This is a genomic window from Mesorhizobium sp. BR1-1-6, from assembly GCF_020165355.1.
GTDB lineage: Bacteria > Pseudomonadota > Alphaproteobacteria > Rhizobiales > Rhizobiaceae > Mesorhizobium.
In genome coordinates this window covers 113,126-169,452 of sequence record NZ_JAIUHZ010000007.1, presented here as the reverse complement: position 1 = coordinate 169,452, position 56,327 = coordinate 113,126, and the positions used below count along the sequence as shown (strand labels likewise).

Sequence of the window (56,327 nt, the reverse complement as noted above, 5' to 3'; positions counted from 1 at the left end):
GTGCGGCGATGCGCTCCTCGCCCTCGATCACCAAAGCCATCAGAACCTCCCGGACGACCAATGTCGGATTGTTGGTAGCGTGCGGCCCGATTGATGTCTATCGCACCAAAGTCCGGATTCAGATCACGCGTGCCCCTTGCCTGCATCCGCGCGTTGTCATATCGATTTGTCATACAAATACGGAGACCATGATGGCTGGCGCCCCCACAGGAAAGAAAAAGTTTCGCTCGCAGGAGTGGTTCGACAACCCCGACAATCCGGGCATGACGGCACTTTATCTGGAGCGCTACCTGAATTACGGGCTGACGCGCGCCGAACTGATGTCGGGCAAGCCGCTGATCGGCATTGCCCAGACCGGTTCCGACCTGTCGCCTTGCAATCGCCACCACATCGAGCTCGCCAAACGCGTGCGCGAAGGCATCGTCTCGATGGGCGGCATTCCTTTCGAATTCCCGTGCCACCCGATCCAGGAGACCGGCAAGCGCCCGACCGCAGCTCTCGACCGCAACCTTGCCTATCTCAGCCTGGTAGAAGTGCTCTATGGCTATCCGCTTGACGGCGTCGTGCTCACCATCGGCTGCGACAAGACGACGCCGGCGCTGTTGATGGCGGCGGCGACCGTCAACATTCCGGCCATAGCGCTGTCGGTCGGTCCGATGCTTAACGGCTGGCACAAGGGCAAGCGCACCGGTTCGGGCACCATCGTCTGGGAATCGCGCCAGCGCCTGTCGGCCGGCGAGATCGGCTACGACGAGTTCATGGACATCGTCGCCTCCTCGGCGCCGTCCACCGGCTACTGCAACACCATGGGCACCGCCACCACCATGAACTCGCTGGCCGAGGCGCTCGGCATGCAGCTGCCGGGTTCGGCCGCGATTCCGGCTCCTTATCGCGAGCGCGGCCAGATCGCCTACGAGACGGGAAAACGCATCGTCGATATGGTGCACGAGGATTTGAAGCCCTCCGACATCATGACGCGCAAGGCGTTCGAGAACGCCATCGTCGTCAATTCGGCGATCGGCGGCTCCACCAACGCGCCGATCCATCTCAACGCCATCGCCCGCCATCTCGGCGTGCCGCTCGACAATGACGACTGGCAGAAGATCGGCCTCGACGTGCCGCTCATCGTCAATCTCCAGCCGACGGGCGAATATCTGGGCGAGGACTACCATCACGCGGGCGGCGTGCCGGCCGTGGTGGCGGAGCTCATGAAAGCCGGGCTGCTGCCGCATCCGGATGCTCTGACCGCCAACGGCAAGACAATGGGCGACAATTGCCGCGATGCCGTCAACGAGAACCGCGAGGTCATCCGCACTGTCGCCGAGCCGCTGAAGGCCAATGCCGGCTTCATCAATCTCAAGGGCAATCTGTTCGATTCGGCAATCATGAAGACCAGCGGCATCTCGCCCGAATTCCGCGAGCGCTATCTCTCCAACCCGAAGGACCCCGAGGCCTTCGAGGGTAATGCCATGGTCTTCGACGGTCCGGAGGATTACCACGCCCGCATCGACGACCCGGCGCAAGGGATCGACGAGCACACCATCCTGTTCATGCGCGGCGCCGGTCCGGTCGGCTATCCCGGCGGCGCCGAGGTCGTCAACATGCAGCCGCCGGCCTATCTCATCAAGAAGGGCATCCACGCGCTGGCCTGCATCGGCGACGGCCGCCAGTCCGGCACGTCAGGCTCGCCCTCCATCCTCAACGCCTCGCCGGAAGCCGCCATCGGCGGGGGGCTTGCGTTGCTCAAGACAGGCGACCGCGTTCGCATCGACCTGAAAAAGGGCACGGCCAACATTCTCGTCACCGATGACGAGATCACCCGCCGCCGCGCCGAGCTGCAGAACAATGGCGGCTACCATTATCCCGAGCACCAGACACCATGGCAGGAAATCCAGCGCGGTATGGTCGACCAGTTCTCGGGCGGCATGGTGCTGAAACCGGCGGTGAAATACCAGGACGTCGCTCATACGAAGGGCGTGCCCCGGGACAATCACTGATTATTCCCCGGACAATCGTCGATCGTTTCAAGCGATAATTGACGGATAGCGATCGCCGATCGGCGGCCTGATCGGCCGCCGGTCGTCTTTCCGTTTCGCGGCCTGCCACAGGCCGGGGACATTGCGTCCTTGACAAGCCTGCCCAACAAATCCACCATCGCTGCAAGGGGTTCATCGCGACGACCCCGTGAGGCGTCAGCCCAACGTTCGCGTCCAGGCTTCTCTTTCAGGAGGTGGACGCCATGCCGTCAACAACCGCTGTCACCGTGCCGCAACTGATCCGTATGGTCGGTTTGCCGGGCGCGCCTGCAATCCTCGATATCCGTACCGAGGACGACTACAACGCCGATCCACGTTTGCTGCCGGCGTCGTACCGGCGCGATTTCAAAACCGTCCAGACTTGGGCAGCCGACTTCGCCGGTGGCCGCGTGGTGGTCGTCTGCCAGCAGGGAAAAAAGCTCTCGCAAGGCGTCGCCGCATGGTTGCGTCATGAAGGGATTGCCGCCGAATCGCTCGAAGGCGGCTTCGAAGCCTGGCGGGACGCCCACGGCCTTCTGGTCCGTGCCGACAGGATGCCGCCTCGTGACGACAAGGGCCGCACCGTCTGGGTGACGCGGGCCCGGCCCAAAGTCGATCGCATCGCCTGCCCCTGGCTGATCCGCCGTTTCGTCGATCCTCAAGCGGTCTTCCTGTTCGTCGACGCCGCGGAAGTGCCCGATGTCGCCGATCGTTTTCAGGCCGTGCCTTTCGACATCGACAATGCGTTCTGGAGCCATCGCGGCGAGCGCTGCACCTTCGACACGATGCTCGAGGAGTTCGGGCTCGAATCCGAAGCGCTCGACCGCCTCGCCGTGATCGTGCGCGCAGCCGACACGGCCAGCCTCGACCTGGTTCCGCAGGCGGCGGGATTTCTCGCCGCCTCGCTTGGCTTGTCGCGCATGTTTCGCGATGACCTGCAACAATTGGATGCCGGCATGCTGCTTTACGACGCGTTCTTCCGCTGGTGCCGCGACGCCACCGACGAGACGCACAATTGGCCGGCCGGGGCGAAGGCGTCATGAGCTCCCTCCTTTCCGAGGAAAGTGCCGACCTCATCGAGGCGCCTGCGGTCCCGAGCTTCCGCGAGGCCACGAAACTCTGGGCGAAGATCGGGTTGCTCAGTTTCGGCGGACCGGCCGGGCAGATCGCGCTCATGCACAGGGAATTGGTCGAGGAAAAGCGCTGGATCGGCGAGCAGCGTTTCCTGCATGCGCTGAACTACTGCATGCTGCTGCCTGGCCCCGAGGCCCAGCAACTCGCTATCTACATCGGCTGGCTGCTGCACAAGACGGTCGGCGGTCTTGTCGCCGGCGTCCTCTTCGTCGTGCCCGGCGCGCTCGTCATGCTGACCTTGAGCATTCTCTATGCGCTCTATGGTGATGCGCCGCTGGTCGACTCGCTGTTTTTCGGGGTGAAGGCGGCAGTGCTGGCGATCGTGGTCGAGGCCGTGATCCGCATTGGCCGGCGGGCCTTGAAGAATCGGGTGATGACGGCGATTGCGCTTTGCGCCTTTGTCGGCATCTACGTGCTCAACGTCCCCTTTCCGCTCCTCGTCCTGTTTGCAGGACTGGTGGGGTGGGTCGGAAACGGCATCGCGCCGGCCCTGTTTTCTGGCGCCGCGCATGGCAAGGACGACGCTCCCGACGCCACGGGCGCGGTCGATCTGATGTTCGAGCGCGGCGAACTGGCCCACACCAGGCCGACGCGATGGCACGCGCCGCGCACCATCGCGATCTGGCTGCCGATCTGGCTTGGACCGGTTGTGCTGATCTGGGCGTTCACATCGGCAAACAGCGTCTGGACGCAGATCGGCGGCTTCTTCAGCCTCATGGCGGTCGTCACCTTCGGCGGCGCCTATGCCGTTCTGGCCTATGTCGCGCAAGCGGCCGTCAGCTCTCTTGGCTGGCTTGCGCCAGGCGAAATGGTCGATGGCCTGGGCCTTGCCGAAACCACGCCTGGACCGCTCATCCTGGTCCTGCAGTTCGTCGGCTTCCTTGCAGGCTTGCGCCATTCCGGATCGCCATATCCGTTGTTTGCCGGATCGCTTGGAGCGTTGCTTACGCTTTGGGTTACCTTCACGCCGTGCTTCTTCTGGATATTCCTCGGCGCGCCCTACATCGAGGCGCTGCGCGGCAACAAGGCATTGTCGGCGGCATTGGGCGCGATCACCGCGGCGGTCGTCGGCGTCATCATGAATCTGGCCCTGTGGTTCGCCTTGCACGTCATCTTCCGCGACGTGCGTGCGACGGGGCTCGGAACGGAGGTGCCGGTGCTGTCCTCGATCGACTGGCGTGCCGCGCTGCTGTCCTGCGCTACCATGATCGCCATCCTCAAGCTGAAAATCGGCATGCTGCCGACGCTTGCCGGATCGGCCCTGGCGGGTGTCTTATTGCTTGCGGCGAGTGGGTAGCTTCGGCACGGAGGAGACCATGGAAACGGTCAACGTTCGCTATATCGTCAATGACGTCGACAGGGCGATCGCCTTCTACCGCGACCATCTCGGCTTCACGGTCGCCATGCACCCGGCGCCGTCCTTCGCCATGCTTTCCAAGGGCAACCTGCGGCTTCTGCTCAATGCCGCTGGCGGCCCTGGTGGGGCGTCGCAGCCGATGCCCGACGGCAGCGTGCCCGAACCCGGTGGCTGGAACCGCATTCAGATCGAGGTCGAGGATCTCGAAGGCGTGGTTCGCAAGCTGAAAACTGCCGGCCAGGCTTTCAGGAACGACGTCGTCAAGGGCATGGGCGGCAGCCAGATATTGCTGCGGGACCCATCCGGCAATCTGGTGGAACTGTTCGAACCGGGGCGCAGATAATGCGTCGCTGTCACGAATAGCCAGCTGACATGGGCAGAAACCACCTGCACGGCATTTTGCATTCCGTTGCCAGGCCACTCAACAGATTGGACCATGATGGCCAAACGACGCTCTTCCCTCGGTTTCCTCGGCATGTTCGGCCGTTCAAGCGATCTCAGGCAGCTCGATGCCGCATTGCGCGGAGCCGACTTGCATCCCGCCCTTGTGCCGGAGGGCGTAAAGCTCACCATCGTCAACCTGATGAAGGATCACTGGCCCGACGAGCCGCCGCCGCAGGCTTATGCGCAAGTGGCGTGTTTGTTCAGCTATTGTATTGCTGGGCCTGAGGCATTCGAGCGCTCTCATGGCGCGCAGCCGCGGCAGGACGTGGAGCGTCGGATAGAGGCCGCGGTCGATGCCGGAGACAGTTTCGACGCCCAGATCGTGCTGATGGCGCTACACGCCAAGCTGGTCAATACCGAGGTCGTCGAACATTACGGGCTGAGCGCGGATTAACCTATTTTCAAAGGGGGGCGTTCTCAGCCGCCCATGCCGTTGCGCGGCAGCTTGATCATGTCGCCGAAGCGGGCGCGCAGCCTGTCGTCGAGCGGCTTCGGCACATGGCGCGGGAAGCGTTCGGCGAGGATGCGCTTCTTCTCGACGATCGCCCGCTGCAATATGTCGGGTCGGCCCTTCTCGTTCCATTCCTTCGGCGAAAACCGGTCGCCGACGGCGGGGTAGAAATATTCGGTCTGCATCAGCTTCAGCGTCTGCTCGTTGCCGAGATAGTGGCCCGGGCCTTTCAGGCAGACATCAGCAATGGTGTCGATCGACAGCGCGTCGTCCGTCACCTCGATGCCGCGCACGCAGCGCAGGCAATGGCCCAGCATGTCGTTGTCGATGATCAGGCTTTCCAGGCAGAAGCCGAGCAGGGACGCATGCATGCCGGCCGATTCGTAGACCAGGTTGAGGCCGGAAAGGCCGGCCATCACATTGGTAATGCCTTTTTCATAGCCGGACTGGATGTCGGGCAGTTTCGAATCCGTCATGCCGGCGGCCGAACCGCCTGGCAGGTCGTAGAACTGCGCCATCTGCGCGCAGGCCGCGGTCAGCACCGCCTGTTCGGCCGAGCCGCCGGACATGGCGCCGGTGCGCAGGTCCGACACGAACGGCCAGGTACCGAAGATCGCCGGATGGCCCGGCTTGATGGTGTTGACATAGACAAGGCCGGCCAGCACTTCGGCCACGGCTTGCACCACCGCACCCGCGATCGCCGCCGGAGCGGTGGCCCCGGCCTGTCCGGCCGAAAGCAGCAGGATCGGGATGCCTCCTTCGACGCAGGCCTCGAGCACGCCGCAGGCGTCCTCGGCGAATTTCATCGGCGGCACGACGAAACAGTTGGAGTTCGACACGAACGGCCGGGCCCGGAAATTCTCCTCGCCACCGGCGATCGCGTAGAGCATTTCGAGCGCCGGTTGCACGTTCTCCCGCACCGTGAAGGACGTGCCGACATGCTTGGACGTGCCCATCACGCAGGCATAGAGCGTGTTGAAGTCCATTTCGAGCGGATCGGGAATGTCGCGCGGCACCATGGGCCGCTGGAAGAAATGGATGTTGTCGAGCCCGTCGACGATGCGCGCGGCATCATAGATGTCCTGCAGCAAGGATTCGCGATACTCGCGCTTCTCGACGTCGACAAGATGCACGGCAGCACCCGCCGTGCCGTAATGCACGCGCTTGCCCTGGATCACCATGTCGTGCTTCGGGTCCTGGCCGTGCAGCGTGAAATGCCGCGCCGCCCGCTTGATCGTGTCGAGCACCAGTGCGCGCGGGAAACGGATACGGCCGTCGTCGCCATGGCTGGCGCCGGCCTTGGTCAGCGCCTCGATGCAGGACGGGATTGCGTTGGCGAAGCCGACCGTCTCCAGCAGGGTCAGCACCGCTTCGTGGATGCGCTCGCAATCAGTGCCGCGCAGGGGGCCATAGCTCCCCCCCTCAAGGCCGGCGCGAACCGGCCTGATGTCGTCGGCGAGCGGCGCCGCCCGAATGGCGCGACGCGCTTCGCGTCCGCCGGAGCGGCGCGAACGCTGGTCGGCCGCTTCCTGCTTTTCGACAGCCACTGACATGGAAGCACTCCACCTTTTCTCGGAAGCAGGGCGGCGGTTGGTCCACCATCGGCTGCTTCGTCCCCTTTAGGCCTCGACTATGCCGCCGGCATTGGCACAGCCTATGAGCCAGCCGGTCCGGTTGCATATGCCAGTGCTAAAGAAGCAGGAGCCGCTGTTGCGCGGCTCCCGGGAGGTGGTCAGGCCCAGGTGATCAGGCGGCGGCCGGCCTGCGGCCCGCGGCGGTTGCAAGTTCGCGGATACCGGGCTCGATATGCTGCAGCGCGATCGAGGAGATGCCCAAGCGCATGAAACGCGAAGGCTTTTCGGTGCGGTCGAAGAAGCGGTCGCCCGGCTCGATGATGACGCTGCGCGAGGCGGCGGCCTCGGCCAGTCCGCGGGAATCGGTGCCGCGCGGTCCCTCCAGCCACAGCGACGTGCCGCCGGCCGAGTCGGTCGAACGCCACTCGGGCAGGAAAGCGGAAATCGCATGGACCAGGCGCTTGCGCCGCTCGTCGAAGGCGCTCGACAGCCGCCGCACCAGCGCTTCGTGGTGGCCGAGCGACAGGAACAGCGCGACCGCGCGCTGGTTGTTGGCCGGCGGATGGCGCAGCATGAAGCGGCGCAGCGCCCTGAGTTCGGCGATTAGTCCAGCCGAGGCCACGATGTAGCCAAGCCGCAGGCCCGGAGCCAGCGTCTTCGACATCGAGCCGACATAGATCACGCGGCCGGAGCGGTCGAGGCTCTTCAAGGCTTGCTGCGGCGCCTCGTCGAGAAGCTGGCTGTCATAGCCGTCCTCGATGATGATCTGGTTGTAGCGGTTGGCGCGCGCCAGAAGGTCCTGCCGGCGTTCCGCCGACAGCGGCACCATGGTCGGGCAATGATGGCTGGGCGTGACGAAGACAAAGCCGGAATCGTTGGGAATCGAAGAGGTTACGATGCCGGACTGGTCGACCGGCACCGGCTGGATGTCGGCGCCGGCGAGCCGGAAGATCGAGCGTGCGTCGGGGTAGCCCGGATCCTCCATCGCCACCTTCGAGCCCTTGGTCATCAAAAGCGTCGCCAGCATGTAGAGCGCGTTCTGGGCGCCCAGCGTGACGATGATCTCGTCGGGGTTGGCGAAGATGCCGCGCCTGGGCAGCAGCCGCGCCTGGATCTGCTCGATCAGCAGCGGATCGTCGCGATCGACCATGTCGGAGGCCCAGTTGCGGATCTCCAGCACGGCAAGCGCCATGCGGTTGCACTCGCGCCACTCGGCGGTCGGGAACAGCGCCGGATCGAACTGGCCATAGACGAAGGGGTAGGACGACTTGATCCAGTTCTCGTGCTTGGCCGGCGGCGGCATGTCGCTGGCCGCGATCTGCCGGCGTGCCTTCCAGTCGATCTCGTTGGCCTGGTCGGGCGCCTTCTGGTGCGGCTTGGCCGGCGTCGCCAAAACGTCGGGATTGACGAAATGGCCGCGCCGCTCGCGCGCCACCAGGAAGCCCTGGTCGACCAGTTGCTGGAAGGCCAGCACCACGGTTCCGCGCGCCACGCCGAGTTTTTCGGCCAATATCCGGCATGACGGAAGCGGCATCGAAGCGGCGATCTGGCGGTCGAGAATAGCGGCCACGATCGCCTGGCGGATCTGTGCCTGCAAAGTCTGGCCGGATTCGGCCGAAATCCGGAACAGGCCGGACCATATGGCCGTGTCGTTGCGCTGTGGCATGGGAAATGTTCCTCGATGGCCAGCTTTTTTCGTTTGGCTGGACCAGTCGAATGTAACGGTGGCACAAGGGGTTGCGCCAATCAATTTTTCTGATCTTTGGGATTTATGCCAGTGATCTTTCGGCCTTCGCATCCCGTGTAACGCAGTGCGTCATCGCCGCGTATTGACCGGACGGAATTCGGCTCAATAGTTTGGCGCGACGACACGCGCCGGAAACATCCGGTCTGCTAAGATAATTTAAAAGTCCCAGGAGCCCGCCGGTGGATCAGTCAGCCTTCCAAAAACAGCTTGCCGCCTTGCGCGACCATCGCGCCGCGGCAGCCGGCGATATGCGCCAGGCCTTCGCCGCCGATCCGCAGCGGTTCAAGACGTTCTCCGCCAGCGACGGCGACCTGTTGCTCGACTGGTCGAAATGCGCCGTCGATGCGCGCACGATGGACCTGCTGGAGAAGCTGGCTGACGCCGCCGATCTCGAAGGCCGCCGCGCCGCCATGTTCGCCGGCAAGAAGATCAACGTTACAGAGGGCCGCGCTGTTTTGCACACCGCCCTGCGCAACCTGACCGGCAAGGGCATCATGCTCGACGGGCAGGATGTGAAGGCGGAGGTCATTGCCGTATTGGACGCGATGGGCGCCTTCGCCGACGCGGTGCGTTCCGGCAAGGCGACGGGCGCCACCGGCAAGAAGATCACCGACATCGTCAATATCGGTATCGGCGGCTCCGATCTCGGCCCGGCCATGGCGACGTTGGCGCTGGCGCCCTATCATGACGGTCCGCGCGCGCACTATGTCTCCAACATCGACGGCGCCCATATCCACGACACGCTGAAGCGCCTTTCCGCCGAGAGCACGCTTTTTATCGTCGCCTCCAAGACCTTCACCACGGTCGAAACGATGACCAATGCGCAGACGGCGCGCGACTGGGTCCAGAAGGCGCTCGGCAAGGAAGCGATCGGCAAGCACTTCGCCGCTGTCTCGACGGCACTCGACCTGGTGGCGAAGTTCGGCATCGAGCCGGACCGCGTCTTCGGCTTCTGGGATTGGGTCGGCGGCCGCTATTCTGTGTGGGGCGCCATCGGCCTTCCCGTGATGATCGCCGTCGGCCCGGGGAATTTCCGCGTCTTCCTCGATGGCGCGCACGAAATGGACGAACACTTCCGCACCGCGCCGCTGGCCAAAAACCTGCCGGTGCTGCTTGGCCTTGTCGGCTGGTGGCATCGCGTCGTTTGCAAATACCCGGCCCGCGCGGTCATCCCCTATGACCAGCGCCTGTCCAGGCTGCCGGCCTATCTCCAGCAGCTCGACATGGAATCGAACGGCAAGAGCGTCACCTTGGACGGCGGCCCCGTGGCGACGCCGACCGGGCCGCTGGTCTGGGGCGAGCCCGGCACCAACGGCCAGCACGCCTTCTTCCAGCTCCTGCACCAGGGAACCGATTTCATTCCGGTCGAATTCCTCGCCGCGGCGAACGGCCACGAGCCGGAGCTGAAGCACCATCACGACCTGCTGCTCGCCAACTGCCTGGCGCAGTCGGAAGCCTTCATGAGGGGCCGCACGTTGGAGGAAGCGCGCGCGCAGATGCTGTCCAAGGGCATGAAGCCAGCCGATGTCGATCGCATTGCCCCGCACCGCGTCTTCTCCGGCAACCGGCCCTCGGTGACCATTCTTTATCGCAAGCTCGACCCGCGCACGCTCGGCCGCCTGATCGCTCTCTACGAACACCGCGTCTTCGTCGAGGGAACGCTGTTCGACATCAACTCCTTCGACCAATGGGGCGTCGAGCTCGGCAAGGAACTGGCCACCGGCCTTCTGCCAGTCGTGGAAGGCAAGGAAAGTGCCGCAAAGCGGGATGCCTCGACCGCCGGCCTGGTGGAACACATCCACCATTTGCGTGGTTCGGAGTGACTGAGTTGGCAGACATCAAGGGAATATTGTTCGACAAGGACGGAACGCTTGTCGACTTCAATGCGACCTGGCTCGGGGTTGCCGACTTCATGGCCATGGACGCCTCCGAAGGCGACCGCTGGAAGGCCGACAGGCTGCTTGCGGCCGCGGGCTTCGATTTCGCCAACAGGCGCTTCAAGCCCGACTCCATCTTTGCCTCCGGCACCAATCTCGACGTCGTCGAATTGTGGTTTCCGCGCCTGTCCGACGAAGACCAGATGCTGGCCGTCGCCCGCTTCAACCAGATCACCTCGGTGCAGGGCTCGGCGATGGCGGTGGCTCTGCCGGGCATCGTCGAAACGCTCGGCACCTTGCACGCAAGGTCCTATCGGCTCGGCGTCGCCACCAACGATTCGACCAGCGGCGCGGAAAAAACGCTGGTGACGCTCGGTGTCGCGCAGCTGTTCGACGCCGCCTACGGCTATGACGCGGTGGCCAATCCCAAGCCGGCGCCGGATACGATCCAGGCCTTCTGCGATCTCACCGGCCTGAAGCCGACGCAGGTCGCCATGATCGGCGATAACCGCCACGATCTCGAAATGGCGCGTGCCGGCGGCTGCGGCCTGGCGGTCGGCGTGCTCTCGGGCACCGGCACGCGTGAATCTCTGGCCGGAATTGCCGACGTGATCCTGGATTCGGTTGTCGACCTGCCGGATTTCCTTTCAGCGCGGGTCAAGGAGACGATCTGATCTCGTCGCTAGCGGCGTCTCGGCTTCGAAGGAAAAGACGCCGCTCGGCCTGCTTGCGGCGCCCTTCGCGTCGCCGAAATCCGGCACCTGATATTCGGCGAGCAGCCTGAGCCGCGACAATGGTAGATCGGCGCGGCGCGGGTCGCCGATCAGGACCTCGACGCCATCGGCAAGGCAGCGGTCGAGGAAGGGGATCATGCGTTCGGCGACATCGGGTCCGTAGAACACGTCGCCGGCCAGCACAAGGTCGACCGCCGGTGGCGGACCGTTGGTAATGTCTTTGCAGATCACCGAGATCGTGACGCCGTTGTCTTTTGCATTGAGACCGAGCGCGGCGACGCCGTTTCGGTCGATCTCGGCGGCGATCACTTCGCGGGCCCCGGCCTTCGCGGCAGCGATGCCGACAATGCCGGAACCGGCACCAAGGTCGAGCACGCGGCGTCCCCCCACGGTCATCGGATGGTCGAGGACATAGCGCGCGAGCACGGTGCCGCCGGCCCATGCGTAGGCCCAGTAGGGCGGTTGTGGCTCCGGTGCATCTTCCGCATCGCCTTCGGGCTCGACGAGCCGTCTCAATCCGCTGCTGGGGTGCGCCGTGTAAAACCGGATTTCTGGAAGCGCAGGCGCAGGGACAAGGCGCATGTTGGCCTTGATGAACTCGGCCGGGTCGAGGCGCTGGCGCCGGTCCGGCGCATCGTCGCCGGCAAGATCGTGGTCCAAGCCGGCTCCTATTCGCGCAATGCGCGCCGCAGGATCTTTCCGACCGGCGTCTTCGGCAGTTCTGTCCTGAATTCGATGTATCTGGGCCGCTTGTAGCCGGTCAGGTTCTCACGGCAATAGGCGGTGATGGCCTCGGCGGTCAGCGCCTGGTCCTTCTTGACGATGAACAGTTTCGGCACTTCGCCCGAATGCTCGTCCGGCACGCCGATTGCCGCCACTTCGAGCACGCCGGGATGCAGCGCCACGACTTCCTCGAGCTCGGTCGGATAGACGTTGAAGCCGGAAACGAGGATCATGTCCTTCTTGCGGTCGACGATCTTGGTGTAGCCGCGCTCGTCCATGAAGCCCATGTCGCCCGACTTGAAGAAGCCGTCCTTGGTCATCACCTTGGCGGTCTCGTCAGGCCGGTTCCAGTAGCCCGCCATCACCTGCGGCCCCTTGATGCAGATTTCGCCGACCTCGCCGAGCGGCAAATTGTTGTCCTCCTCGTCGCGGATGGCGATCTCGGTAGACGGCAGCGGCAGGCCGATCGTGCCGGTGAATTCGCCGGAGCTGAACTTGTTGGCCGTTGCCACGGGCGACGTCTCCGACAGGCCGTAGCCTTCACTGACCGGGCAGCCCGTCAGCGCCTTCCAGCGCTCGGCGACGCCCTTCTGCACCGCCATGCCGCCGCCCAGCGTCAGGAGCAGCGGCTTGAAGTCGAGCTTGCGGAAATCCTCATTGTTGAGCAGCGCGTTGAACAGCGTGTTGAGGCCTGGAAAGATATGGATCGGATACTTGCCCATTTCCTTGACGAAGCCGGGGATGTCGCGCGGGTTGGGGATCAGTATGTTCTGTCCACCCATTTGCATGCCCATCAGCGCATTCACGGTCAGCGCGAAGATATGATAGAGCGGCAGTGCGCAGATGAGGTTGAGATGGGCGGGTTTTGGCTTGACCGTGTAAGCGTCCTGCAGCCACAGCGAATTCTGCGCGACATTGGCCAGCACGTTGCTGTGCAGCAGGATAGCACCCTTCGAGATTCCCGTGGTGCCGCCGGTATATTGCAGGAACGCGATATCGTCGGCCGCCACCTTGGCCGGCTTGAAACCCATGCCGCTGCCCACCTTCAGCGCCGCGTTGAACTTGACATGGCCGGGCAATGACCAGGCCGGCACCATCTTCTTGACGCGGCGCACCACCAGATTGACGATGCTTCCCTTGAGCCCGCCGAGCATGTCGCCCATGGCCGCGACGACGACGTGCTTGACCGACGTCCTGGCGATCACCGCTTGCAAGGTGCTGGCGAAGTTCTCCAGGATGATGATCGCTTGTGCCCCGGAATCCTTGAGCTGGTGTTCCAGCTCGCGCGGCGTGTAGAGAGGGTTGACGTTGACCACCGTGTAGCCGGCGCGCGCCACCGCCATCATCGCCACCGGATATTGCAGCACGTTCGGCATCATCAGGGCGACGCGTGCGCCTTTGGGCAACCCGGTCGATTGCAGGTAGGCGCCGAACGCCGCCGAAAGCCGTTCGAGTTCCGCATAGGTGATCGACTTGCCCATGCAGGTGAAGGCCGGCTGGCCGGCAAATTGCTTGCAGGCGGCAACGAGGAAATCGCCGATGGAGCTGTAGGGCAGGGCGCCGATCTCGGCCGGCATGTTCTTCGGGTAGCTTTCCAGCCAGGGCTTTTCCGGCAAGCCTGCGGCAAGGGCGGTGAGCGCTTTCGGCAATCGCTTGGCGGCCGCCGGTCTCGAGGCCGCCGGTGCCGGCTTGGCCACGGATGCGGCTTGTGCGGCCCCAGTCTTGCTAGTCCGGGTCGCCCCGGTCTTGCTCGCGCCAGTCTTCGTCGTCCCGGCCTTGGTCGAACTGGTCTTTGTCGTCCCGGTTTTAGCAGTTCCGGCCTTCGCCGACGTCTTTGCGGGGACGGCTTTGGCCGCCGGCTTCGCGGCCGGTTTGACAACAGCGTCCGCCTTGCCGGCGGAAGGTTTCCCTGCGACCTTTGCCTTTGTGCTCTTTGCGCCCTTTGCGTTCTTGGCGGAGGGCGTTGGCTGCTTGTCGGCGCCCGCGGCCGGCTTCAGGGTCGCCTTGGCCGTCTTCGGCGGAGCCGTCCTGTTCGATGCTTTTGCCAACCGTCCCTCCCTGTTTTGTTCGCCCCTGCCGCGCTCGCCTCCTGCTAAGAGAGGCGTCCCCCGCTGCCGACGGTGCCTTGTCTATGTATGGCCTCTATCGGCGGGCGTGCAAGCCTTGCCCCAGCGGCAAGCCGTCGAAAGATTTGCCGCCGAAAATCTTTCCCGCCACGGGCGCAGCGGCCCTGCATCGTCCGGCATCCCCGGTCATATGAAAGCGGGCGCGACGTCGATCTCGTAAGATTGGTGATCAATAAAAAAATGCGGTCGTTAATAATGTTGTGAATAGAAAAAAATACTGAATTTTTCCATTTTTTTGCGGAGAGGAGGATTTTTTTCCCGCTTACCATGGGGTAGGCAAACTGGGTGTTCCAAAGCCGGAGAAACGGTGCTTATATGCGCGCTTCGCGAGCCTGATAGAGGGGCTTGGAAAAACATCAGGGAGTGCTCAATGAGGAAGAAACTGACTTTTGCAGCCGCGTTGCTGGCTGCAAGCGTCCTGGGCGGCGTGGCCAACGCAAAAACCTTGGTCTACTGCGCCGAAGCTTCGCCGGAAGGCTTTGACCCGGCGCCCTACACCGCGGGACAGACGTTCGATGCGTCTTCGCGTACGATCTTCAACCGCCTCGTCGAATTCGACCATGGCAAGACAACGGTCTCGCCGGGCCTGGCCGAAAGCTGGTCCATTTCCGACGATGGCAAGGAATACACGTTCAAGCTTCGCAAGGGTGTGAAGTTCGCCGCTACCGACTATTTCACCCCGACGCGCGACTTCAACGCCGACGACGTGGTGTTCTCGTTCCAGCGTCAGGTCGACAAGAACGGCCCCTGGTTCCAGTACATACCGGGCATTGCCTACCAGTATTACAATGACCAGTTCGGCGACAACATCACCAAGGTCGAGAAGGTCGACGACCTGACGGTGAAGTTCACCCTCAAGGAGCCGGCGATCACTTTGATCCCGACGCTGGGCATGGACTTCGCCTCAATCGTTTCCAAGGAATATGCCGACAAGCTGCAGGCGGACAAGACGCCTGAACTGTTCAACCAGAAGCCGATTGGCACCGGCCCGTTCATCTTCGTCGATTACCAGACCGACGCTGCCATCCGCTACAAGGCCAACCCCGACTATTGGGGCGGCAAGCAGAAGATCGACGACCTTGTCTTCGCCATCACCACCGATCCGGCGGTCCGTGCGCAGAAGCTGAAGGCCGGCGAATGCAACATCATGTCCTACCCGGCGCCGGCCGACATCGCCGGCCTGCAGGCCGATCCGAACCTGAAGGTCGACGAGCAGGAAGGCCTCAATGTCGGTGCGCTGATGTACAACACCCAGCAGAAGCCGTTCGACGACGTGCGCGTGCGCAAGGCGCTCAACATGGCCATCAACAAGAAGGCTATCATCGACGCGGTCTTCCAGGGCGCCGGCCAGGTGGCCGTCAACCCGATCCCGCCGACCATGTGGTCCTACAACAAGGACGTGAAGGACGATCCGTACGATCCGGATGCGGCCAAGAAGATGCTCGAAGAGGCCGGCGTCAAGGACCTCAAGATGAATGTCTGGGCCATGCCTGTGTCGCGCCCCTACATGCCGAACGCGCGCCGCACCGCCGAGCTGATCCAGGCCGACTTCGCCAAGGTCGGCGTCACAGTCAACATCGTCAGCTACGATTGGGGTGAATACCTCAAGCGCGCTTCGGCGGTCGATCACGACGGCGCCGTCATCGTCGGCTGGACCGGTGACAATGGCGATCCGGACAACTTCCTCGGTGTACTCTTGAGCTGCGCTTCCGTCGGTTCGAACAACCGCGCGGAATGGTGCAACAAGGACTTCGATGCGCTCATCAACAAGGCCAAGACGGTTTCCGACCAGGCCGAGCGCACCAAGCTCTACGAACAGGCGCAGGTCATCTTCAAGGAACAGGCACCGTGGGCGACGCTCGCACACTCCAAGGTGTTCATGCCGATGCAGAAGACCGTCTCCGGCTTTGCGATGGATCCGCTCGGCATCCATCGCTTCGACGGCGTCGATATCGCCGAATAAGGTTCGCGAAACGGGGCGGCGCCACAGCGCCGTCCCACCTCGCCCGCCATGCTGCGTTATATCCTCGGCAAGCTCGCCCTCATCGTCCCGACCTTCATCGGGATAACCATCCTCGCCTTCGGCTTCGTGCGCATCCTGCCCGGTGATCCGGTGCTGGTGCTCGCGGGCGAACGCGGCCTGTCGCCCGAACGTCACGCTGCGCTGATGCACCAGTTCGGCTTCGACCTGCCGATCTGGCGACAGTACCTGACCTATCTGGCCAATATCCTCAGCGGTGATTTCGGCACCTCGTTTTCCACCAAGACGCCGGTGCTCAAGGATTTCCTGGTGCGGTTCCCGGCAACCGTCGAACTCGCCATCTTCGCCATGATCTTCGCCATCGTCATCGGCGTCGCCTTCGGCATCTTCGCCGCGATCCGCCGCGGCTCCTGGTTCGACCAACTGACCATGGGAACGGCGCTGGCAGGCTATTCCATGCCGATCTTCTGGTGGGGGCTGCTGCTGATCATCGTGTTCTCCGGCATGCTGCACTGGACGCCGGTTTCCGGCCGCATCGACCTTCTCTATTTCTTCAAGCCGGTAACCGGCTTCATGACCATCGATTCCCTGATCTCCGGACAGAAGGGTGCATTCCGCTCGGCCCTGTCGCACCTCGTCCTGCCCACCATCGTGCTCGGCACCATTCCGCTTGCCGTCATCGCCAGGCAGACGCGGTCGGCCATGCTCGAGGTCCTCGGCGAGGACTATGTGCGCACCGCGCGCGCCAAGGGCCTGGCGCCTCGCCGCGTCATCGGGCTGCACGCTTTCCGCAATGCGCTGATCCCGGTCGTCACCACCATTGGCCTGCAGGTCGGCACGCTCCTGACCGGCGCCATCCTGACCGAGAGCATTTTTTCGTGGCCAGGCATCGGCAAATGGATGATCGACGCTATTTCCAAGCGCGACTATTTCACCGTGCAAGGCGGGTTGCTTTTGATCGCGCTCATCGTCATGTCGGTGAACCTCATCGTCGACGTGCTCTATGCCGTCATCAACCCGCGTATCCGGGCGAATTGACATGACCAACGAAGGCCCTGCCACAATCGAAGCCGCGACCGTCGTCAGGCCGCAGGACGCCCGGCTGCAGATGTTCGCCGAGTTCTGGCACTATTTCTCGATCAACAAGGGCGCGGTGATCGGCCTCTTCGTCTTCGCGCTGCTGATCCTGATCGCGGTCTTCGCGCCGCTGCTCGCCCCGCATTCGCCGGACGACCAGTTCCGCGACTTCTTCCTGACGCCGCCGGCCTGGCAGGCGGGCGGCAGCGCCCAGTTCCTGCTCGGTACCGACGCCGTCGGCCGCGACATTCTCTCGCGCCTGATCTACGGCTCGCGCTTCTCGCTCGCCATCGGCTTCGTCGTCGTTACCACGGCGCTGATCTCCGGCGTCATCCTCGGCCTGCTCGCCGGCTACTGCCGCGGCTGGGTGGATACGCTCATCATGCGCATCATGGACATCATCCTGGCCTTCCCGTCGCTGCTGCTGGCGCTGGTGCTGGTCGCCGTTCTCGGACCTGGGCTGGTCAACGCCATGATCGCCATTGCCTTCGTGCTGCAGCCGCACTTCGCCCGGCTCACCCGCGCCGCCGTGATGGCGGAGAAGAACCGCGAATATGTCATCTCGGCCAAGGTCGCGGGCGCAAGCCATCTCAGGCTGATGCTGGTCACCATCCTGCCCAACTGCATCGCGCCGCTGATCGTGCAGGCGACGCTGTCCTTCTCCAACGCCATCCTCGAAGCCGCGGCGCTGGGCTTCCTCGGCATGGGCGCGCAGCCGCCGACCCCGGAATGGGGCACGATGCTGGCCGAAGCACGCGAGTTCATCCTGCGCGCCTGGTGGGTGGTGACCTTCCCGGGCCTTGCCATCCTGATCACCGTCTTTGCCATCAACCTGATCGGCGACGGCCTGCGCGACGCGCTCGACCCCAAGCTGAAGAGGTCGTGAGCATGTCCCTGCTCGAGATCAAGAATCTCACCGTTTCCTTCGACACCGCCGCCGGTCCGTTCATGGCCGTGCAGGGCATCGACCTGTCGATCGAGCCGCGCGAAGTGCTGGCGATCGTCGGCGAATCCGGTTCCGGCAAATCGGTGGCGATGCTGGCGGTGATGGGGCTGCTGCCCAACACCGCGACCGTCAAGGCCGACCGCATGGCCTTCGACGGCGTCGATCTGCTGAAGCTCAGCCCGTCCGAGCGGCGCAAGATCGTCGGCAAGGATATCTCCATGATCTTCCAGGAGCCGATCGCCAGCCTCAACCCGTGCTTCACCGTCGGCTTCCAGATCGAGGAGGTGCTGCGCTTCCATATGGGCATGGACCGCGCCCAGCGCCGCGCGCGCGCCATCGAATTGATGAAGCTCGTCGGCATTGCCGATCCGGAAGAACGGCTGAGCTCGTTTCCGCACCAGATGTCGGGCGGCCAGTGCCAGCGCGTCATGATCGCCATCGCCATCGCCTGCAATCCGAAGCTCTTGATCGCGGACGAGCCGACCACCGCGCTCGATGTCACCATCCAGAAGCAGATCCTTGATCTCCTGGTTTCGCTGCAGGCCAAATACGGCATGGGCCTGATCATGATCACCCACAATATGGGCGTGGTGGCCGAGACAGCCGACCGCGTCATCGTTCAGTACAAGGGCCGCAAGATGGAAGAGGCCGACGTGCTGTCGCTGTTCGAGAGCCCGAAAAGCAACTACACGCGCGCGCTGCTGTCGGCGCTGCCGGAGAACGCGGTCGGCGACCGGCTGCCGACCGTTTCCGACATGCTGTTCGAGCCGGCGCCCTCGGCCGCGGGAGCCTCCGCATGAGCACCACCGTCCTCGAAGGCAAGAACATCGTTCGCGACTACCATATCGGCGGCGGCCTGTTCAGCGGGCCGCGCACGGTTCACGCGGTCAAGGGCGTCTCGTTCACCGTGGATAAGGGCAAGACGCTCGCCATCGTCGGCGAAAGCGGCTGCGGCAAGTCCACGCTCGCCCGCATCATCACGCTCATCGATCCGGCGACATCGGGCGAACTGTTCATCGACGGCAACAAGGTCGACATCGCCAGGGGCGGATTGACCAGGGAGATGCGCCGCAAGGTGCAGATCGTCTTCCAGAACCCCTACGGATCGCTCAACCCGCGCCAGAAGATCGGCGACGTGCTGGGCGAGCCGCTGCTGATCAACACCGACAAGACGGCCGCCGAGCGGCGCGACCTCGCCATGAAGATGCTGAAGAAGGTCGGCCTCGGTCACGAGCACTACAACCGCTATCCGCACATGTTCTCGGGCGGCCAGCGCCAGCGCATCGCCATCGCCCGTGCGCTGATGCTGAACCCGAGCCTTCTGGTGCTGGACGAGCCGGTCTCGGCGCTCGATCTTTCGGTGCAGGCGCAGGTGCTCAACCTGCTCGCCGACCTACAGGACGAGTTCCAGCTGACCTATGTCTTCATCAGCCACGACCTCTCCGTGGTGCGCTACATCGCCGACGACGTGATGGTGATGTATTTCGGCGAGGCGGTCGAATACGGCTCGCGCGACGAGGTCTTTTCAGACCCCAAGCACAGCTACACCAGGACCCTGTTCGCCGCCACGCCGCGCGCCGACGTCGCCAGCATCAAGGCGAGGCTGGCGAAGAAGAAAGCGGCTTAAGCCGCGGTGGTCGTCATCCTCGGGTCTGCGCCGCGTCGCTCCGCTCCTTGCTCCGCCCGTGGATGACGAAACGGAGGCAGTCACGCCTCCGGTTTCTCTCGCGAAAAGGGTCGAGCGCTTACGACAGCTTCGCGATGACAGCCCGCAGCGCTTCACCGAAACGCCTGACCTCGTCTACCGTATTGTAGTGCACCAGCGAGGCGCGGATGGCGCCGCTGTCCATCGACAGGTTAAGGCGCTTCATCAGGCGCGGGGCGTACATGTGGCCGTCGCGGATGCCGATCTGCAATTCGGCCATTTCCTCAACGATCCGCTGCGGCGACAATTTGCCGATGTTGAAACAGAAGGTCGGCACGCGTTCGTTGATCCGGGCCTCCTCGGAAACGCCGTAGATCGTTGCCCCGCAGCTCTTCAGCACAGCCAGCATCTCGCGCGCCAGCACCAGCTCGTAGTCGCGGATGGCGCCCATGCCGGCGACGATGTTTTCGCGCCGCGAGCGGTTGTTGGACGGAGTAAGGTTGCGGCCGATGAGTTCCAGATACTGCACCGCCGCGTCCATGCCCGACACGTTCTCGTAGATGAAGGTGCCGGCCTCGACCTTGTAGGGCGGCTCGTCGGGGATGAAATCCTCGCGGAAGGTCGGCAGCCGCTTCAGCGTTTCGAAGCGGCCCCACAGGAAACCCATATGCGGCGAGAAATTCTTGTAGCCGGAACAAACGAGATAGTCGCAATCCCAGGCCTGGACGTCGATCAGCCCGTGCGGCCCGTAATGTACGCAGTCGAGGAACACTTCGGCACCGGCGGCGTGGGCGATCCCTGCCACCGAAGCGACGTCGACGATCGAGCCGATGGAATGGGCCGTCACCGTGCAGGCGACAAGCCGGGTGCGTTCTGAAACCAGCGGGCGCAGATCGTCGACATGCAGATTGCCGTCCTCGCGCATGCGCCACCACTTGAACTTGGCGCCGGCGGATTCGAGTGCCAGCCATGTCGCGATGTTGGCGTCATGGTCCATGTCGGTGACGACGATCTCGTCGCGCTCTCCAAGCATCTGGCCGATGCCGAGGCTGACTAGGCGGATGAACGAGGTGGCGTTCATGCCGAAGCAGATCTCGGATGGGCTGTAGGCATTGATCAGCAGTGCCACGCTTGTCCGCGCATCGGCGACCGATTGGTCAACGGTGACGCTGCGGCCATAGCGGCCGCCGCGCTGCACATTGTGCGATACCAGATGGTTGGTCACCGCATCGAGCACGCTCTGCGGAATCTGCGCGCCGGCGGCGTTGTCCAGGAAGATGAAGTCGCCTGCCCGCTGCAAGGCCGGAAACATCGCCCGGATTCTTTCAACAGGGAATGCGCCGGAAGTGCCGGTCGCATTGGCGGCTTGATGCTTGTTCATGGTCGTCTCCTGCGAAGTGCTCGGTAGAGGGGAAGTTGAAGGCGCGGTCAGCGCGTCTTCTCGGTTTTGAAACGGCCTTCAAGCAGGCTGACGAGGCGAACCATCGGCCACAGGAAGATGAGATAGACCAGGGCTGCGCCGATCAGCGGCGAGGGATTGGCATAGAGCGACTGTGCATTGGTCGCTTCCTTCAGGAGTTCCGGCAGCGCCACGGTGGAGGCGAGCGAGGTGTCCTTGAACATCGAGACGCAGTTGCTGGTCATCGGCGGGATGACGACGCGCACCGCCTGCGGCAGCACCACCTTGCGCAAGGTCAAAAGGAACGGCAGGCCGAGCGCCTGCGACGCCTCGAACTGGCCGCGCGGAATGCTTTCGATGCCGGAGCGGAACACTTCCGCCGAATAGGCCGACATGATGATGGCGAAGGCCGTTACGGCGGAAGCCCAGGACGATAGGCGGATGCCGAGGAAGGGCAGCGCATAATAGATCAGGATCAGCACGACCAGCACCGGCAGCGCGCGGAAGATATCGGTGTAGCCGACCGCCAGCCACCGGAGCGGCTTCGGCGCATAAAGCCGCAACAGGCTGATCACCAGGCCGATGGGGATGCCGATGCCGATGCTGAGCAGGCCGAGCAGCAGCGTGTTGAGAAAGCCGCGCAGCAGCGCCGGCAGACTGGACGCGATGACGTCGGCGTTGAAGAAGGTATCGAGCAGCGACATGGGAGGCTTTCCCGAACCGTTTGGCGTCCCTTGACGCCGGAGCAGAGGTCCGGAACAGCGAAAGCGGTTTTGCCGCGCCGCGCTGGTTCCGGGAGACTATGTATCAAACGGAACGTGCCGGCCTTTCGAGCCGGCACGTTCTCCTTGGCGGCCGCCGCTCAGGCCTTCGGCACCGGCATTTCCTTGGCGGTCGAGGAATCGGCGGGCGCGTCGCTGCCGAACCACTTCTTGTGGATCGCGGCCAGCGTGCCGTCCTTCTTCATTGCCGTCAGCGCGTCGTTGAGCTTGCCGAGCAGCGGGTGGTCCTTGGTCATCATCAGCCCGTACTGTTCGCCGGTCTTGATGCGTTCCTTGACGGTGAGATCCTTCATCTTGGTGAAGGAGTACTGCATGCCCGGAATGTCGCTGACAGCCGCGTCGATGCGCCCGGCGCTGAGGTCGAGCAAAAGGTTCTGCTGTGTGTCATAGCCCTTTACGTCGCTGAGGCCATCGGCCTCCTGATGCGCCTTGACCCAGGTCTCGCCGGTCGAGCCGGACAGCACGCCGACGATCTTGCCCTTGAGGTCGGCCTCGGCCTTGATCGGGCTGTCGGTCTTGGTGGCGATGCCCATGTCGGAATCATAGTAAGGCTGCGTGAACGACTGCGACTTCAGCCGCTCCGGCGTGATGGTGATCGACGAGATGGCGACATCGATGCGCTTCGAGGTGGTGGCGGCGAACAGCGCCTGGAAGCCGAGATCGGCGATGTCGGTGGTCATGCCGACGCGCTTTGCCGCTTCGTTGACGATGTCGACTTCAAAGCCCTCGAAAGTGCCGCTCTCGTTCTTGTACTCGAACGGAGGGTTGGTCGGGTAGGCGCCGACATTGAGCACATCGGCGGCATAGGCGGTTGCCGGTCCGGCGGCGATGCCGATGGCGGCCGCGAGGAGGATGAGATTGCGACGGGTCAGGCTCATTGTTGGTCCCTCTGGGGTGTTCCCTCTGGTTGTTGATCGGGCGGGCTGATGCCCGCACGGTTTCTTGCCGCCCCACCTCCCAGCGGGGCGTCAATTCATGCTCGCCGCCATACGGTCGGGCGCTGTCCGGTCGCGGCAGACGCACATGGGCGGGAAGGCAAGGTTGGCGATGCTCTCGGTATGCGGATCGCGGATCTGGCGCGCGCACGCCATCGCACGCATGGCGCGTGTCGGAGGATGACTGGGGGCAGCATGAACGACAAGGACTGAAACCCTTTGATCCCACCCGATGCACCACGATGGATGTCCGGCAAGCCCGTCCGGAACGGCAGTCGCCATCGATCGAGGAATGCTTATCCAAACCGCGGCAGTTTTCAAGGCAAAAGTTTTAAGCTTAAAAAGTTGGCGGCGACGGCGCCTGGCAAACCTTTCGATAGCGCTAGCTGCGGCCGCTACCGCCCAGCTCAGCATCCGCGCCGGCTTTGCCGGCGGCAGCGCCAGCCCCCAGAAACATCGTGTCGCTGGCCAGGATAAAGAAACTGGCGCCGAGTGTCGCCCATTGGGCGACATCCTGCGGCCTCGCGCAGAAGATCCCGGATGTCCTGCCATGCGCGATCGTCACATCGATGATCCTGTGTATCGCTTGCGCGAGCTTGTCGGCGCCTTTCGGGCCGATCGCATCGATCGATACGGAGAGATCGCCGGGCCCGACGAAGGTCACGTCGACACCCTCGACGGCGGCGATCGCCTCGATATTGGCCAGCCCTTCCGATGTCTCGACCTGAACCGCCACGACGATGCTGTCATTGGCCTGAGCGAGATATTCGGAGATGCGGTAGCCATAGCCGGCGGCCCGCCCGGGCCCGACGCCGCGCTCGCCGGTCGGCGGATAACGCGAGGCCTTCACCGCCGCCTGCGCCTGGGCAGCGGTCGAGACGCGCGGGACGAGCACGCCTTGCGCGCCGCTGTCCAATGCCGCGGCGATCGCTTCCGGTGCATGGCCGGGCACGCGCACAATGGCCGGCACGCGATGGATATCGGCCGCGCGCACCATTGTTTCGATCATGTCGCGCGAAATCTGGGCATGTTCCCAATCGATGCAGAGGAAATCGAGACCGGACTGCGCCATCACTTCGACCGCAACGGGATGCGGAATGGCGGCAAAGGAGCCGACGAGGCTTTCCCTGCCGATGCATTTGTTGCGAAACCCGCTCATCGCTCCATCCCTTTGTTGTCGTGCCGGAATTCATATCCGCAAACAGCGGCGAGGCGAAGCTATTTCAGGCTTGAAATATTTTCGCGCGGGCCTAGCGTGTCGATCTCCCGCCGCGAGTTCCGGACATGATCAAAGCGCATCCCCTGCACCGCCCAAACAGACTGAAGCTCGGCGTCTTCTCGACCAATGCCGATGGCGGCCTTGCCATATCGGATGTGCCTGAACGCTGGACGGCAAGCTGGCACGACAATCTGACGGCGGCGCAGATCGCCGACCGCGCGGGGCTGGAATTCCTGCTGCCGATTGCGCGCTGGCGCGGCTTTGGCGGCCGCAACAGGGTGCGCGAATGGTCGTTCGAGACCTTCACCTGGGCGGCGGCGCTCAGTGTGGCCACCCAGCAGATCGGCCTGTTCATGACCGTGCATGTGCCCCTCGTGCATCCGCTGTACGCCGCCAAGGCGCTGGCGACGGTCGATCATATCAGCCAGGGCCGTGCCGGCCTCAACATCGTCTGCGGCTGGAACCCGAAGGAATTCGGCATGTTCGGCACGCCGCTGGTCGAGAAGGGGTATGATCAGGCCGCCGAATGGATCGAAATTCTGGAAAGGCTTTATGCGTCGGCTGAACCTCTCGACTATGAGGGCACTTATTATCGTCTCAAGGAGGCGGTCAGCCGGCCGGCCAGCCTGCAAGTTCCGCGCCCGGTGACGATGAACGCGGCTTTCGGCGGTCCGGGCCGCGATTTCGCCGCCGCCCGTTGCGACTATCTGTTCACGACCTTTTCCGAAATGGACGATGCCGGCAAACATGTCGCCGATATCAGTGAGCGGGCCGACAAGGCTGGCCGCGAGGTCGGCGTCTACACCGTGGCGCATGTCGTCTGCCGGCCGACGATGGAGGAGGCGCAGGCCTATTACACGCGCTATGCCGTCGATCTGGCCGACCGTGAGGCGGTCGATGCCCATATGGCCGGCAAGAAGGAATTCTCGCGGTCGCACGACCCGTATGCCTATGACCGCTACCGCCAGCGTTTCGCCGGCGGCGCCGGCACCTATCCTTTGGTCGGAACGCCCGAAACGATCGCCGCCGATATGGTCGCCATTGCCGGGCATGGCTACCAGGGCATTGCGCTGTCCTTCGTCAACTACACGCAGGAACTCCCCTATTTCTGCGATCACGTGCTGCCGCTGCTGGAGCGGGCCGGCCTTCGCGGAAAATAGTCTGGCCGATGCCTTCCTGATTTCTCATCCTGGGGTCTGCGCCGTATCGCTACGCTCCTTGCTGCACCCAGGATGACGAAGCGACGGCCGATTATTCCGGAATAACCGCGGTGGCCTGGATCTCCACCTTGGCTCGGTCCTCGACCAGTGCCATCACCTGCATCGCGGCCATCGCCGGGAAATGCCGGCCGATCACCTTGCGATAGGCCTCGCCTATACCCCTGAGATTGGCCAGATATTCGCTCTTATCGGTGAAATACCACGTCATTGACGTGATGTGCCGCGGCTCAGCTCCGGCCTCCGCCAGCACCGCGACGATATTTTGAAGCGTCTGCCGCACCTGGCCGACGAAATCGTCGGTCTCGAACTGGCACTGGCCATTCCAGCCGACCTGTCCGCCGACGAACACGAGCCTGCCGCGCGCTGCAACGCCATTGGCATAGCCGACCGGTTTTGCCCAGCCTTCCGGCTGCAGGATCTCGTGCATTTCAACTCTCCAATATCGGTCCGCAATATCCGCGTTCGAAAACAGTCCAGTCCGACGACGCGCCCTGTTCAGGCAGCGCCCATCACCTGCCGCGCGATCACCACCTTCTGCACGTCGGAAGCACCCTCGTAGATGCGCAGCGCGCGGATCTCGCGATACAGGCTTTCGACGATGTGACCCTTGCGGACGCCGTCGCCGCCATGCAGTTGCACCGCTTTGTCGATCACCTCCTGCGCCTTGTCGGTGGCGAACAGTTTGGCCATCGCCGCCTCGCGCGTTACCCGCGCCGCGCCCATGTCCTTGGTCCAGGCGGCGCGGTAGACCAAAAGCGCCGCGGCATCGACGTCGAGCGCCATGTCGGCGATATGGCCCTGCACCATCTGCAGCTCGGCCATCGGCGCGCCGAACAGCTTGCGTTCGGCCACCCGCTTGATGCTTTCATCGAGTGCGCGGCGAGCAAAGCCGAGTGCCGCCGCGCCGACGGTCGAGCGGAACACGTCGAGCACCGACATGGCGATGCGAAAGCCGTCGCCCGGTTTGCCGATCAGCGCCGAGGCGGGCAGGCGGACCTGATCGAAAGACAGTCGTGCCAGCGGATGCGGCGCTATGACTTCCAGGCGCTCCGCGATGCCGAGGCCCTTGCTGTCCCCGGGCACGATGAAGGCTGATAGCCCCTTGGCGGCGGGTGCCTCGCCTGTGCGGGCAAAGACGACATAGAGATCGGCGATGCCGCCATTGGAGATCCAGGTCTTTTCGCCCGAAAGGACATAGCCGTCACCATCGCGGGTCGCTGTCATCTCCATATTGGCGACATCCGATCCCGAGCGCGGTTCCGACAGCGCAAAGGCGGAAATGACCTTGCCGGCGCGCGTCTTCGAAAGCCATTGCTGCTGCTGCGGCGTGCCGAACAGGCTGAGCGCTCCGGTGCCGAGCCCTTGCATGGCGAAGGCGAAATCGGCGAGCCCGTCATGCCGCGCCAGCGTCTCACGCGTGATGCACAAGGTGCGCACGTCGAGCGGTCCCGGATTGTCGGTGTCGAGCGCCGTCGGCTTCAGCCAGCCGTCCCGGCCGAGTTTTTGCACCAGCTCGCGGCAGGCGGCGTCGACGTCATGGTGATCGACGGGTAGGTTCTTCGCGCACCATGCCTCGAGGTGCCCGGCCAGTTCGCGATGACGGTCTTCGAAGAACGGCCAGTCGAGGAAGGAGCGGTCAGGCATTTCTGCCTCCGCTGTTCTCCAGAGTCCGTGCTCTACGGCGCCCCCCTCTGTCCTGCCGGACATCTCCCCCTCTAGGGGGAAGATCGATCCTCATCTCGGCTTTCGCAAATCGCCTGCGCCGCAGGATGGCTGCCGCCGCCGAAGCTGCCAATCTCCCCCCTAGAGGGGGAGATGGCCGGCAGGCCAGAGGGGGGCGCTGTCCCGCCAACGTCTCCATCAACCTGCTCATCCTCAATTCCCCTCGAACACCGGGTTTTCCTTGGCAACAAACGCCTTGTACGCCCGCTCGAAATCGCGCGTCTGCATGCAGATCGCCTGCGCCTGCGCTTCCGCCTCGATCGCCTGGTCGAGGCCCATCGACCATTCCTGGTTCAACTGCGTCTTGGTGATGCCATGGGCGAAGGTCGGGCCGGAGACGATGCGCGCCGCCATGTCGAGCGCGTCGGCCTCGAGCGATGCCGCCTCTACAAGCCTGTTGTAAAACCCCCAGCGCTCGCCTTCGGCAGCCGTCATGGTGCGGCCGGTGTAGAGCAGTTCGGCGGCGCGGCCCTGGCCGATGATGCGCGGCAGGATCGCGCAGGCTCCCATGTCGCAGCCGGCAAGACCGACGCGGGTGAACAGGAATGCCGTCTTGGCGTCCGGCGTGGCGATGCGGATGTCGGAGCTCATGGCGATGATGGCGCCGGCGCCGACCGCCACGCCGTCGACCGCCGCGATGATCGGCTTGCCGCAATTCAGCATCGCCTTTACGAAATCGCCGGTCATGCGGGTGAAGGCCAGGAGTTGCTTCATGTCCATCTTGACCAGCGGGCCGATAATGTCGTGGACATCGCCGCCGGAGCAGAAATTGCCGCCATTGGACAGGAACACCACGGCATCGACATCGTCGGCATAGACGAGGTCGCGGAATGTATCGCGCAGTTCCGCATAGCTGTCGAAGGTCAGCGGGTTCTTGCGCTCCGGCCGGTCGAGCCGGACCTTGGCGATCCGGCCTTCGACCTGCCAGAGGAAATGCTTCGGCTTGAAGCCGGCCATCTTGCTCATTCGCGTCCCTCCCAGTTGCTGCGGAACGAGGTCAGCATGCCGGTCAGCCGGCGCGCGTCGTCCTCGCTCACCTTGCCCAGCAATTCGCCGACCCAGCCCTCGTGAGCGGCAGCGATGACTGCGAAGGACTTCGAGCCCTCATCCGTCAGCCGCACCATCGAGGTGCGGCGGTCGCCATTGCGGCGGGCGCGCGCGACCAGCCCCTCGGATACGAGCCGATCTACGATGCCCGTGACATTGCCGTTGGATACCAGCAGGAAGCGCGACAGATCGCTCATCAGCATGCCTTCGGGCGCTCGGTAGAGCGCGGCCATCACGTCGAAGCGCGGCAACGTCGTGTTGAATTCCTTCTTCAGGCGCTCGCGCAGTTCGGCCTCGATCGTGCGCGAGGCGCGCAGCAGCCTGATCCACAGCCGCAAGCGGTCCTTGCCGGGTCCCGACGGCGCGGGCAGGGGGCCGGCTACCATGTTTCGCCTCCTGAGATCGAAATTGCCTGTCCGGTGATCGACGCTGCCGCATCGCCGCACAGCCACAGCACGGCCGCGGCAATTTCCTGCGGCTGGATGAAGCGGCCTTGCGGATTGGTCGCGGCAAGGCTCGCCCGCGCCTGCTCCACCGAGCGGTCGGTTTTTTCCACGATCCGCTGGATGGACTCCTCCAGCATTTCGGTTTCCACAAACCCCGGGCACACCGCATTGACGGTCACGCCGGATTTCGCCGTCTCGGCAGCCAGCGCCCGCATCAGGCCGACGACGCCATGCTTGGCCGCCACGTAAGGCGCAACATAGGCGTAGCCTTTCAGTCCGGCGGTAGACGCGATGAAGACGATGCGGCCCGCCTTGCGCGCGGCCATGCCGGCGAGCGCCGGCTTCACCGTCAGGAAAGCGCCGGTCAGGTTGACGTCCAGCGTCCGCTGCCAGTCGGCCAGCGTGGTCTTGTGCGCCGGCGTGCTGCCCGCCATGCCGGCATTGGCGACGACGATGTCGAACGGCCCGCGCGCGGCCTCCGCCGTCTCGTAAAGCGATGCCATCACCGCCTCATTGGTGACATCGGCAGTGATGGCGAAAACGCCTTTGCTTTCGCCAGCCACCTTGGCCAGCTCCGCCTCGCGGCGGCCGCATATGGTGACGTCGATGCCGGCACCAGCCAGCGCCAGAGCGATCGCTCGGCCGACACCAGACCCGCCGCCGGTGACAAGGGCATGGCTGCCGGCGATCATCGCGGCGGCCGTCATACTTTCAGCCCCGCTGCGGCGTCGCGTTCGGCCAGTCGGTAGATCTGGTCGCGCCCCGGCAGATAAGGATCCGGCCATTTCACGCCACGGTCGCCGAGCGCCACCGCCGCATGCAGCGTCCAGTAGGGATCGGCCAGATGCGGCCGTGCCAGCGCCACCAGGTCGGCGCGGCCGGCCATCAGGATCGAATTGACATGGTCCGGCTCATAGATGTTGCCGACCGCCATCGTCGCCATGCCGACCTCGTTGCGGATGCGGTCGGAAAACGGCGTCTGGAACATGCGGCCATAGACCGGCTTTGCCAGCACCGAAGTTTGTCCTGCCGAGACGTCGCAAATGTCGACGCCGGCCTCATGCAACAGCCGCGCGATCTCGACGGCGTCGGCGGGTGTTACGCCTTCGATGCCGACCCAGTCATTGGCCGAAATGCGCATTGAGATCGGCTTCTGCGCCGGCCAGGCGGCGCGTACGGCGCGAAAGATTTCAAGGGGATATCGCATGCGGTTTTCCAGCGAACCGCCATACGCATCCGTGCGCCGGTTGGTGACCGGCGTGATGAAGGACGACAGGAGATAGCCGTGCGCGGCGTGGATCTCGAGCATGTCGAAGCCGCAGCGGTCGGCCATCTCAGCCGAAGCCACGAACTCGTCGCGCACTCTGTCCATGTCGGCGCGGTCCATCGCCTTCGGCACCTGATTCTCAGGTGACCACGCCACCGCCGATGCCGCCATGACGGGCCAGTTGCCCGCCGCCAGCGGCACGTCGGTGCCTTCCCAACCAACCCGTGTCGAGCCCTTGGCGCCGGAATGGCCGATCTGCGCGCAGATCTTCGCTTCGGTCTCGGCATGGACGAAGCCGACCAGCCGTTTCCACGCCATCTCATGTTCGGGCGCATAGAAGCCCGGGCAGCCGGGCGTGATCCGCCCTTCCGGACTGACGCAGGTCATCTCGATATAGATGAGCCCGGCGCCGCCCTTGGCACGCTCGGCATAGTGCGTGAAATGCCAGTCCGTCGGGCAGCCGTCGACAGCCTTGTATTGTGCCATCGGCGACACGACCACGCGGTTGTTGAGCCGCATGTCGCGCAGCTGGAAGGGCGCGAACATCGGGGCGCGACGGAGTCTGTTGGCGCCGGCGCCCGCCTGGCGCTGGAACCACTCCTCCGCGCTTTCAAGCCACTCCGCGTCGCGCAGCCGCAGGTTTTCGTGGCTGATGCGCTGCGAGCGGGTCAGCAGCGAATAGTTGAACTGCACCGGATCGAGGCCGAGATAACGCTCGACCTCCTCGAACCATTCGAGCGAGTTGCGCGCCGCCGACTGCAGCTTCAGCACCTCGGTGCGGCGCGCGTCCTCATATTTGCGGAAGGCGGCCTTTAGGTCCGGTTCGGTTTCGACATACTCGGCCAGCGCGACAGCGCTCTCCAGCGCCAGCTTGGTGCCGGAGCCGATCGAGAAATGGGCTGAGGCCGCCGCGTCGCCCATCAGCGCCAGATTCTCAAACGACCAGCGCTCGCACAGCACGCGCGGGAAATTGATCCAGGCCGAACCCCTGATGTGGTTGGCATTGGTCATCAGCTTGTGGCCGCCAAGATGCTTTTCGAAGATGCGCTCGCAGACGGCGATGGATTCCTGCTGCGTCATGGCGCCGAAACCGAAGGCGGCCCAGGTCTGTTCGCTGCACTCGACGATGAAGGTCGCGGTGTCGCTGTCGAACTGGTAGGCGTGCGCCCACACCCAGCCATGCTCGGTCTTTTCGAAGATGAAGGTGAAGGCGTCGTCGAATTTCTGGTGGGTGCCGAGCCACACGAACTTGCATTTGCGCGTGTCGATGTCGGGCTTGAAGATGTCGACGAAGCTGTTGCGCGCCCTGGAATTCAGCCCGTCTGCGGCGACGACCAGGTCATGCGTCTCCATATAGGGCCGGGGATCGGCGATGTCGGTCTCGAACACCAGCCTGACACCGAGCTCGCGTGCGCGCCGCTGCAACAGGATCAAGAGCCGCTTGCGGCCGATGCCGCAGAAGCCGTGGCCTGAGGATACAGTGCGCACGCCGTCATGGACCACGGCGATGTCGTCCCAATACGCAAAATGCTTCTTGATCCAGACGGCGCTGACCGGATCGTTCCTGGCCAGATTCTCAAGCGTTTCGGCTGACAGAACGACGCCCCAGCCGAACGTGTCGTCGGCGCGATTACGCTCGAAAACCGTCACATCGTGCGCGGCGTCCCTCAGCTTCATCGAAATGGCGAAGTAAAGGCCGGCTGGTCCGCCGCCGAGAACCGCAACCTTCATCTGTGCGATCTCCTCTTCGCTTGCTTGATTTCAGTATCGCGCCGGGGCCAAGATATTTCAAGCTTAAAGTTTTATGCCGAAACGATTATGCGAAATAGCCGACCGCGCGCTCGCGCATCGCCGCACGCGCGGTCCGTGGGGTCACTTTTCCGGGTTCTTCGGGCTCCACAGCACCGTCTCGGCACTCTTCTCGTAAGCCATGCCGTCGGGATAGCTGATCGCTTCCAGTTGCAAGCCCCAAGGCGCCTGGAAGTAAAGGATGGTCTGGCCGGCGGCGGGTCCTTCCTTGACCGGCAGCGGCCCCAACCTGGTCTTTACGCCCTTGGCCTCGAGATAGGCTTTCGCCGCCGCGACGTCGTCGACATAGAAGGCGATGTGAAAACCGCCAATGTCGCTGTTCTTCGGTGTCAGGTCCTTCTGGTCCGGCGCGGTGTATTTGAACAGCTCTATATTCGACCCCGTGCCGCAGCGAACCATGGTGACCTGCTCGATGACAGCCTTCGGATCGACGCCGAGAAGATCCTGCATGAAGGTGCCCTTGTCGTCGGCGAACGGGCCGAACGACATCGCCTTCTTGCAGCCGACCACGTCGGTGAAGAAATCGACCGCCTGCTTCATGTCGGGAACCGTGATGCCGGTGTGGTCGTGCCCGCGCATGCCGGGGATCGAGCTTGCTGCCGCCATACCGGTGCTGCCGAGGATGGCGGCAGCGAGTGCTGCATTTCGAATTGTTGTCTTCATGTCAGTTTCTCCTCCATTTGGCGGGGCTTTGTCATTGGCCGGTCGCACATCCGAGCCCGCTTTTCGGCGTGCGTATGCATTCATGTCGGAGCCTTGGCAGCGGAAGGAATATCCAGCCAGCCGTCGTCGATTTCGGGCAGTGGGATGGCCGCGATCAGGTCGCGCGTGTAGGTCTGTCGGGGATTTTCGAAGAGAGCGTCCGTCGCGCTCGCTTCGACGATCCTGCCTTCGCGCATGACGATGACCTGCCGGCACAGCCGCCGGATGACCGACAGATCGTGGCTGATGAAGGCGACCGTCAGCCCCATCTCCTCCGCCAGTTTCTCCAGAAGGGTGAGGATCTGCGCCTGCGTCGAGACGTCGAGGCCGGAGACGATCTCGTCGGCCAGCACGAATTTCGGCGCCAGCGCCAGCGCGCGCGCTATGCCGACGCGCTGGCGCTGGCCGCCCGACAGTTCGTGGCGGTAGCGGCCGGCGAAGCTCTGCGGCAGGCCGACGCGCTGCAAGGCCTCGGCCACGCGGTCCCTGAGATTGTCGCCAAGCCCGTTCTGCTTCAGCGGCGCGGCAATGATGCTGGCAATGGTGCGGCGCGGGTTGAGCGACGACATAGGATCCTGGAAGATCATCTGCAGATCGCGGCGCAGCGGCCGCAACTCCGCCTCCGGCAGATGCGTGATGTCGAGGCGCTCGAAGCTGATGCTGCCGGCGCTGGGCTCCAGCAGTCGTACCAGGGCACGGCCGAGCGTCGACTTGCCGGATCCGGACTCGCCGACGATGCCGGTCACCGATCCCTTGGGCAGGTCAAAGTCCAGGCCCTTTAGGATTTCCGCCAGCGGCGCGCGGCCGATCAGCGGCTTGCGGGTCATGTCGGGCAGCGCGACTTTCAGGCCGCGCACGGAAAACAGCGGCTCAGCCATGCGGTCGCCTCCACGCCTGGTCCGCGGCCGCAATCTCCGTGGCAAGCCCGGCCAGCACTGCCTCGTCGACCGGCTTTAGCGAGGCGAGGGGATCGGTGTAGCGCGGCGTTGCCGCCATCAGTGCCCGTGTGTAGGGGTGCTGCGGTGCCGCGAAGAGGGCAGCTGTTTCGGCCTCTTCCACGACCTTGCCGGCATAGAGCACCGAGACCTTCTGGCTGATCTTGGCGACGACGCCGAGGTCGTGGGTGACGAACAGGATCGCCGTGCCGTGCTCGCGCTGCAACGCAGCGATGAGCCGCAGGATCTGCTTCTGCACGGTGACGTCGAGCGCCGTGGTCGGCTCGTCGGCGACGATCAGCCGGGGCTCGGCGGCGAAGGCTGCGGCGATCAGCACGCGCTGGCGCATGCCGCCGGAAAGCTCGTGCGGGTAGCTTTTCAGTACCCGGTCGGGGTCACGGATCTGCACCTCGTCCAGCAATTGCCGGATGCGGGTTTCGGCCCTCTCGCCGCTCCAGCCGAGGATGCGCACCAGCCGGTCGGTCGTTTGCGGGCCGATGCGGCGCGACGGGTTGAGCGCGGTCAGCGGATCCTGCGGGATCAGTGCGGTGCGCGCGCCGATCAGCGTGCGCCGTGCCTTCGGGTTGAGCTTGCCGAGGTCTTCGCCCTCGAGCCGCATATCGCCCTCGACGATGCGCACGCTCGACGGCAAGACGCCAAGTACCGCCTTGCCGATCATCGTCTTGCCGGCGCCGCTTTCACCGACCAGTGCTCGCACTTCGCCGGGCTGCACGGCAAGCGACACCGAGCGCAGCACGCGCTGGCCGTTCGGCAGCACGGCGCTCAACTCCTTGATATCGAGACAGGCGCTCATCGCAGCACCGGATCGAAACGTGTCTTCAGCGCCTCGCCGAACTGGCTGAACGACAGCACGGTCAGGATCAGCGTGATCAGCGGGAATACCAGCACCCACCAGGCCTGGTGGATCGACAGCCGGCCCTCGGCGATGATGCCGCCCCAGGTCGGGTCGTCGGTCGAGATCGACAGGTTGACGAAGGACAGGATCGCCTCGACGATGACGGCGATGCCCATTTCCAGCGACAGCAGCGCCACGATCGATGGCACCACATTGGGCAGCACTTCGCGCAGCATGATGCCGATGCGGCCATAGCCGGCGATGCGGGCGTTCTCGACATAGTCCATGCGCGACTGGCCCATCGCCTCGGCGCGGATGACCCGGCAGAAACGCGTCCAGTCGATGATCGCGATCGCCAGGATGACAGAGCTCAAACCCGTGCCGAGCACGGCAACCAAAAGGATGGCGAACAGCACCGGCGGGAATGCCATCCAGACATCGACGATGCGCGAGATGATGCGGTCGGCCCAGCCGCCGAAATAGCCAGCGATCAAGCCCAGGGTCGAGCCGACAAGGCAGGCGGCGCTGGCGGCGGCGAACGCAACGATGAAGGCGATGCGCCCGCCGAAGATCAGGCGTGACAAGAGATCCCGGCCGAGGCTGTCGGTGCCCAGCCAATAGCCGGGCTCCGCGCCATCGAGCCAGAACGGCGGCAAACGTTCGAGCATAAGATCCTGCGCGAGCGGGTCCCGCGGCGCGACCAGCGGCGCCAGGATCGCCGCCAGCAGCACCAGCAGCAGCCAGCCGCCGGCCAGCCAAAGCCTGGCGCTTGAGCCGTGTCTCGAGATGCGGCTCTCATCCATGGCGCAGCCTCGGATTGAGCAGGGCGTACATCATATCCACCGCGAGATTGATCAGCACGAACAACAGCGCGAAGACCAGCACGATGCCCTGGATCAGCGGCAGGTCGCGGTTGATGACCGCGTCGATCGCCATGTTGCCGAGACCCTCATAGGAAAACAGCCGCTCGACGATGACCGTGCCCCCGATCAGGAAGGTGAACTGCACGCCGACCAGCGTCAGCGTGGGCAGGGCGGCATTCTTCAGCGCCTCGCGCAGGATGACCTGCGTTTCCGAAAAACCCTTCACCCGCGCCAGCACGACATAGTCGAGGTCGAGCACTTCCTTCAGCGATTGTTTCAGTAGCTGCGAGATGATCGCCGCCAGCGGCAATGCCAACGCCACTGCCGGCATAAGCATGTGCTTCAGGAGATCCCATGTGAGATCGAGGCGGAGCCGAAGCAAGCTTTCGAACAGATAGAACTGGCTGACGAAGGGCAGGTCGAGTTGCGGCGAGACCCGGCCGGAAATGTCGAAGATCGGCACCAGCACCCCGAACAGCAGGATCAGCACCAGGCCCCAGAGGAAGTCGGGAATGGAAAGTGCCGCCCCGCTGGCGATGTCGATGCCGGCTTCCACCGCCGTGCCTCGTTCGCGGGCGCCGAGGATGGCCATCGTCCCCCCGATCGCCACCGCCATGATAAGCGCGACGATGGCGAGTTCCAGCGTTGCCGGCAGCCGGTTGAAGACAAGCCCGAGCACGTCTTGCCGCAGCGAGATCGAGGTGCCGAAATCGCCTTTGACGACGCCGGACAGCCAGATGAAGAACTGCTCGACAATCGTCTTGTCGAGGCCGTAGAGCGCCCGCAGCCGGGCGATGTCGACATCGGTCGCGCCGGGCGGCAGCATCATGGCGATCGGATCGCCGGGAGCGATGCGGATCACGACGAAGACGACGACGGCCACGCCGAACAGCGTGATCAGCATCGTCAAAAGACGGATCAGGAATCGTTGCAGGAGCATGTAAATCTTTGCTGGAGCCCGGAGGCTCGTATGCCGAAAGAAGATGCGCGCCGTCGCTATGGACGGCGCGCGGCAAGCCCGGCCGATATCAGGCCGGGGTCATCAGGGCCGGCAACAGCGCGCCGGACACATGCTGCACGACGTTGACGCCCTTGGCATGCACGATCGGCTGCGCATACTGCATCAGCGGCAGCACATAGGCTTGCTCGGCGATGTATTTGTCCACCGCCTTCCAGCCGGCGATGCGCTTGGCCTCGTCCTTCTCACCCCACAGCGGGTTGATCATGTCGATCAGATCCTGGCTGTCCCACACCGAGTGCGGGCTCGGACCAAACATGGCAAAGCCGGTCGAGGTGGTCGGGTCGCCGATGGCGTTGCCCCAGTTGTAGAAGGCCGCCGGCGCCAGCTTGTCGGCGGCGCGCAATTCGTAATGCTTGGCGATCTCGTAGACTTCAATGGTGGCCTCGATGCCGACCTTGCGCCACATGCCGACGATCGCCTGGATCATCTCGTAGTCCTTGGGCTTGAAGCCCTTGGTCGTCTGGATGGTGAACTTGACCGGCTTTTCCGGCGAATAGCCGGAAGCGGCCAGCAATTGCTTGGCCTTTTCCGGATTGTGCTCGACCTTGATCGACGCGTCGTAGGCCGCGTATTCCGGCGTTTCCAGCGTGGCGAGCGGCTGGCCGTAGCCGCGCAGCAGCCGCTTGACCAGAAGCTCCTTGTCGACCGCCATGACGGCTGCCTGGCGCACGTTCTTGTCCAGCATCGCCTCGACGTCGTTGAAGAAGATCATGCCGATGTCGGAAACATTCTTGATCGAGCCGGCAAGGCCGTCCTTGGCGATCAGGCGGTCATACTCCTCATAGGGAATCTCGAGCGTCACCTGCGAGGAGCCGGACTCGATTTCGGCGACACGGCTCGCCGCGTCTGTGACGAATTTGATCGTCACGTTCTCGAATGCCGGCTTGCCGCCCCAGTACTTCGGATTGGCCTTCAGCCGCAGGAAGGCGTTGCGTTCGAACTTCTCGACCATGTACGGGCCGGTGCCGATCGGAGCCTTTTCGAAACCTTCGGCGCCCACCTTCTCGTAATAGGCCTTCGGCATGATGTAGCCCGTGAGGAACGACATCCACTTGAAGTAGACCGGGTCGAACTGCACGACATCGCCCGTGATCTTGTTGCCCTCGATCTTGAAGTTGTTGACGTTCTTCCACACGAACTGGATCGGGTTGCCGGTCTTTTCATCGCCGGCCCGCTGCAACGACCAGACCACGTCCTCGGGCGTGAACGGCGAGCCGTCATGCCAGGTTACGCCCTCGCGCACCGTCATCGTGATCTTGGTGCGGTCGTCATTCCAGCCCCACTCGGTGAGCAGCCCCGGCGCGAAGGACAGGTCCGGCTTCTGCGGGATGAACTGATCGAACACCGACTGGTAGAGGCCCTGGATGGTCGGGTTGACCGCCGAAGGTCCGGTGGTCGGATCCCAGGACGGCAGGTTGACATTGTAGGCGATGGTCAGTTCGCCGGCCGCCGCCCCGGCGATCCTCGGCAGGCCGATGGCCGTCGCCCCGAGTGCGGCGGCACCGTATCCGAGCAATTCGCGTCTGTTGATTGTCATGGTCGTTCCCCTTGTTGGTTTTTCTGTTTTCCGTGCACGGCTTCGTTGTTTGATCAGTGGGTTCCCTGGGCAACCGTACCTTGCCTTGCTCCACCCCAATGCCTTTCGGCTGCTACCTCCCGCCAAGCTGTTGCGCCAGCATGAAGCCCGAGGCGGCACCCGTGCCGGCGCCCGGCCATGTGGCGGCACCGGTGAGATGCAGATTGGCCACAGGCGTGTTCCAACCGGCGTAGCCGCGTGCCGGGCGAAACAGGAAATTCTGTGCCAGGTGGTGGCTACCACAAACCTGGTCGCCGCCGACGAGGTTCGGGTTCTCGCGCTCGAGGTCGATGGGCGAGAACACGGCCTGGCCAAGGATCTTGGCTCGCAGGCCGGGCGCGTAGGTTTCGACGATGTCGAGCACGCGCTCGGCATAGCGATCCTTGACCTGATCCCAATGCGCGGGCGTGATCTTGCCGGCGGCGTCGCCAAGGATTTCTGCCGGCAGCATGCGCACCTGCACCCACAGCACATGCTTGCCTTGAGGCGCGCGCGACGGATCGACCGCGGTTGGTTGGCCGAGGACCAGCACCGGCTCGTCCGGCAGCACGCCCGCCATCGCCTGCTGATAGGTGCGCGACATGGCGTCGAGCGACGGTGACAGATGCACATAGGCGAACTGCCGCAACTCGGCGCCGGCGCGCCAGTCCGGCAGATCGTCCAGCGCCAGATGGATCATCATGGTGCCCGGCGCGTGGCGGAATTTTTGCATCGCCGTGTCGAAGCCGGCGTCGCCGGAACCGTTGGGCAAAAGCGTGCCGGCCAACGCCTTGGGTGCAACGCCGGCAATGACCGCCCTGGTGGCCGTGTGCGTCTCACCGGACTTGAGCCGCACACCCGTCGCCTTGCCGGCCGAAACCGTGATTTCGGCCACCTCGGCGTTGGTGAAGATCTTGCCGCCGGCGCCCGTGACCATCCCCGATAAGGCACGAATGATGGTGTGGGCGCCGCCCTTGCCCAGCACCATGCCGAAACTCTGGTTGGTCATGGATTCCAGATAAGGGAACACGGCACCGCCTGCGATGTCGGGCGCAAAGTCGAGATGCATGCCCCAGGTGGCGAGCGTCGCCCGCACATGGGGCGACTCGAAAGTCTCCTCCAGCCACGCGCGGGGCGAGGAAAGCAGCAGGCGCCCGGTATCGAGCGCGCCGGTAAGGCCCTTCTTGCGCCAAAGGTTCCACGCCGTGCCGGCAAGGGCGCGGGCGCTCATCGGTGATCCCAAGAGGCGAAACAGATGCTCTGCTTCCGCCGGGAAGGCGGCGACCAGCTTGCGCCACGTGGCGGCATCGGCGGCGGAGAAGGCAGCCATGCGCGCGGCCGTCTTTTCCAGATCGTTGCTGACGCCGAACCAGCGTCCGTCCGGGAAGGCGCTGGCGAAACAGTCGGCGACCGGCGCGAATTCCAGCCCGTGGGCGTTCAATTCATTTGCATATTTCCGGTGGAAGGCCGAGCCGGCGAACAGGCTCAGATTCATCGCACCGAAATCGTGCCGAAAACCCGGCAGCGTGAACTCGCGGGTCTGGACGGCGCCGCCGATCGTTGCACTGCGCTCAAAAACCCCGGTTTTCCAGCCTTTGAGTGCCAGATGCGCGGCGCAAGCCAGACTGTTGTGGCCCGCCCCGACAAAGATGGCGTCGAACTCGCTCACGCCCCGCACCCATTTCCTTTATGCTTAAAGATAATTGCAGATGCATATGTTTTCGTCTAGTAGGATATTAAGGGCCGAGACGAGCCTTCAGCACATCAGACAAGAGGGAACAGAGACCATGGACACGCAACAACTCCTCGGCGAAGTCGCCGGCCAGCTTCTTTCAGGCGCCATCAAGGTGGTCGACCTGTCGGCGCCGCTCGGTCCTGACACGCCGCTGATCAAGCTGCCGCCGGAACTTGCCGTCGACACGCCGAAGGTCGAGATCCATAACATCTCCCGTTACGACAAGAATGGTCCCTGGTGGGCCTGGAACTGGCTGAAGCTCGGCGAACACTCGGGCACGCATTTCGACGCGCCGCAGCACTGGATCAGCGGCAAGGATTATCCGGATGGCGCCACCGACACCATTCCGGCGCAGAACTTTATTGGTCCGGTCAATGTCATCGACTGCTCCAAGGAAGCCGCCGCAGACCATGATTTCCTGCTCACCGTCGATCACATCAAGGCGTGGGAAGCCAAGCATGGCGCCATCAACGCCGGCGAATGGGTGGTGATGCGCACCGACTGGTACAAGCGCAACGGCTCGGAAGCCGAATTCCTCAACGCCAACGAGACCGGCCCACACACGCCCGGCCCGACGGCGGAAGCAATCCAGTTCCTGATCAGCAAGGACATCAAGGGCTGGGGCTCGGAGACGATCGGCACCGATGCCGGCAAGGCCGGCGGCATGGAGCCGCCATTCCCGGCCCACACGCTGATGCACAAGGCCAACCGCTATGGTCTGGCCAGCCTGTGCAACCTCGACCAGTTGCCGCCGAAGGGCGCCATCCTGATCGCCGCGCCGCTCAAGATCGAGCACGGCACCGGCAGCCCGATCCGCGCCCTGGCGCTGGTGCCGGGCAAATAGGGCGAAGTGGATCTTCGGGAGAAGATCATGCGCGCGGGCGATGCGATAGGGAGGCAGACTGGCGGCGCTCGCGCTCTACGGCGCCCCCCTCTGCCCTGCCGGGCATCTCCCCCACTTGGGGGGAGATTGGCGGCTCGGGCGCCGCATACCATCCTGCGACGTTGGAAATTGGCGAAAGCCGAGATGACGGCCAATCTCCCCCCTTGTGGGGGAGATGCCCGGCAGGGCAGAGGGGGGCGCCGTAGAGCGCTGTCCCACGCAATTGAATCCCACCCGCCGACGAAAAGCCACCGCCAATGAACGCCCCCGACCACATCATCGTCGGCAGCGGCATCAACGCGCTGGTCTGCGCGGCGATGCTCGGCGGCAAGGGCGCAAAGGTACTCGTGCTGGAGCGCAACGACCGCATTGGCGGCTGCATGCGCACCGAGGAAATCACCGCGCCCGGTTTCATCCATGATGTGATGGCGACGACATTCGTGCTGTTCATTACCTCGCCGGCTTACGCGGCGCTGGGCAAGGACTTGGCCCGGCATGGCCTGGAGTTCTGTCACGCGGCCACCCCGACGGGGGTGCTGCGGCCCGACGGCAGCCATGCCGTGCTCAGCACCGACCGCGCCGCCAACATCGCCGCCTTCAATGCGATCGCCGCAGGCGACGGCGACCAGCACGCCGAGGATGTCGGCGGCATCGAGCGCAATGCCGGGCTGCTGTTCGGCCTGCTCGGCGGCAGCCTGTGGACCTACCCGACGGCGAAGCTGCTCGCCGGTGATGCCTGGCGGCGGAGCCCGCGCGGGCTGGCCGCCTTTCTCGGCGATGCGTTGGTGCCGGCGCGCGGATGGCTGGAGAGCACCTATCGGTCCGAAACCATACGCGCGCTGTGGGCACCGTGGGTCCTGCATGCCGGACTTGGGCCGGAAGATGCTTTCTCCGGCCAGATCGCCAAGGTCATCGCCTTCGCGCTGGAAGCTGCGGGCGCGCCGATCGTCAAGGGCGGGGCGAAGAACCTGCTGTCGGCCTTCGAGGCGCTTGTCAAAGAGCGCGGCGGGGTCATCTCCACCGAGGCCGACGTTGCCTCGATCATCCTGACCGAAGGTCGCGCCACCGGCGTGCGGCTGGCCTCGGGCGAAACCGTCCATGCGAAGAAGAGCGTCATCTGCTCGGTCACGCCAACGCAGCTTTACGGTCGGCTGCTCGGCAGTGACGGCCCCAAAACCGACGTCGAAGCGACGCAAAAATACCGCTACGGCAAAGGCAATTTCCAGATCCACTATGCCCTCGACAAGCCGCCTTCATGGCGAGGCCAGGGGTTGGACAAGGTGGCGCTGCTGCATCTGACGCCTGGGTTGGACGGGGTATCGAAGGCCTGCAACGAGGCGGTGCGGGGCATGCTGCCCGAAGTGCCGACCATCTGCGTCGGCCAGCCGCACGCGCTCGATCCCTCGCGTTGCCCGCAAGGCAAGGCGATCCTGTGGCTGCAACTGCCCGAGGCTCCCCGTCACATCAAGGGTGATGCCGCCGGCAAGCTGCAGGCACCGGCGGACGGGCAGTGGACCGACGCGCTGCGCGAGGCCTATGCCGATCGCGCCGAAGCGATCCTTGCCAGTCATATCGATGGCTTCAAGGACAGCGTCATCGCGCGCCGCGCCTATTCGCCTGCTGATCTCGAAGCGATGAACATCAATCTGGTCGGCGGCGACCCCTATGGCGGGTCCTCGACCGTCGACCAGTCCTTCCTGTGGCGGCCGTTCAAGACCAGCCGCAATCACCAGACCGGCATCAAGAACCTCTACCATATCGGCGCCTCGACCCATCCGGGCGCGGGCCTCGGCGGCGGCTCCGGCTTTCTCCTGGCGGGGAGACTGTGATGGAGCAGAAAATCGCGGAAAAGCGCCAGCGCATTTCGACCTTGGGCCAGATCGGCCTGCAGCAATTCGCGCCCTATCTGATGAACCGCATCATGGGCCGCTACAACGCCACCTTGCGCGACGATTTCCGCAAGCAGGGCCTGACCATTTCGCAGGTGCGGGCGCTCGCGGTGCTGTCGGTCACCGACGGCGTCACCGTCAACGACCTCTCGGTCTATACGGTGATCGAGCAGTCGACCTTGAGCCGCACGCTCGACACCCTTGAGGGGCAGGGGCTTGTGCGGCGCGAGCAGGGGGTTAGCGACAGTCGCATCCGCCATGTGTTCCTGACCGACGAGGGCCGCACCGAGTTCACCCGTGCCTGGCCGGCCATGCATGACGCTTTCGAGGCCATGTTCGACGATGTCGACGATGCCGAATATGCAGCGCTGATCGCGACATTGCAGAAGATGCTGAAGAACATTCGCAAGCACGACATCTAGAGCTACGCGCCGCCGAAGCCGGGCGGCAACGGAAGGAGGCCAAAAATGGCCGAACGGTCTTTTGCCAAGGAAGTCGAAAAGCTGAGGCTCGGCGCGGGCGAGGAATTTGCCGGCGAAGGCATCCTCGCCATCACCAAGGCGCTGCTGCAATGCGGCGTCGGCTATGTCGGCGGCTACCAGGGTGCGCCGATCAGCCATCTCATGGACGTGCTGGCCGACGCACAGGACATTCTGGGCGAACTCGGCGTGCATTTCGAGGCGAGCGCCTCGGAAGCCACCGCCACCGCCATGCTGGCGGCCTCGGTGCATTATCCGATCCGCGGCGCGGCGACCTTCAAGTCGACGGTCGGCACCAATGTCGCCTCCGACGCGCTCGCTAATCTGGCATCTGGCGGCGTCACCGGCGGCGCGCTGATCATCGTCGGCGAGGACTATGGCGAGGGCTCCTCGATCATGCAGGAGCGCAGCCATGCCTTCGCCATGAAAAGCCAGGTCTGGCTGCTCGATCCGCGCCCGAACCTGCCCTCGATCGTCAAGGCCGTGGAAGACGGCTTCGAGTTGTCCGAGGCCTCCAACACGCCTGTCATGCTGCAGGTGCGCATCCGCTGCTGCCATGTCCACGGTCATTTCACCGCCAAAGACAACAAGCGGCCGCCGATGACGGTGGCCGATGCGCTGGAGGCGCCCCGCCGCGACACCGGCCGCATCGTGCTGCCGCCCGCTTCCTTCCTGCACGAGAAGGAGAAGGTCGCGAAGCGCTGGCCGGCGGCGGTGGATTTCATCAAGAGCCGCAAGATCAACGAGATCTTCGGTTCCGATCACGGCTCCGTCGGCATCGTCATGCAGGGCGGCATGTACAATTCCGTCATCCGCGCTTTGCAGCGGCTCGGCCTTGCCGACACCTATGGCGAGACCGACGTGCCGCTCTACGTGCTCAATGCCGTGTATCCGTTGATCGACGACGAGTTTCTGTCCTTCTGCGAAGGCAAGCAGGCGGTGCTGGTCGTCGAGGAAGGCCAGCCCAACTACATCGAACAGGCCTTTGCCGCCATGCTGCACAAGGCCGGGCGTGGCACCCGCCTGGTCGGCAAGGAGCACCTGCCGATGGCCGGCGAATATACCGGCCAGGTCATGCTCGACGGCATCGGCGCCTTCCTGCGCACCGAGGCGCCGCATCTTCTGCCCGGCAAAGTGCGGGCTCCCAACAAGGTCGGCGACGGCGTCGACACGGCGGACCTGATCAATGTCGTTCCAGGTCGACCGCCCGGTTTCTGCATCGGCTGCCCGGAGCGGCCGATCTTTGCCGCGACAAAACTGGTCGAACAGGAACTCGGCAAGCACCACATCGCGTCCGACATCGGCTGCCACCTGTTCTCGATCATGCCGCCCTTCGAACTCGGCGCCACCACAATGGGCTACGGGCTCGGCCCGGCCTCGGCCTCGGCCTTCAATTCACCCGACGCCAAGCGCCGCTCGATCTCCTTCGTCGGCGATGGCGGCTTCTGGCACAACGGCCTGACCTCCTCGATCGGCAATGCGGTGTTCAACAAGAACGACGGCGTCATCGTCATCGTCGACAATTTCTACTCGGCCGCGACGGGAGGACAGGATATCCTGTCGTCTCGCGCCGGCAACAAGACCAAGTCGACCAAGCATCCCATCACAGAGGCGGTGAAAGGCATGGGCGTCAAGTGGCTGCGCCATGTCGACCGCACCTACGATGTCGGCAAGATGCAGGACACTCTGCGCGAGGCGCTGACCACGGACGAGAAAGGCCCGAAGGTCATCGTCGCCTCGTCGGAATGCATGCTCAACCGCCAGCGCCGCGAAAAGCCCCTGGTCGACAATGCGATCAAGGGTGGAACGCGCGTCGTCAAGCCGAAGTTCGGCGTCGACGAGGACATCTGCACCGGCGACCATGCCTGCATGCGGCTGTCCGGCTGCCCGTCGCTGTCGGTGAAGTCGCTCGACGATCCGCTGCGCGACGATCCCGTCGCGAGCATCGACCAGAACTGCGTCGGCTGCGGCAATTGCGGCGAGGTCGCCGATGCGGCGGTGCTGTGCCCGTCCTTCTATCGCGCCGATGTCGTGCACAACCCGAGCCGCTGGGACCGCTTCCTCGAGAGCGCCCGGCGCGCCGTCATCGGTCTTTTGCAGCGTCGCCGCGAAGGCCGCCGTCTGGTGTTCGCCGATGCTTGATCACAACGCCTCACTGCGCCCGAAGACAGGCGCCGCCGACGACGAACGCGTTATCAAGCTTGCGGTGCTTGCCGTCGGCGGCCAGGGCGGCGGCGTGCTTGCCGATTGGATCACCGACGTCGCCGAGCGCAACGGGTACGTGGCGCAATCGACCTCGGTGGCCGGCGTCGCCCAGCGCACCGGCGCCACCATCTACTATGTCGAGGCGGCCCGCGACACCGGCCGCCTGCCGGTCTTCGCGCTGTCGCCCTCGCAAGGCGACGTCGACATTTTGATCGCCGCCGAGCTGATGGAAGCCGGCCGCGCGATTATCCGCGGCTTCGTCACCCCCGACCGCACGACGTTGATCACCTCTTCGCACCGCATCGCCGCCGTGTCGGAAAAGATCGAGCCCGGCGACGGCAGGGCGTCGTCGTCGAAGGTGTACGCGACGGCAGAAGCCGCATCGAAGCGCTTCATCGCTTTCGATATGGAAAAGATCGCGGCCGACAGCGGCTCCATGATCTCGGCCAGCCTGCTTGGCGCGCTGGCGGGCTCCGACGCCCTGCCGTTCGTACGCGAAAGCTATGAAGAGGCGATCGGCGCCGGTGGCCGCGGCGTCAAGGCCAGCCTCGCCGCCTTCGGCGCCGCCTATGATCGCGCGCGCGGCACGGCATCATCGGCTGCGCCAAAGCCGGCAGAAGCGGCTGTCGTCGGCTCCGCCCTGGCCGCTGGACAGGTGAGTGGCCCGCAAGACCTCCTGCGAGGCTGGCAGGCCCTGGCCGCCCGCATCGACGTGATGCCCGTGGCGGTGCGCGACATGGCGCTGCGCGGTCTGCGAAAGGTCGTGGACTATCAGGACATTGCCTACGGACGCGAATATCTCGACCGCCTGGACAAAGCCGTCGTGCTGGACGGGCCTGATCGAGCCTATGCCCTCTCGATCGCCGCCGCCAAGCATTTGGCGAACGCCCTATGCTACGACGACATGATCCGCGTCGCCGACCTGAAGACGCGCTCGACCCGCGACAGGCGCGTGCGCAAGGAGGTCGGCGTCAGGGATGACTCGGTCCTGCAGGTGACCGAGTATTTCCATCCGCGCATCGAGGAGTTCTGCGGCACGCTGCCGGCGGGGCTGGGCAGCTACATCGAGAACCGGCCGAAGCTCGCCGCCTTCCTTGACCGTCGCATCAATCGCGGCCGGCGCATCCGTACCGATAGTTTTGCCGGTTTCACCGCTCTGTGGTTCATCGGCGGCCTGCGCCGCTGGCGCCGCCGCCTGCTGCGCCACAAGGTGGAAGCCGCACATCTGGAGAGCTGGTACGCGCTGGCGCTGGGCCATGCGCGTGAGGACTATGCGTTGGCCGTCGAGATCCTCAACTGCCGCCGGCTGATCAAGGGCTACAGCGACACCCATGTCCGTGCCCAGTCGAAGTTCGACCGCGTGCTGTCGGCGCTCGACCTGCTCAAGGGGCGCGCCGACGCCGCTGACTGGATCAGGCGGCTGCGCGAGGCGGCGCTGAAGGACGAGAAGGGCGACATGCTCGACGGTGCCCTCAAGACGGTGGCGACGCTGGGGGCCGGGCCGACACACTGAGGCCGCGTCGCGCCGTCACTGTGTTTCGACTTGTGAATGAAGCGGCGCAGCTTGCGGGAAAAGATGCAGCAGTCCTGAATCGGCGCGGCGGCGCAGATGTGCATCCACCTCGGCCCGGTCAGCACAGCCATGGAACCTGCCGCCGCAATGGTCACGCAACCGCACCAGATCAGACATGACGGGTGACATCGGCAGGCCGGCGGCATCGAGCAGGCTTGCGCTGAGAAAGGCAATATCGAGCGACGCCATATCGGGCATCGGGTGACGCAGTGGATGATGGAAGGTCGTGAGGGTGTAGAAGGTGCGATAGGCGAGCGAGTCAAGCTTGGCCAGCGCGTCACTGCCTGCGGTCGCATCGACAAACGGTTTGGTCGCCGAGGACTGGTGGTCGCCGAATTCGAGCACCACGGCGCCGCGCCTGCCGGCCTCCGCTTCCCGCTGCTTGAGAAAATCCTGAAGGTCGCCGCGCGCGATCGCCATGCGGCGCAGATATTCGCCGGCCTGGAAATCGTCCGCGAAAGGCTCGCCTTCCATCTTCAATCCCGGCTCCATCCGCCCCTCATAGGGCGAGTGCGGAAACATAGTCTGGATTTCGAGGAACAGTGGCCGGCCGTCTTCCCGGCGGTGCCTGGCGATGAATGCCTCCGCCGCGTGGTAATAGAAACGGTCGCGCAGATGGTAGAAGGGCGCGGCGATATCCTTGATGTCGAGGACGTTCTCGAACCCGATCGACTTCAAGAAAGGCCCCTCGTTGACGAAGGTAAAGTCCATCGGCGTCATGACGGCCGTTCGATAGCCGCAGCGCGCCAGCAACTCCGGCAACGCGCCGGCGACCTTGTCCTGTAGCGTGATCGTCAGATAGGGACTTCGCCAGCCGAAATCGGTGGCCGAAACCCCGGTCATCAAGGACAAATTGCTGATCCAGGTGCCGCCGCCGAACGTCTCGACCTGCATCGGGCGGGGCTCGCCGGCGGCAGGTGCAAATCGCTGCAGGAATCCCGCGCCGCTGGCGATCTGCGGAAAATAGCTTGGATCGGACTGGCTTTCGCTCAACACGAAGAAAATATCGGGAAGCGCTGCCCGGTCGCCGCAGTCGACCGTGTCGGCGAAGGGTGGCTGTGGCGCGACGGCCTGCAGCCGCTGCTCGAACGCCGGCTCGACGACCAGGTTGCGCAGATCCATCAGTGAGATGAAGAAGGCCGACATGTGCCGGCCCTGCATATAATAGAAGTACCGGTCCTTCGAAGCCTCGGCTGGAAAGGTCAGCGGCACCAGCGTGACGAGGAGGGCCAGAAGCAGGGCGCGCGCCGATGCGGGCCAGCCAAGCTTCCGGTCGGCGCGAAAGATCAGGATCGCTGCGGCGATGCCAAGCACCAACACCGCGGCGACAGGCAGGATGAGGTGGAGATAGGAGCCGAGCAGGAAGCGATACACTCCCGGATCCGAGGACACGAAGATCGTGTCGTAGAAGTGCAGCGAGAACCCCTTCATCCGGAATTTGACCGCCGAGATCAGCGTCACCAGGGCAACGGCCATCCAGGCGAGATAGACGGAAAAGGCGAGGCGCCCCGATGTCAGGAACACCGCTCCCGCGAGCGCCGCCACCAATGTCAGCGAGAACGGCACCGACAGCCATTCATGCTCGGCTCGGCCGGCACCAAAAACGCCCGCAAGGCTGATCAGCACCAACGCCAGCGGATGGCAGAAGGCCCGCAAAGACCCTTGAAGTCGAGATATGGCTTTCCCCACGAACATGTCTGTGCGTTCCTTTGGGGGGAGCTTTGTGTCATTTGCAGCTTTCGAACAATTCCATAGTAAATTTAACCTTAATCGCCGTGTGCAACGGCAATTCAGACGACCAGATCGCGCATCGGCTTCATCGCCGCGGACTCCGGGAACACCTTGTCGCCGAGCACCGCCGCCGAAAGCCCGAACTGGTCGGCGAGCAGGCCTTTCAGCACCGCCCTGACATCGCTGGTCGGCGCCAGGTCGCGCTGCTCGTAGAGCTGGGCCGGCTTCAGGCCCGGCCAGTCGGCTATGACGCGGCCGCCCTTGATCGCGCCGCCGGCGAGCAGCACCACCGACCAGGGCGGCGTCCGGCGGCATGGAGCCTTTGGCCGGGATAGCCACGTCAGCTCCTTGTTCAGGCCCAGCGCGGCGCATGAACCCGTTTTCGGCGCGATGCGCTCAGGTCGGATCGGTTGCTGCGGTCGAGGGGGCCAGGCCGGTGAAGCGGCTGGCCCCCGCGCACGCTTACCAGTGACGCCAGCGGTGCCAGACCCGATGTGGGTGCCAGACAGGATGGGGGTGCCAGACGTGGAAGACCGGGCCGGGCCGGTAATAACGCGGATACACAACCCCCCGATTGGGCACGCAGCGCCCCCAGTGGTTGGGATGCCAGCCGGGGCCGCAACCCCATGCCACATGCTCGATCAGCGCCGGGGCGCTTGGCTGGGCCAGCATCGGCGTGGCGGATGCCGCCGCAACGGTCGCGGCCGTTCCGGTCAAGGCAAGCGCGGCGGCGGCCGCGTATTGTGTCAGACGGTTCATGACGATACTCCAAATGGTCTCGAAGTTGAAAACCTGTTCGCACCAAGCTGTCCGGCAGGTGTGCCCTTCTTGCCTTAAACGGCGGCTTCGGCGCATTCCGTCGGTGCTTATGGCGATTTTTTTGGCGCCGGCGGCAACCCGGCGCGTCTTGTCAGCCCCTCAGCCAGAACGCCGCGATCCTCTGCCGAACTTGCCGCGGCGAACTCGACGATGCGCTGCTCCAGCCGCATGCGCATGGTGACGTCGGCGTTGCGGGCCCGCTCGAGCGCGGCTGTCAGGGCTGCCGTGTCGAGGGTGGGCTGCCGCAGCAGGTCGGCGGCCTCGCGCCTGGCCTGCTGGCCGTCGAGGATGACTTGGCGGGATTCGCGCCGGACCTCACGCAACGCCTTGCGGAATATCCTGCGTTCCTGGTCCGGAAGCCGGCCTCCGACCGCTTCCAGCGAATAGCCCTGGCCCGCCTTGCCACTTCTCAGCCAGACTGCGCCGCCGGCAAGGGCGCCGGCCAGGAAGACGTTCAGCGCCACGGACGCGATGAGGAGCTTGCGGCCCGTGTTCATAGGTTTTCCTCGATCGTGTCGTCGGGACCGGCATCGCCGAACGCCGTCGTATTGGCGTCCAGCACATACTGATCGGGCTGAACCTCAGGCGTGGCGACGATCACCAAAGCCGATCCGGCAACCGCGCCGGCCAGGCCGATGCCGGCAAGTCCGAGCCCCAGCCACCACAAGCGCTGGCGCCAGCGTTGGGCAAGATGACCGTCGGCAGCCCTCACTATGCCGCCGTGCAGCGCTTTGCCGGGCGCTTCGACGCGATAGCTGTCGAGCAGGGCGTCGAGCTTGCCGGCATCCCTCAGAATGGCCGCGCCCGCGTCGCTTGCGGCAAGGATGCTGCCCGCCGCGCGTTCGGCCTGTGGCCATCGCCGCAAGTCGCCGCCATAGGCTGACGCCAGCGCGGCAAAGCGTTCGGCATCCATCGTCGGTGCGTCCCTGGATCGGTCAGACATCGGTCTTTCCCTTGCCTGTTGGCCCCTTGCCCGCTGGCATCGCGTGCCCGCACGGCGCTGCGATCATCGGAGCCGGCTGCCAGGCGGTGTCGGCAAGGCGCGAACGCTGCGCTTTCATGGCGGCGCGGTTCTCATTCATGGACACCGTCCCTGGCCAGGATCGCCTGCAGCGCCCTGCGCCCGCGCGAAAGTAGGCTCTCCAGGGCATCGACGCTGATCTCCAGGGTCGTGGCCGCCTCGATGTTCGACATGTCCTGATAGTAGACCAGGATGATGGCTTCGCGCTGCCGCGGCGCGATGGCTCGCAAGGCCTGTTCGACGCGCCACGTGTCTTCCCGCGGCTGGGTATCCGGAAGCGGCGCCGGGTCTACCACCTCCGGCAGATCGTCTGTCACCCATTCGCGGCGGCGGCGCAGCCGGTCGTAGCAAAGGTTCAGCGTCACCCGGTGGATCCAGGTGTCGAAGCGGGCATTGCCGCGCCGCCAGCCCGAGGCATGCCGCCAGATTCGGACGAAGGTCTCCTGCGCGACATCCTCGGCTTCCGCCGCGTCGCCCAGCATGCGCACGGCAAGCGCCAGGATACGCGGCAGTTTGCGCGCGACGAGCGTTTGCACGGCCGCCGGATCGCCGGCGCCGATACGGCGAACCAGCTCCTCGTCCGGATCCGCGCTCATCGGCTGGCGCACCCCTGATGCTCATCGCGTGCCATTACCCCCGTTCATTGCTCCGTCTTGGGAGCGGTTTTGTGGCCCGGCATTTCGTCGACGCTCAGAACGCCGTCGCCATTCTTGTCCAACCTGGCGAAGCGCTCGGCGAAGAAGGCATCGAGTTCGGCGCGGTCGATGAAGCCGTCATGGTTCGAGTCGGCGCGCGCGAAGGACTGTGTCGGGTCGCCCTTGGTGCCGCGCTTTGCCTGGAGGGCCTCCCATTCCCGCAGGCTGATCTTGCCGTCGCCATCCGTGTCGGCGGCCATGATCGCCTTCTCACGCCGCTTCTGGAATTTGGCCAGCGTGATGTCGGGCCTGGTCTTTGACGCGGCTGGCGCGGCAGCGGGAGGCGGTGCAGAAGGGGACGTCGCGGCCGGAGGCTGTGTCGCCGTCTGGGCGAACGCCGTGGCGGTCAGCAGGCTCAAGGCAGCGGCAAGGATCGAACGGCGTATCATGCTGGCGTCTCCGGTTAGCGCGCTGCCATGGCATTGTGCCGTGGCGACGCTTCTCCCGTTAAACGCAGCGGCGGTAGAAATCCGTCGGTGACTTTTGTGCCGGCAGGCGCATGCCGCAACAACGCGCCCGATCGGGCGCTGCTTGCGCCATGTTCGAACCCTTCAGCCGAAGGGCAGGAACTAGAGCAATTCCAAGAAAAGTGTGTACGGTTTCCCCTGGAAAAGCGCGTAGCGCTTCCCTATGGAATTGCGTAAAAACAAAGAGATAGAGCGTTTCGCCGCTTCCGCGAAGCGATGAACCGCTCTATGTCGATTGGTCCGCCACCACCAGCTGGTCCGGCTTGAAGCCGGCATGCTGCGGGGTCCATACATCGCCCTCGCGGTTGAACCAATGGCACATATATGTGCCGGAGGCGGCACCGTCGCTTATCGTCATCTTCGGGCCTCCGGACTTCAGCTTGACGACGTCTCCGGTCTTGAAACTGTTGGGCATTTTGACCTCCCATGCTGACGCCGGGAGTTTCACATCAAACCTCGGTCTCGACAATGGCGGATGCATTCGGCCAGCATCGCGATCCACAGTGCCAGGCGGCGTTTTGAGGTCGGGTCTCGGTCGCAGTTGCAGATTCGGTCGCAGTTGCAGCAATGTGTCTTGCCGTTTGTTGTCGAAATTGGATGTTGAAATTCCTGTTCGGCTGGTGGAGATTGATCCTCTGCTGAGTATTGAGCGCGGCTATCGCTTCGGCGATGCTGCCGATCTGGCACCATGAGTTTCGGACGGAGTTCTATCGAACCGTGATCAGAAGCAACAAACAACAGCAACCCGCATGCAGTCTCGTGCCGAATACAGTAGAGTTGCGACATTGAGTGAGAGAGGCTTGAAGCGCTTGGGGAAAAGCGAAGGGTTCCCATCAGAGCGCCAGAGGAAATGATTCGTCACGTTATGGTTGCTGCCTGCCCCAACGATCAAGCCGCTGATCAACGCCGGCTGGCAGGGGGGAGTACATGCCCGGGAAAGCATTGAGAGGAGGCCGGTTTGGCGAAGGCCAAGGGGATCGCTCTGGAGATTGCAGAGCATAGCGCAGCGAATCCCGATGCACAGAAGCCGCTGCGCAAGCGCTTGTTCGATCACCCGCTTCTCGTGGTTAAGCGGAAACTGTTATATCGCCTGCTGCACCCCCAGGCGCCACGGCACCCTGTGCCGCTTACAAAGCCGGTCCTCGTCGTGGGCTCCGCGCCGGTCTCGAACCCGCCGGTGGGTTTTCAGCGCGATGCTTTCACACTCTTTACCGTGAATGGCTCGCAGACCGTGACTGCCCGCTGGGGGATGGGTACTCCTGACGCGACATTTCTTTACGTCAACCAACTTGACGCGACCAAGCCCAACGCTGTGGCCGTGCGCGCCGTCTTGACCGGCCAGGAGACCGATCTGCTCTGGATTGTGCGTGCACACCGCACGATGGAGGAATTGCGCTGCAACATCGCGGCCTTCAACTACCGCTGTCGCGACCTGCGCACGATGACCCGTCACCAGCGCATGGCGCTCTACGAAGCAGTGATGGGTGTGCCCAATTTCGAGATGCATCTGGAGGAGAAGTTCTCGACCGGGATCACGGCGGTCCTTTACGCCTTGCATAACGGCGCGCCGGCCGTGATCATCACGGGTATTGACCCAGGTTCGCACGGCCATGTGTACAACAAACTGAACATCGACCGGATGCACGTCGGTTCCGACCGTGCCACCCTGCTGGCGCTGTTGGCGCTCGGTTTCCCCCTTTATACGAGCGATCCGCACGTGGCGGACTCGCTCGGTCTGCCACTCTGGACGGGCCAGGCCAGGAGATGTGAGGTCCAATAACAACGGTCGATGTGGCTTGCTGGTGAGCTGTCTCAAATGTGAGTGCGACGACCCGCTCGACAGGTCCGTCGTCAAGAGGCGCGATGCCGGTTGCTTGGCTCTTGTCGCGCAAAAACACCATCGACACCTTCAGAGATGAAACGCTCGTGGCAACCCGGACACACGGCATTGCGAATGTGCTTCTGGTCTTCCGCGTGCAGTGCTGCCATGCTAGATTCGTCTAAATTCACATCAGATTACAGAACTGCCACATGATACCAATCTACATTGGCTATGATCCGCGCGAATCCCGAGTTCTAGACGTGGCGCGATGGAGCGCCTATCGGCGGACAAGCACCCCGTTGCAGATACAGCCGCTCGTGCTCAAGGACCTTGTAGCCCAAGGAATCATGACGCGACCGATGGAAGTACGTGACGGTAAGCTCTGGTGCCCGATTTCCGAGGCGCCGATGGCGACCGAGTTTGCCATATCGCGCTTTGCCGTTCCGTTCATGGGGCAAAGCGGCTGGGCCATGTTCTGCGATTGCGACGTCCTGTTTCTGAAGGATCCGGTCAAACTGCTCGATCTGCTCGATCCTTCCTACGCGATCATGGCGGTCAAGCACCAGCAACGCGAATCCGAAGCGGTCAAGATGGACGGACAAACGCAGACGTTCTATCGCCGCAAGAACTGGTCGTCGGTCGTTTTATGGAATCTGGATCATCCCGCCAACAAGCGGCTGACCAAGGAGATGCTCAATACGTGGCCCGGACGTGACCTCCACGCCTTCAAATGGCTTGAGGACCATGAGATCGGCGAATTGCCCCTGGCGTGGAACTACCTCGTCGGGGCTTCGGCTTCCGAACTCGATCCCGCCGATGTCTCGCTGGCGCATTATACGCTCGGCGGCCCTTGGTTTGCGGGTTGGTCCGGCACCACGCAATGGGACGAATTGTGGAGCCGGGAAGAGAGCATCCTGCGCGCGTTTGAGGAACAGGCGGTTCAGATTCCCGGATGAAAACTCCGCTTTCGGATCTCTTGCCAGCCTTCTCAAAGCCAATTCTTCGCCTGCCCAGGGCCACGGGTCCCGCCTTGGTGATGGGCTCGGCGCCGAATTTTCGCCTCCCGCAGGGACATGATGCCGATTGGGCACTTGTGACCGTCAATGCTTCCCAGCTTTTGGCGGAAACCGTCGGCCTCCCCGTTCCCGATATTGCCGTGATCCGCCGCGGCATTTTTGTCGACGCCAGCGAACAGGATTTCTACAAGCGTGATTTGTTGAGAGGACGGCAGGCAAAGCACCTGATCATCCCGGTTTGGCCTGATGTCGAGGACAAGCTGAAAGCCGGTTGTCGCACCTTCGACTATCATTATGAGACCTTGCAGGCGCTTACCAAATGGCAGCTTGCCAACGTCGTCTGGCAGCTTAGCGGCAAATATCATATGTTCCGCGGCTGGCACCGGAAGATCTCCACTGGAGCCTTCGCGATCATACTGGCGCGTTTCGCCGGCTTTGCCCCTGTCGTCGTCAGCGGGTTTTCCCTGTCCCAGGCCGGGCACGGATACGACACCCGAAACGCCTTTCGATATCACGCCAACGAAGATGCGGCCCTGCTTCGGCGGGTGGTGAGAAGAGGCGAACCGATCTACGCGGAGGACAAAGACTTCGCTGCCGAAAGTGGATTACCCTTGTGGCAGGGGCAGATGCCATGATGGCAACGGCAGCAGTGGCTGGGGAAGTGGTGCCGCTTGCGTGACTCGAACACGCGACCCCATCATTACGAATGATGTGCTCTACCAACTGAGCTAAAGCGGCCCGGGAAGCGTTAGGCCTCCAAGATGGGCTGGGTGATAGACTCAACCGACGGCGAATTCAAGATGGGCGATCGCGAATTCAGGATGCGGCCCGGCAATTCGTGTTGCGCGTCGTTCCGCCCCGACGCATCGCCGACAAAGCCGGCTGCCACGCCCTTACCGATCGGCCGGGACATTGCGCCTGGCCCCGTGCCTCCCTGCCGGCAAAGATCAATGAAGCATGTTGATTTCGTTGCCGGAATACCGCCAAGATGGACTTTGGACACTCCAACGAGGCAGAATGCGGACGCTCGCCCGTTGATTGATTGGTCGGCTGCGGCTAACGATCATGGCGAGGTTTGGGCAACGCACAGAGGGATCTCGCTTGGACGCAATCGAAAAAGCGATCCGGAACGCCCTCGAAAGAGGCAATGCCGAGGACCGCGCATACCGCGAAAAGGTCTATCGCTCGGCTTTCGCCGCGCTCGACCGCGCGCTCCAGGCCAATCCCGGCGTGACGGTGGAAGTCGCCATCAAGCGCCGCAAGGCGATACAGGCCAAGATCACCGAAATCGAATCCGAATTCCTGCCGGCGGTGCCGGATGTCGCTCCCCAGGCTGAGTCCGATGCACCGGCGGTCGAGCTTCCGGCGAGCCCGGCTGCACCCGCCGCAACCGGCGAGAGCGCGGCGCCGCCCGCAGTTTCCGTCGACGAGCCTGCACAGCCGGCTGCCGATGCCCCGCGCTCGCGCGTCTTGCCGGTCGTTCCAGACATCATGCCCGACGCGACCCTTTCCGGCGTGCCGTCCATCGACATGTCGGCTCCCGCTTCGTCCGAAGCCACGGCTGAAGTGGCGCCCGATCGCGACGAGAGGCGCATCAGGGGCCGGCGCCTGCCGCTGACCGCCATCTTCCTCACCGTGACGCTGCTCGCCGCGGTCGGCATCGGCCTGTTTTTCGCCATGCAGACCGGCGTCTTCAAGACCCAGGCTCAGCTCGACACCGCGCCGCCCGAAGCGCCGCCGACCGTCGAGGACGACGATTTCACGCCGGCGGATGGCGAGACCGGGCCGGAAAAGCCCGGCGCTGCCGATCAGGCGCGCAACTGGATCAACGTGTTTTCGCCCACCGACCCGGCGCATGTCAGCGCTCCGTCGGACGCCAAGGCGGAAACGATGAAGGACGATTCCGGGCCATTCCTGCGCATCCAGTCCGGCGCTTCCGGTTCGGCGATCAGCTTCGATGTCGGGCAAGGCGTGCTGGAGAAGCTCGCCGGCAAGCACGCCGTGTTCGATATCGTCGCCCGCGCCGAGGACGGCAAGGACACGCAGATCTCGGTCGACTGCAATTTCGGCGAGCTTGGTGATTGCGGCCGCAAACGCTATGCGGTCGGCCAGCAGCGCAACGAATATCTCTTCGACGTGAAATTCCCCGACAAGCGGCCCGGCTCGGCCGGAACGATCGCCATCAACTCCGATTTCGACAAGCAGGGCAAGGCGGTCAACATTTACGAGATCCGCGTCTCCGTCGAGCCTTGAGCGCCGGCACCGGAGAGGGTGCGATCAACGATCGAGCAGCGCCTGCAGCGTCTCGATGTGGTCGGCCTCGTTGGCGGGCTTGTCCCAGCGCAGCCGCGAGATGCGGGGAAAGCGCATGGCAACGCCGGAT

General features: G+C 64.0%; 52 protein-coding genes, 1 tRNA gene and 1 pseudogene (2 of these 54 running past the window's edge). 22 read left to right on the top strand and 32 right to left on the bottom strand.

Annotated elements, in window-relative coordinates; genetic code table 11:
- A protein-coding gene (locus LB545_RS16345) for an SRPBCC family protein (protein WP_140580489.1) crosses the window boundary here: on the bottom strand, positions 1-40 show its 5' portion. Its footprint begins 413 nt before the window's first position; 40 of the gene's 453 nt are visible here — the first part of the coding sequence; it begins with the start codon at positions 38-40; its stop codon lies off the left edge, out of view.
- 151 nt (positions 41-191) lie between these two features.
- Here LB545_RS16345 and LB545_RS16340 point away from each other — a divergent pair, with 151 nt between their 5' ends.
- From LB545_RS16340 to LB545_RS16320, 5 genes are all read left to right on the top strand, one after another.
- Complete coding sequence (locus tag LB545_RS16340) at positions 192-1,997, top strand: IlvD/Edd family dehydratase (protein WP_140497024.1); 1,806 nt, start codon at positions 192-194, stop codon at positions 1,995-1,997.
- 242 nt (positions 1,998-2,239) lie between these two features.
- The gene (locus LB545_RS16335) at positions 2,240-3,058 is read left to right on the top strand and encodes a chromate resistance protein ChrB domain-containing protein (RefSeq protein WP_140685061.1); all 819 of its coding nucleotides are present in this window, start codon (positions 2,240-2,242) and stop codon (positions 3,056-3,058) included.
- Complete coding sequence (chrA, locus tag LB545_RS16330; protein WP_140880072.1) at positions 3,055-4,446, top strand: chromate efflux transporter; 1,392 nt, start codon at positions 3,055-3,057, stop codon at positions 4,444-4,446. Before LB545_RS16335 ends, chrA begins: the two co-directional genes overlap by 4 nt.
- 19 nt (positions 4,447-4,465) lie before the next feature.
- Complete coding sequence (locus LB545_RS16325; RefSeq protein ID WP_140657865.1) at positions 4,466-4,849, top strand: VOC family protein; 384 nt, start codon at positions 4,466-4,468, stop codon at positions 4,847-4,849.
- A gap of 96 nt (positions 4,850-4,945) precedes the next feature.
- Positions 4,946-5,344 (top strand): hypothetical protein, encoded by a 399-nt coding sequence (locus tag LB545_RS16320; protein WP_140497299.1) that lies wholly within the window; start codon positions 4,946-4,948, stop codon positions 5,342-5,344.
- 23 nt (positions 5,345-5,367) lie between these two features.
- On the opposite strand, the gene LB545_RS16315 is transcribed toward LB545_RS16320, so the two are convergent.
- Both LB545_RS16315 and LB545_RS16310 read right to left on the bottom strand, forming a co-directional pair.
- Positions 5,368-6,954, bottom strand: coding sequence for a trimethylamine methyltransferase family protein (locus LB545_RS16315; RefSeq protein WP_140657867.1), 1,587 nt, complete (start codon positions 6,952-6,954; stop codon positions 5,368-5,370).
- A 193-nt stretch (positions 6,955-7,147) separates the two neighbouring features.
- Positions 7,148-8,641 carry a PLP-dependent aminotransferase family protein gene (locus tag LB545_RS16310; protein WP_140497014.1) on the bottom strand — a complete coding sequence of 498 codons (1,494 nt, stop codon included), beginning with the start codon at positions 8,639-8,641 and terminating at the stop codon, positions 7,148-7,150.
- Positions 8,642-8,901: 260 nt separating this feature from the next.
- Here LB545_RS16310 and pgi point away from each other — a divergent pair, with 260 nt between their 5' ends.
- Both pgi and LB545_RS16300 read left to right on the top strand, forming a co-directional pair.
- The gene (pgi, locus tag LB545_RS16305) at positions 8,902-10,545 is read left to right on the top strand and encodes a glucose-6-phosphate isomerase (protein ID WP_224705469.1); all 1,644 of its coding nucleotides are present in this window, start codon (positions 8,902-8,904) and stop codon (positions 10,543-10,545) included.
- Positions 10,546-10,550: 5 nt separating this feature from the next.
- Positions 10,551-11,273 carry an HAD family hydrolase gene (locus LB545_RS16300; RefSeq protein ID WP_140497010.1) on the top strand — a complete coding sequence of 241 codons (723 nt, stop codon included), beginning with the start codon at positions 10,551-10,553 and terminating at the stop codon, positions 11,271-11,273.
- On the opposite strand, the gene LB545_RS16295 is transcribed toward LB545_RS16300, so the two are convergent.
- Positions 11,247-11,993: a class I SAM-dependent methyltransferase gene (locus tag LB545_RS16295; RefSeq protein WP_181171797.1), complete on the bottom strand. Its 747-nt coding sequence runs from the start codon at positions 11,991-11,993 to the stop codon at positions 11,247-11,249. The genes LB545_RS16300 and LB545_RS16295 overlap by 27 nt on opposite strands.
- Before the next feature lie 8 nt (positions 11,994-12,001).
- On the bottom strand, positions 12,002-14,104 hold the full coding sequence (locus LB545_RS16290; RefSeq protein WP_140523723.1) for a long-chain fatty acid--CoA ligase: 2,103 nt from the start codon (positions 14,102-14,104) through the stop codon (positions 12,002-12,004).
- A 448-nt stretch (positions 14,105-14,552) separates the two neighbouring features.
- On the opposite strand from LB545_RS16290, the gene LB545_RS16285 reads away from it, so the two are divergent.
- The 5 genes from LB545_RS16285 to LB545_RS16265 all read left to right on the top strand — a co-directional run bounded on the left by LB545_RS16285 (position 14,553) and on the right by LB545_RS16265 (position 19,813).
- Positions 14,553-16,145, top strand: a complete 1,593-nt coding sequence (locus LB545_RS16285) for an ABC transporter substrate-binding protein (RefSeq protein WP_224705468.1) — start codon at positions 14,553-14,555, stop codon at positions 16,143-16,145.
- A gap of 48 nt (positions 16,146-16,193) precedes the next feature.
- On the top strand, positions 16,194-17,201 hold the full coding sequence (locus tag LB545_RS16280; RefSeq protein WP_140497004.1) for an ABC transporter permease subunit: 1,008 nt from the start codon (positions 16,194-16,196) through the stop codon (positions 17,199-17,201).
- Between the two features lie 70 nt (positions 17,202-17,271).
- The gene (locus tag LB545_RS16275) at positions 17,272-18,126 is read left to right on the top strand and encodes an ABC transporter permease subunit (protein WP_181169874.1); all 855 of its coding nucleotides are present in this window, start codon (positions 17,272-17,274) and stop codon (positions 18,124-18,126) included.
- 2 nt (positions 18,127-18,128) lie between these two features.
- Positions 18,129-18,986: an ABC transporter ATP-binding protein gene (locus LB545_RS16270; protein ID WP_140497000.1), complete on the top strand. Its 858-nt coding sequence runs from the start codon at positions 18,129-18,131 to the stop codon at positions 18,984-18,986.
- Positions 18,983-19,813, top strand: coding sequence for a dipeptide ABC transporter ATP-binding protein (locus tag LB545_RS16265; RefSeq protein ID WP_140496998.1), 831 nt, complete (start codon positions 18,983-18,985; stop codon positions 19,811-19,813). The genes LB545_RS16270 and LB545_RS16265 overlap by 4 nt, the downstream gene beginning before the upstream one ends.
- A gap of 118 nt (positions 19,814-19,931) precedes the next feature.
- Here LB545_RS16265 and LB545_RS16260 read toward each other — a convergent pair whose 3' ends face one another.
- The 4 genes from LB545_RS16260 to LB545_RS16245 form a co-directional block, all read right to left on the bottom strand.
- Positions 19,932-21,212 carry a cysteine desulfurase-like protein gene (locus tag LB545_RS16260; protein ID WP_224705467.1) on the bottom strand — a complete coding sequence of 427 codons (1,281 nt, stop codon included), beginning with the start codon at positions 21,210-21,212 and terminating at the stop codon, positions 19,932-19,934.
- 47 nt (positions 21,213-21,259) lie between these two features.
- On the bottom strand, positions 21,260-21,934 hold the full coding sequence (locus tag LB545_RS16255) for an amino acid ABC transporter permease (protein WP_140556801.1): 675 nt from the start codon (positions 21,932-21,934) through the stop codon (positions 21,260-21,262).
- 158 nt (positions 21,935-22,092) lie between these two features.
- Positions 22,093-22,890 carry an ABC transporter substrate-binding protein gene (locus tag LB545_RS16250; protein ID WP_140496991.1) on the bottom strand — a complete coding sequence of 266 codons (798 nt, stop codon included), beginning with the start codon at positions 22,888-22,890 and terminating at the stop codon, positions 22,093-22,095.
- A gap of 439 nt (positions 22,891-23,329) precedes the next feature.
- On the bottom strand, positions 23,330-24,106 hold the full coding sequence (locus tag LB545_RS16245) for an HpcH/HpaI aldolase family protein (protein WP_140759386.1): 777 nt from the start codon (positions 24,104-24,106) through the stop codon (positions 23,330-23,332).
- 125 nt (positions 24,107-24,231) lie between these two features.
- On the opposite strand from LB545_RS16245, the gene LB545_RS16240 reads away from it, so the two are divergent.
- Complete coding sequence (locus tag LB545_RS16240; RefSeq protein ID WP_140649417.1) at positions 24,232-25,326, top strand: LLM class flavin-dependent oxidoreductase; 1,095 nt, start codon at positions 24,232-24,234, stop codon at positions 25,324-25,326.
- Between the two features lie 91 nt (positions 25,327-25,417).
- On the opposite strand, the gene LB545_RS16235 is transcribed toward LB545_RS16240, so the two are convergent.
- From LB545_RS16235 to LB545_RS16175, 13 genes are all read right to left on the bottom strand, one after another.
- Complete coding sequence (locus LB545_RS16235) at positions 25,418-25,813, bottom strand: RidA family protein (RefSeq protein WP_224705465.1); 396 nt, start codon at positions 25,811-25,813, stop codon at positions 25,418-25,420.
- Positions 25,814-25,881: 68 nt separating this feature from the next.
- The gene (locus LB545_RS16230) at positions 25,882-27,030 is read right to left on the bottom strand and encodes an acyl-CoA dehydrogenase family protein (RefSeq protein ID WP_224705463.1); all 1,149 of its coding nucleotides are present in this window, start codon (positions 27,028-27,030) and stop codon (positions 25,882-25,884) included.
- A gap of 231 nt (positions 27,031-27,261) precedes the next feature.
- Positions 27,262-28,074, bottom strand: coding sequence for an enoyl-CoA hydratase family protein (locus LB545_RS16225; protein WP_140629994.1), 813 nt, complete (start codon positions 28,072-28,074; stop codon positions 27,262-27,264).
- Positions 28,071-28,541, bottom strand: coding sequence for a MarR family winged helix-turn-helix transcriptional regulator (locus LB545_RS16220; protein WP_140513060.1), 471 nt, complete (start codon positions 28,539-28,541; stop codon positions 28,071-28,073). The genes LB545_RS16225 and LB545_RS16220 overlap by 4 nt, the downstream gene beginning before the upstream one ends.
- Positions 28,535-29,308, bottom strand: a complete 774-nt coding sequence (locus LB545_RS16215; RefSeq protein ID WP_224705461.1) for an SDR family NAD(P)-dependent oxidoreductase — start codon at positions 29,306-29,308, stop codon at positions 28,535-28,537. Before LB545_RS16215 ends, LB545_RS16220 begins: the two co-directional genes overlap by 7 nt.
- On the bottom strand, positions 29,305-31,599 hold the full coding sequence (locus tag LB545_RS16210) for a bifunctional salicylyl-CoA 5-hydroxylase/oxidoreductase (RefSeq protein ID WP_224705459.1): 2,295 nt from the start codon (positions 31,597-31,599) through the stop codon (positions 29,305-29,307). The genes LB545_RS16215 and LB545_RS16210 overlap by 4 nt, the downstream gene beginning before the upstream one ends.
- A 141-nt stretch (positions 31,600-31,740) precedes the next feature.
- Positions 31,741-32,340 (bottom strand): VOC family protein, encoded by a 600-nt coding sequence (locus tag LB545_RS16205; protein ID WP_140629986.1) that lies wholly within the window; start codon positions 32,338-32,340, stop codon positions 31,741-31,743.
- Positions 32,341-32,420: 80 nt separating this feature from the next.
- Complete coding sequence (locus LB545_RS16200) at positions 32,421-33,257, bottom strand: ATP-binding cassette domain-containing protein (RefSeq protein WP_140556782.1); 837 nt, start codon at positions 33,255-33,257, stop codon at positions 32,421-32,423.
- Positions 33,250-34,128, bottom strand: a complete 879-nt coding sequence (locus LB545_RS16195) for an ABC transporter ATP-binding protein (RefSeq protein WP_140496969.1) — start codon at positions 34,126-34,128, stop codon at positions 33,250-33,252. Before LB545_RS16195 ends, LB545_RS16200 begins: the two co-directional genes overlap by 8 nt.
- Complete coding sequence (locus tag LB545_RS16190) at positions 34,125-34,973, bottom strand: ABC transporter permease (protein ID WP_140496967.1); 849 nt, start codon at positions 34,971-34,973, stop codon at positions 34,125-34,127. Before LB545_RS16190 ends, LB545_RS16195 begins: the two co-directional genes overlap by 4 nt.
- Positions 34,966-35,973 carry an ABC transporter permease gene (locus LB545_RS16185; protein WP_140496965.1) on the bottom strand — a complete coding sequence of 336 codons (1,008 nt, stop codon included), beginning with the start codon at positions 35,971-35,973 and terminating at the stop codon, positions 34,966-34,968. The genes LB545_RS16190 and LB545_RS16185 overlap by 8 nt, the downstream gene beginning before the upstream one ends.
- An 88-nt stretch (positions 35,974-36,061) precedes the next feature.
- Positions 36,062-37,591, bottom strand: a complete 1,530-nt coding sequence (locus tag LB545_RS16180) for an ABC transporter substrate-binding protein (protein ID WP_224705457.1) — start codon at positions 37,589-37,591, stop codon at positions 36,062-36,064.
- Positions 37,592-37,703: 112 nt separating this feature from the next.
- Positions 37,704-39,278 (bottom strand): phytoene desaturase family protein, encoded by a 1,575-nt coding sequence (locus tag LB545_RS16175; RefSeq protein WP_224705455.1) that lies wholly within the window; start codon positions 39,276-39,278, stop codon positions 37,704-37,706.
- Positions 39,279-39,396: 118 nt separating this feature from the next.
- Between LB545_RS16175 and LB545_RS16170 the strand changes: the two genes are divergently transcribed.
- The 5 genes from LB545_RS16170 to LB545_RS16150 all read left to right on the top strand — a co-directional run bounded on the left by LB545_RS16170 (position 39,397) and on the right by LB545_RS16150 (position 46,313).
- The gene (locus LB545_RS16170) at positions 39,397-40,188 is read left to right on the top strand and encodes a cyclase family protein (protein ID WP_140496959.1); all 792 of its coding nucleotides are present in this window, start codon (positions 39,397-39,399) and stop codon (positions 40,186-40,188) included.
- A gap of 296 nt (positions 40,189-40,484) precedes the next feature.
- Positions 40,485-42,056 (top strand): phytoene desaturase family protein, encoded by a 1,572-nt coding sequence (locus tag LB545_RS16165; protein ID WP_224705453.1) that lies wholly within the window; start codon positions 40,485-40,487, stop codon positions 42,054-42,056.
- Positions 42,056-42,538 carry a MarR family winged helix-turn-helix transcriptional regulator gene (locus LB545_RS16160; protein ID WP_140496955.1) on the top strand — a complete coding sequence of 161 codons (483 nt, stop codon included), beginning with the start codon at positions 42,056-42,058 and terminating at the stop codon, positions 42,536-42,538. Before LB545_RS16165 ends, LB545_RS16160 begins: the two co-directional genes overlap by 1 nt.
- 45 nt (positions 42,539-42,583) lie before the next feature.
- A complete protein-coding gene (locus LB545_RS16155; protein ID WP_224705451.1) occupies positions 42,584-44,737 on the top strand; it encodes an indolepyruvate ferredoxin oxidoreductase subunit alpha in 2,154 nt (717 codons plus the stop codon).
- Complete coding sequence (locus LB545_RS16150) at positions 44,730-46,313, top strand: indolepyruvate oxidoreductase subunit beta family protein (protein WP_140664034.1); 1,584 nt, start codon at positions 44,730-44,732, stop codon at positions 46,311-46,313. The genes LB545_RS16155 and LB545_RS16150 overlap by 8 nt, the downstream gene beginning before the upstream one ends.
- Positions 46,314-46,328: 15 nt before the next feature.
- Here LB545_RS16150 and LB545_RS16145 read toward each other — a convergent pair whose 3' ends face one another.
- The 8 genes and pseudogenes from LB545_RS16145 to LB545_RS16110 form a co-directional block, all read right to left on the bottom strand.
- Positions 46,329-48,068: a sulfatase-like hydrolase/transferase gene (locus tag LB545_RS16145; RefSeq protein ID WP_224705449.1), complete on the bottom strand. Its 1,740-nt coding sequence runs from the start codon at positions 48,066-48,068 to the stop codon at positions 46,329-46,331.
- A 95-nt stretch (positions 48,069-48,163) separates the two neighbouring features.
- Positions 48,164-48,397 (bottom strand): annotated as a pseudogene (locus LB545_RS16140) (hypothetical protein); the annotation flags it as partial.
- A 169-nt stretch (positions 48,398-48,566) separates the two neighbouring features.
- On the bottom strand, positions 48,567-48,863 hold the full coding sequence (locus LB545_RS16135) for a GCG_CRPN prefix-to-repeats domain-containing protein (RefSeq protein ID WP_140496949.1): 297 nt from the start codon (positions 48,861-48,863) through the stop codon (positions 48,567-48,569).
- Between the two features lie 107 nt (positions 48,864-48,970).
- Positions 48,971-49,420, bottom strand: a complete 450-nt coding sequence (locus LB545_RS16130; protein ID WP_140523780.1) for a periplasmic heavy metal sensor — start codon at positions 49,418-49,420, stop codon at positions 48,971-48,973.
- Positions 49,417-49,866 (bottom strand): hypothetical protein, encoded by a 450-nt coding sequence (locus LB545_RS16125; protein WP_140513086.1) that lies wholly within the window; start codon positions 49,864-49,866, stop codon positions 49,417-49,419. Before LB545_RS16125 ends, LB545_RS16130 begins: the two co-directional genes overlap by 4 nt.
- A 131-nt stretch (positions 49,867-49,997) precedes the next feature.
- On the bottom strand, positions 49,998-50,540 hold the full coding sequence (locus LB545_RS16120; RefSeq protein ID WP_140524064.1) for an RNA polymerase sigma factor: 543 nt from the start codon (positions 50,538-50,540) through the stop codon (positions 49,998-50,000).
- Positions 50,541-50,584: 44 nt separating this feature from the next.
- Positions 50,585-51,028, bottom strand: coding sequence for an EF-hand domain-containing protein (locus tag LB545_RS16115; protein ID WP_140523783.1), 444 nt, complete (start codon positions 51,026-51,028; stop codon positions 50,585-50,587).
- A 304-nt stretch (positions 51,029-51,332) separates the two neighbouring features.
- On the bottom strand, positions 51,333-51,521 hold the full coding sequence (locus LB545_RS16110) for a YodC family protein (protein ID WP_140496939.1): 189 nt from the start codon (positions 51,519-51,521) through the stop codon (positions 51,333-51,335).
- A 543-nt stretch (positions 51,522-52,064) separates the two neighbouring features.
- Here LB545_RS16110 and LB545_RS16105 point away from each other — a divergent pair.
- The 3 genes from LB545_RS16105 (at position 52,065) to LB545_RS16090 (ending at position 54,579) form a co-directional block, all read left to right on the top strand.
- The gene (locus tag LB545_RS16105; RefSeq protein ID WP_224671420.1) at positions 52,065-52,886 is read left to right on the top strand and encodes a membrane-anchored protein; all 822 of its coding nucleotides are present in this window, start codon (positions 52,065-52,067) and stop codon (positions 52,884-52,886) included.
- 401 nt (positions 52,887-53,287) lie between these two features.
- Positions 53,288-53,884 carry a hypothetical protein gene (locus LB545_RS16095; protein WP_224646591.1) on the top strand — a complete coding sequence of 199 codons (597 nt, stop codon included), beginning with the start codon at positions 53,288-53,290 and terminating at the stop codon, positions 53,882-53,884.
- Positions 53,881-54,579, top strand: coding sequence for a hypothetical protein (locus LB545_RS16090; RefSeq protein ID WP_140523785.1), 699 nt, complete (start codon positions 53,881-53,883; stop codon positions 54,577-54,579). Before LB545_RS16095 ends, LB545_RS16090 begins: the two co-directional genes overlap by 4 nt.
- Before the next feature lie 27 nt (positions 54,580-54,606).
- On the opposite strand, the gene LB545_RS16085 is transcribed toward LB545_RS16090, so the two are convergent.
- Positions 54,607-54,682, bottom strand: a tRNA-Thr gene (locus tag LB545_RS16085).
- A 363-nt stretch (positions 54,683-55,045) separates the two neighbouring features.
- Here LB545_RS16085 and LB545_RS16080 point away from each other — a divergent pair.
- Complete coding sequence (locus tag LB545_RS16080) at positions 55,046-56,197, top strand: hypothetical protein (RefSeq protein ID WP_140496901.1); 1,152 nt, start codon at positions 55,046-55,048, stop codon at positions 56,195-56,197.
- A gap of 24 nt (positions 56,198-56,221) precedes the next feature.
- Here LB545_RS16080 and LB545_RS16075 read toward each other — a convergent pair whose 3' ends face one another.
- Positions 56,222-56,327, bottom strand: the 3' end of a protein-coding gene (locus tag LB545_RS16075; protein ID WP_140523788.1) for a cisplatin damage response ATP-dependent DNA ligase. 1,496 nt of this gene lie beyond the right edge of the window; only the last 106 of its 1,602 coding nucleotides appear in the window; its start codon lies off the right edge, out of view; its stop codon occupies positions 56,222-56,224.

What these genes read in the sequence shown, in the direction of transcription:
- LB545_RS16340 (WP_140497024.1), top strand. Translation starts at nt 192, where the DNA reads ATGGCTGGCGCCCCCACAGGAAAGAAAAAGTTTCGCTCGCAGGAGTGG.
- LB545_RS16335 (WP_140685061.1), top strand. Translation starts at nt 2,240, where the DNA reads ATGCCGTCAACAACCGCTGTCACCGTGCCGCAACTGATCCGTATGGTC.
- chrA (WP_140880072.1), top strand. Translation starts at nt 3,055, where the DNA reads ATGAGCTCCCTCCTTTCCGAGGAAAGTGCCGACCTCATCGAGGCGCCT.
- LB545_RS16325 (WP_140657865.1), top strand. Translation starts at nt 4,466, where the DNA reads ATGGAAACGGTCAACGTTCGCTATATCGTCAATGACGTCGACAGGGCG.
- LB545_RS16320 (WP_140497299.1), top strand. Translation starts at nt 4,946, where the DNA reads ATGGCCAAACGACGCTCTTCCCTCGGTTTCCTCGGCATGTTCGGCCGT.
- LB545_RS16315 (WP_140657867.1), bottom strand. Translation starts at nt 6,954, where the DNA reads ATGTCAGTGGCTGTCGAAAAGCAGGAAGCGGCCGACCAGCGTTCGCGC.
- LB545_RS16310 (WP_140497014.1), bottom strand. Translation starts at nt 8,641, where the DNA reads ATGCCACAGCGCAACGACACGGCCATATGGTCCGGCCTGTTCCGGATT.
- LB545_RS16285 (WP_224705468.1), top strand. Translation starts at nt 14,553, where the DNA reads ATGAGGAAGAAACTGACTTTTGCAGCCGCGTTGCTGGCTGCAAGCGTC.
- LB545_RS16280 (WP_140497004.1), top strand. Translation starts at nt 16,194, where the DNA reads ATGCTGCGTTATATCCTCGGCAAGCTCGCCCTCATCGTCCCGACCTTC.
- LB545_RS16275 (WP_181169874.1), top strand. Translation starts at nt 17,272, where the DNA reads ATGTTCGCCGAGTTCTGGCACTATTTCTCGATCAACAAGGGCGCGGTG.
- LB545_RS16270 (WP_140497000.1), top strand. Translation starts at nt 18,129, where the DNA reads ATGTCCCTGCTCGAGATCAAGAATCTCACCGTTTCCTTCGACACCGCC.
- LB545_RS16265 (WP_140496998.1), top strand. Translation starts at nt 18,983, where the DNA reads ATGAGCACCACCGTCCTCGAAGGCAAGAACATCGTTCGCGACTACCAT.
- LB545_RS16260 (WP_224705467.1), bottom strand. Translation starts at nt 21,212, where the DNA reads ATGAACAAGCATCAAGCCGCCAATGCGACCGGCACTTCCGGCGCATTC.
- LB545_RS16255 (WP_140556801.1), bottom strand. Translation starts at nt 21,934, where the DNA reads ATGTCGCTGCTCGATACCTTCTTCAACGCCGACGTCATCGCGTCCAGT.
- LB545_RS16250 (WP_140496991.1), bottom strand. Translation starts at nt 22,890, where the DNA reads ATGAGCCTGACCCGTCGCAATCTCATCCTCCTCGCGGCCGCCATCGGC.
- LB545_RS16245 (WP_140759386.1), bottom strand. Translation starts at nt 24,106, where the DNA reads ATGAGCGGGTTTCGCAACAAATGCATCGGCAGGGAAAGCCTCGTCGGC.
- LB545_RS16240 (WP_140649417.1), top strand. Translation starts at nt 24,232, where the DNA reads ATGATCAAAGCGCATCCCCTGCACCGCCCAAACAGACTGAAGCTCGGC.
- LB545_RS16235 (WP_224705465.1), bottom strand. Translation starts at nt 25,813, where the DNA reads ATGCACGAGATCCTGCAGCCGGAAGGCTGGGCAAAACCGGTCGGCTAT.
- LB545_RS16230 (WP_224705463.1), bottom strand. Translation starts at nt 27,030, where the DNA reads ATGCCTGACCGCTCCTTCCTCGACTGGCCGTTCTTCGAAGACCGTCAT.
- LB545_RS16225 (WP_140629994.1), bottom strand. Translation starts at nt 28,074, where the DNA reads ATGAGCAAGATGGCCGGCTTCAAGCCGAAGCATTTCCTCTGGCAGGTC.
- LB545_RS16220 (WP_140513060.1), bottom strand. Translation starts at nt 28,541, where the DNA reads ATGGTAGCCGGCCCCCTGCCCGCGCCGTCGGGACCCGGCAAGGACCGC.
- LB545_RS16215 (WP_224705461.1), bottom strand. Translation starts at nt 29,308, where the DNA reads ATGACGGCCGCCGCGATGATCGCCGGCAGCCATGCCCTTGTCACCGGC.
- LB545_RS16210 (WP_224705459.1), bottom strand. Translation starts at nt 31,599, where the DNA reads ATGAAGGTTGCGGTTCTCGGCGGCGGACCAGCCGGCCTTTACTTCGCC.
- LB545_RS16205 (WP_140629986.1), bottom strand. Translation starts at nt 32,340, where the DNA reads ATGAAGACAACAATTCGAAATGCAGCACTCGCTGCCGCCATCCTCGGC.
- LB545_RS16200 (WP_140556782.1), bottom strand. Translation starts at nt 33,257, where the DNA reads ATGGCTGAGCCGCTGTTTTCCGTGCGCGGCCTGAAAGTCGCGCTGCCC.
- LB545_RS16195 (WP_140496969.1), bottom strand. Translation starts at nt 34,128, where the DNA reads ATGAGCGCCTGTCTCGATATCAAGGAGTTGAGCGCCGTGCTGCCGAAC.
- LB545_RS16190 (WP_140496967.1), bottom strand. Translation starts at nt 34,973, where the DNA reads ATGGATGAGAGCCGCATCTCGAGACACGGCTCAAGCGCCAGGCTTTGG.
- LB545_RS16185 (WP_140496965.1), bottom strand. Translation starts at nt 35,973, where the DNA reads ATGCTCCTGCAACGATTCCTGATCCGTCTTTTGACGATGCTGATCACG.
- LB545_RS16180 (WP_224705457.1), bottom strand. Translation starts at nt 37,591, where the DNA reads ATGACAATCAACAGACGCGAATTGCTCGGATACGGTGCCGCCGCACTC.
- LB545_RS16170 (WP_140496959.1), top strand. Translation starts at nt 39,397, where the DNA reads ATGGACACGCAACAACTCCTCGGCGAAGTCGCCGGCCAGCTTCTTTCA.
- LB545_RS16165 (WP_224705453.1), top strand. Translation starts at nt 40,485, where the DNA reads ATGAACGCCCCCGACCACATCATCGTCGGCAGCGGCATCAACGCGCTG.
- LB545_RS16160 (WP_140496955.1), top strand. Translation starts at nt 42,056, where the DNA reads ATGGAGCAGAAAATCGCGGAAAAGCGCCAGCGCATTTCGACCTTGGGC.
- LB545_RS16155 (WP_224705451.1), top strand. Translation starts at nt 42,584, where the DNA reads ATGGCCGAACGGTCTTTTGCCAAGGAAGTCGAAAAGCTGAGGCTCGGC.
- LB545_RS16150 (WP_140664034.1), top strand. Translation starts at nt 44,730, where the DNA reads ATGCTTGATCACAACGCCTCACTGCGCCCGAAGACAGGCGCCGCCGAC.
- LB545_RS16145 (WP_224705449.1), bottom strand. Translation starts at nt 48,068, where the DNA reads ATGTTCGTGGGGAAAGCCATATCTCGACTTCAAGGGTCTTTGCGGGCC.
- LB545_RS16135 (WP_140496949.1), bottom strand. Translation starts at nt 48,863, where the DNA reads ATGAACCGTCTGACACAATACGCGGCCGCCGCCGCGCTTGCCTTGACC.
- LB545_RS16130 (WP_140523780.1), bottom strand. Translation starts at nt 49,420, where the DNA reads ATGAACACGGGCCGCAAGCTCCTCATCGCGTCCGTGGCGCTGAACGTC.
- LB545_RS16125 (WP_140513086.1), bottom strand. Translation starts at nt 49,866, where the DNA reads ATGTCTGACCGATCCAGGGACGCACCGACGATGGATGCCGAACGCTTT.
- LB545_RS16120 (WP_140524064.1), bottom strand. Translation starts at nt 50,540, where the DNA reads ATGAGCGCGGATCCGGACGAGGAGCTGGTTCGCCGTATCGGCGCCGGC.
- LB545_RS16115 (WP_140523783.1), bottom strand. Translation starts at nt 51,028, where the DNA reads ATGATACGCCGTTCGATCCTTGCCGCTGCCTTGAGCCTGCTGACCGCC.
- LB545_RS16110 (WP_140496939.1), bottom strand. Translation starts at nt 51,521, where the DNA reads ATGCCCAACAGTTTCAAGACCGGAGACGTCGTCAAGCTGAAGTCCGGA.
- LB545_RS16095 (WP_224646591.1), top strand. Translation starts at nt 53,288, where the DNA reads ATGGAAGTACGTGACGGTAAGCTCTGGTGCCCGATTTCCGAGGCGCCG.
- LB545_RS16090 (WP_140523785.1), top strand. Translation starts at nt 53,881, where the DNA reads ATGAAAACTCCGCTTTCGGATCTCTTGCCAGCCTTCTCAAAGCCAATT.